The sequence below is a fragment of the Burkholderia sp. AU44665 genome (assembly GCF_030504405.1).
Classification (GTDB): domain Bacteria; phylum Pseudomonadota; class Gammaproteobacteria; order Burkholderiales; family Burkholderiaceae; genus Burkholderia; species Burkholderia semiarida.
Map to the genome: position 1 here is coordinate 56,337 of NZ_JAUJRI010000001.1, position 56,337 is coordinate 112,673.

Consider the following 56,337-nt stretch of genomic DNA (forward strand, 5'->3'; position numbering starts at 1 on the left):
ATGAAGCGGCCGACCGTCCACCAGCGGCCGAGCCAGACCGCGCCGCCGACGGCCGCGAGCACGGCGACCGCGAGCAGGATGCGCCGCCTTCTCCCGCCGTTTCCGTTGCGCGGCGTTGTTCCGTTTTCCTGACGATTTGCTTTCTGTGGCGGGTCTTGTGGCGTCGACATGCTGAGTCCAATTTATTCCAAGTGGAAGAATTATTCCAGTTGATAAAATTGTGTCAAGTAGAATGTCGATCGATCGAATGACGAGGAAGGCATGAACGAAGCGAAGAAGCTGCGCCGCACGTCGGCGGGCGGCTACGCGCGCGGCGACGAAACGCGCCAGCGGATCATCGAGGCGGCGCTCGAACTGTTCGGCGAACGCGGGTTCGCGGGCGCGTCGACGCGCGAGATCGCCGCGAGGGCCGGCGTGAACGCGCCGGCGCTCCAGTACTACTTCGAGAACAAGGAAGGCGTGTACCGCGCGTGCGTCGAGACGATCGCCGAGCACGGCTGGGCGGTGTTCGCGCCGGCGGTCGGCCATGCGCGGGCGATGCTCGACACGGACGCGAGCGTCGACGAGCTGATCGAAGCGTTCGTCGGGCTGCTGCGCGCGCTGTCGGACCGGATGTTCACCGCACCGAAGACGATGAACCAGCGGATGTTCTTCGCGCGCGAGCAGGGCGGCCAGGAGCCGGCGAGCGCGAGCGAAATCCTGATGAAGCGCTTGCGCAAGCCGCTCAACGACGTGAGCGCCGAGCTGATCGGCCGCATCTCCGGCCGGCCTGTCGACGATCCCGTCACGCGATTGCGCGCGCTCAGTCTGTTCGGGCAGATCACGGTGTTTCACATCGCGCAGCGTTCGGCGCTGCAGTTGCTCGAATGGGACGCATTCGAGGGCGAGCGTGCGGCGCTGGTAACCGACACGATTGCCGAGCAGACGCGCGTGCTGCTCGAGCAATGGCATGCGCAGCGCGATGCGGGTGCCGCTGGCCCGGCAACCGCTGCGAAGCGCGGGCAGCGTGCCGCGGCGAAACCACGTGCCGCGAAGCCGGGGGCGGTACCCCCCGCCGCGAAAAGCACGGCGCGCGTGAAGAAGCCTGCCGCGCGTTGAGCGCGGCCGGTCGCCGGCCCCGGGCGAGCGCGATCAGCCCGGCTTGCGCTCTGCTCCGTCGGGCGACGGCGGCCGGGCTGCCGGTTCGGCGGCATTCCGCGTGTCGGGGCGCGCGTCGTTCTCATCGTTGCCGCCAGGCCGCGATCCATCCGCATAGGCTACGACGCTGCGCTGCGGATTGGCGATCCGGATCCCGCGTTCGCGGAACGTTTCCGCGATCCGCCGGTTGAATTCGCGCTGCACGCTCCAGCGCGCCGAGTCCGTGCACTGGATCTGCCCGGCCAGCGCGAGCGCCGCGCCATCGACCTGATCGATACCCCAGTAGCTGAAATCCGACAGGATGCCGTCGTGGTATTTCGGATCGTCGCGCAACGCGGCGCCGATTTCCTTCAGCGTCGCGATCGCGCGGTCGATGTCCTCGCCGTACGCGATGCTGACCTTGACGGCCGCGTTGCCGAGCCCGCGATTCGTGTTGTTGACGGTCGTCACCGAGCTGAACGGGATCGTGTACAGCGACCCGTCGCCGGCGCGCAGCCGCACGGTGCGGATCGACAGGTATTCGACCGTGCCCGATACGCCGGCGAGCGTGACCCAGTCGCCGACCTGCATCGCGTTTTCCATCAGCAGGAAGATCCCGGTGATGAAATCCTGCACGAGCTTCTGCGAGCCGAACCCGAGCGCGACGCCGAAGATGCTGGCGCCGGCCAGCAGCGGGCCGACGTTTACGCCGAGTTCACTGAGGCCCGTCAGCACGACGACGAGCGCGATCATCACGAACAGCAGCGAGCGCAGCATCGGCAGCAGCGTGCGCAGCCGCGCCGCGCGCACCAGGTTGCCTTCGCGCGTCCAGCGTTGCAGGCGGCGCTCGATCGCGATGTTGGCCGCTTCCCACACGACGAGCGCGACGATTGCCGCGATCGCGATCGTCACCAGCGCGGACGCGAGGCGGTGGCCGATCGTGCCCGTCTCGAACGCGCGGAAGATCGGCACGCCCCAGATCTGCAGCAGCAGTACGACGGTCACGATGCCGATCGCGCCCGACACGATCTGGCGCAGCAGCGGGTAGTAGCGGTACGCGTGCAGATGAACGAGCGTGCGGTCGTCCTCGCGGCGCTGGAACAGCCGCGCGAGCGCGCCGAACACGACGATCGACACCATTCGCATCGCGATCATCACGGCGATCGAGCGGCCCCCGAGCGCGATCAGCACGCGGTAGCCGTTGTGGACGTCGAGCGCCCACACGAACCACAGCGCCATCACGATGAAGACCGAGACGGGCGCCCACGCGTCCGCGAGCGCGTTGCCGACGACGGTGAAGGTCGGCCGATCCGCGCCGGCGGCGCGGATGCGTGCCGCCACCGGCCGGCGGCACTGCAGGATCAGTACCGAGATCATCACGTGCCCGACGAGCGCGACGGCCTTCAGCAGCGCGACATGGCCGGCTTCGGTCAGGCCGAAGTTGGCGGCGATCTCGACGGCCGCCGTGCACGCGCCGACCACGATCACGATCCGCGCGATCGAGCGTTGCGCGAAATCGGCCCATGCGTCGCTGATATGCAGCAGCCGCAACTGCCGCGCATCGGGCTGGAAGAACAGTCGGCTGACGATGGTGACGAGCCGGCAGATCACGTAGATGTCGATCAATGCTTCGAGCGCGGATTCGATCGGCGTGTCCGCTTCATCGAGCAACGACATCGTCAGGCTCGTGACGCCGACGAACACGAGCAGCGGCACCGCGCGCAGCGCGAGACTCACGAGCGCGCGCGGCATCCGGTGCAGCAGCGTGGTGTGTCGGCGTGCGTGGCCTCGGCTTTGCGAGGACGGAGGGGCGGTGTCTGCCGTGCCTGCGGTTGCGGTGTCGGGCGCGGTGGACGTATCGGGCGGCGGCGTGTTGCCCTCGTCCGACGCGGCGGAATCGGACGCCGCGCGGCGCGCGGCCAATGCAGCCAGCGCGCGTCGCAGCAGCCGCTTCGCGAGCCATTCGACGAAGAGCGCGGGCACGAGCACCGCGAGGAGGATCACGAGCGTGTGAGTGAGGTCCGCACGCTGGTCGGCGCGCACGAGCCTGTCGTGCCACCAGCTTCCCACCGACCCGATATCGAGCAGCGAGCGCAGCGATTCCTGCAGTGCATTGCCGATCTGGGCGGCCCAGCGCGATCCCTGGCGAACGAGCATCGATGCGAGCCCGTTCGACGTGAGCGCCGCCGGCGCCGCGGCAGCCGATGCGCCGCTGGCAGGCGCGGCGCTTGCCGGCACGGCGGGCGCGCTCAACGCGCCGACGGCCGCGATGGCCCGCAGCGTCGTTTCGACCTGTGCGCGCTCGCGCGGGTTCTCGAGCACATTCAATGCCTGCCGCGCCTGCTGCGGCGTCAGTGCGGGCTCGGCGCCGGAGGCGGCCGACGCGGCGGCGGGAGCGGGCGCGGCCGCGTGGGCGGCCGAGACGACGGCGGCGAGCAGCCAGCCGAGGAGAAGATGTCGCATGGAGTGGAGAGGCAGGTGCGTATCGTCACGCGGCCCGCCGGGCTGAACGATGGACGGAAGTTAACATGATTGCGACCGGGAGCGAATAGTTCCGTCGCCGACTATTCGGATCGGGTATGAACAGGGCTGTGCGGGCGCTGGCGGTGCATGTCCGCAAGTCATGTATCTGATACCTGATGCTGACTGCCGCCGTCCGGCATCGGCGGAAACGTCCCGCTTTCCCGGTCGCAGGGGAGCCGCCTGTAACGCGTGTCTTTCGATGCCGACTCGCGATGCGTTGCCCGGCGAGCGTTCGTGCGGCCGCGACCCACGCTCGCATCGCGTCATCTGAATTTGGATTCCTGATGAATCACGCTTGCTCGTCGTGAAATACCGGCAGGACATGTTCGGCGATTTCTTCGATGACATCGCGCACGGGCCGGTCCGATCCTAGGTTCAGCGTGACATGGTGCGTACCTTCCGCACGCATGTCCCGCAGGATATCGACCAATGCGCGGCGCCCGGTTGCATAACCGAGCGGCAGCGCGGTGGCGGGCGTGTCGGGACGGGCGGCGAGGTCGAGCCGCATCGCGACGCCGAACGCGCGATATGCCGGCGAGGCGAGCCGGTCGACCGCCGCGCGCCACATCGAATAGCGGGCGCGCTGCGTATCCGGATCGCGGTGATACGTCATCCAGCCGATCGAATGCTGTGCGATCCAGTCCACGCTCTGTCCGCCCGAGCCGACCGCAAGCATCGGCACCGCGTCGCCGCCGCGCGGCAGCAGCGTGAATTCGGGCGCATCGGGCGGCGCTTCGTCCGGCCGCACGCGCGACGGCACGCCGAGTGCGGCCGCGACGACGTCCCAGTGCGCGCGATAGCGGTCGCGCCGCGTTTCCGCGTCGACGCCGAACGCCGCATATTCGGGCGGCCGGTCGCCGGAGCCGAGCCCGAGGATGAAGCGGCCGCCCGACAGCGTCGCGACCGACAGCGCGCCTTTGGCGATATGCAGCGGATGACGCAGCGGCAGCACGATCGCGCCGCTGGCGAGCGCGATCCGGCGGGTGCGCGCCGCGAGCGCGCCGAGCAGCACCCACGGGTCGAGGTGGCCGACCGGGTCGGGATAATCCGCGCTGTTCAGCGGCACGTCGCGAATCCACAGCGCGCGAAAGCCGAGCGAATCGGCCCGCGCCGCGAGTTCGAGCTGTTCGTTGAAGTCCGCGACGACGTGGCCGCTGCGCAGGAGCGGAAGCGTGAGGCCGATCGACAGCCGCCCGGCCGAAAACACGGGATGCGCGACGTCGGGGTGGGCGGCAGCGACTGAGGTCATGGCGGTTCCTTGGAGGCGAGGCGGCGGGAACGCGCGGCGTTCCCTATGTAAAGAGACTCTAGCGTGTTTGCGCGATGGACGAGCGGGACGGCCAAGCTCGCGCTATCCGGCCCGCGGGGACGTGCCGCGCGGCGCCAAACGTAGGGCGATCTCAAGGCGATCGTAAGGTGATCGACCGCCCGGCTCGGGGGCCGCACGACGACGCCCGGCGGGCCCGGCGATACGTTTCAGTTTCGAAACGTTCGCGCTTTCTGGCGGGGTGCGATGCTTGTTCGCGGTCTTGCAGGTGCCCGCGAGGCCTTGCGGCATGAAGCATGGTGCGCTCCTTGCATGGTTGTATGTGCCGTGAGCGCGATCGCGGGCGAGGTCGATCCCGGCAATCGCTTCAGTGGGTCGGATGTATCGGAGACGGGGACAAGAGAATGAAAAAAGACCGAAACGCAACGAATCGTGTTGCAAACATGAATCGCCGACCTGCCAGGGTAGTCGCTTCGCCGTTGATGACGGCGACGTGAACGAGCGGCTTTCCGTTCCATCCGGGCAATCGGGTTCGTTCTGAACGACGGCGTGTATGCGTGACGCACGAGGCCGACCAGTGCCGATCGGCCGTCGACGATGAACCGCGAACGCAGGCGGATGGCCGCAGCCTGGATCCCGGAATCGTCATGCCATGGCGCCACGCACGTCGTCGCGCGGCGAATCCATTTGCACGCCGGGCATCGTGTCGGCGTGACGAGCCAGCCGAACAGGATCGAATCGGGAAAGCCGGTGACGCGCCGATGTGCGCGGCAGCGCGGAACACGAAGTCCGGGGAACGTCCGTCGATCGCGGTACGACGGGCGTCGCAACATTGTGCTGTCAGTTGATCCACTACCCCGATGGATCAATTGTTGAAGCGCCCGTCGCCGAGCGGCGATGGGCGTCTTTTTGCGGGTTTTTCGTGCCCCGGCTTACCGCGGCGGCGGCCCACCCGATCGCGCGGCGTTCTGTATCATGTGCTGGCATGCGTGGCCAGCCCGTGCGGGCGTACGGCCTGCCGGCACGACCGATCACGTTGCCAACATGAACGATAAAGCCTTGCCCGATTCCTCCCTCGCCGACGTCGATCCGGCCGCGCTCGATGCGCTGCACACGTTCGTCGAGCGTCATCCGCGCCTGCTCGTGCTGACCGGCGCGGGCATCAGCACCGATTCCGGCATTCCCGGCTACCGCGACCGCAACGGCCAATGGATGCGCTCGCCGCCGATCCAGCTCCAGGAATTCCTCGGCTCCGATGCCGCGCGGCGCCGCTACTGGGCGCGCAGCATGATCGGCTGGCCGGTCGTCGGGCGCGCGCGGCCGAACGGGTCGCATGTCGCGCTGGCGCGGCTCGGCGGCGCGGGCCGGATCGAGCGCCTCGTCACGCAGAACGTCGACGGCCTGCATCAGCGCGCGGGCAGCGACGACGTGATCGAGCTGCACGGCGGCATCAACGGCGTGACCTGCCTCGACTGCGGCGCGCATCACGCACGCGCGACGATCCAGGCCGTGCTCGAAGCCGACAATCCGGATCTGCTAGGCGCGCAGGCCGAGCCGGCCGCGGACGGCGACGCGCATCTCGAATGGGCCGCGCTCGATACGTTCCGCATCCCGGCGTGCCCCGCGTGCGGCGGGCTGCTGAAGCCGGCGGTGGTGTTCTTCGGCGAGAACGTGCCGCGCGAGCGCGTGGCGCTGGCGTCGCAGGCGCTCGATGCGGCCGACGCGCTGCTCGTCGTCGGCTCGTCGCTGATGGTGTATTCCGGCTACCGCTTCTGCGTGTGGGCGCAGGCGCAGCACAAGCCGGTTGCCGCGCTCAATCTCGGCCATACGCGCGCGGACCCGATGCTGACGTTGAAGGTCGAGGCGCACTGCGCCCCCGCGCTCGACGCGCTCGTGGCGCGGCTGGGGCTCGGAAGCAACAGCCACACGACGGAGCATGCATCGTGACGGGCGCCGCTTCCTCGCCCGATCCGTCCGCGCGGCTGTCGGCGCCGGCGGCCGAACGCAATCGCGGGCCGATCCTCGACGTGCTGCGCCGCGTGCTGCCGGCGAGCGGCAGCGTGCTCGAAATCGCGAGCGGCACCGGGCAGCACGTCGTTCACTTCGCGCAGGCGTTGACGGGCCTGCACTGGCAGCCGAGCGATCCCGACGCGCAGGCGCGGCGCTCGATCGCGGCGTGGATCGCGCACACGGGCCTCGCGAACGTCGCCGGCCCGCTGGCGTTCGACGTGCGCGACACGCCGTGGCCGGTCGCGGCGCTCGACGCGATCGTCTGCATCAACATGATCCACATCTCGCCGTGGGCCTGTACGGAAGCGCTGTTCGCGGGCGCGTCGCGCGTGCTGAGGCCGGGCGGCGTGCTGTTCCTGTACGGCCCGTACCGTCGCGAAGGCCGCCATACGGCGCCGTCGAACGCGGCCTTCGACCAGCAGTTGCGCGACCGCGACCCGTCGTGGGGCGTGCGCGATCTCGAGACGGTGGTCGCGCTCGGGCTCGATCGCGGGCTCGACTGCCGCGAGGTCGTCGAGATGCCGGCGAACAACCTGAGCGTCGTGTTCCGGCGCCTGCCGCACGCGGAGCAATGACACGCAAGCGCGCAGCGCCGCCGGGTTTCCTCTATCCTTTCGCCTGTGCGCGCGGCCCGGCTCGGGTCGCGCCCCGTTTTTTCCGGAGAATTGACTAATGGGCAAACAAGCAATCGGTGTGATCGGGCTCGCGGTGATGGGCCGCAATCTCGCACTCAATATCGAGAGCCGCGGTTACGCGGTATCGGTGTACAACCGCAGCCGCGAGAAAACCGACGAACTGATCGCCGAATTCCCCGGCCGCAATCTGGTGCCGACCCATACGCTCGAGGAATTCGTCGCGTCGCTCGAAACGCCGCGCCGGATCCTGATGATGGTGAAGGCCGGGGAAGCGACCGATGCGACGATCGCATCGCTCAAACCGCTGCTCGAGAAGGGCGACGTGCTGATCGACGGCGGCAACACGCACTTCACCGACACGATCCGCCGCAACCAGGAGCTCGCGCAGTCGGGCCTGCATTTCATCGGCACCGGCGTGTCGGGCGGCGAAGAGGGCGCGCTGCGCGGCCCGTCGATCATGCCCGGCGGCCAGCGCGACGCGTACGACCTCGTCGAACCGATCCTCAAGCAGATCGCCGCGAAGGCGCCGTCGGACGGCGAGCCGTGCGTCGCGTACATGGGCCCGGACGGCGCGGGCCACTACGTGAAGATGGTGCACAACGGCATCGAATACGGCGACATGCAGCTGATCGCCGAGAGCTACTCGGTGCTGAAGGACGTCGCGGGCCTGACCAACGACGAACTCGGCGCCGTGTACACCGAATGGAACCAGGGCGAGCTCGACAGCTACCTGATCGAGATCACGTCGAAGATCTTCGGGAAGAAGGACGAAGAGACCGGCAAGCACCTCGTCGACGTGATCCTCGATCGCGCCGCGCAGAAGGGCACCGGCAAGTGGACGAGCCAGAACGCGCTGGATCTCGGCGTGCCGCTGCCGCTCATCACCGAGTCGGTGTTCGCGCGCGTGCTGTCGTCGCTGAAGACCGAGCGCGTCGCGGCCAGCAAGATCCTGTCGGGCCCGGCCGCCGCGCCGTTCGACGGCGATCGTGCCGCGTTCGTCGAAGCGGTGCGCCGCGCACTGTATCTGAGCAAGGTGATCTCGTACGCGCAGGGCTTCGCGCAGTTGCGCACGGCGTCGGAAGAATACGGCTGGAACCTCGACCTCGGGACGATCGCGAAGATCTTCCGCGCGGGCTGCATCATCCGCGCGCGCTTCCTGCAGAAGATCACCGACGCCTATGCGAAGGATCCGGCGCTCGCGAACCTGCTGCTCGATCCGTATTTCAAGGACATCGCCGCGAACTACCAGACGGCGCTGCGCGACGTCGTGGTGGCCGCGGTGAAGGCCGGCGTGCCGGTTCCCGCCTTCGCATCGGCGGTCGCGTATTTCGACAGCTATCGTTCCGAGCGGCTGCCGGCGAACCTCGTGCAGGCGCAGCGCGACTTCTTCGGCGCGCACACGTTCGAGCGCACCGACAAGCCGGGCAGCTTCCACGCGAACTGGTCGTAACCGGCTTGCGGCGGCATTGTTGCGAAAATCTATTCTTTGAATAGGGTTTTTCTATCCCGGATGCTGACATTGTTGGCTCCGGGGAAACAGTGTTTTCGCTCTTTCATGGTTTTCCCTAGGTGCTGTCGGGACTAAACTCTGTTCCATCGCTGCAGACATGGTGTGTGCGGCGGAGCAAAAAAATCCCGGAGGTAATCATGAAATCGCTGATCGCAACGTTCGCTGCTGCTGCTGTCCTCGCCGTTCCCGCCGTCTCGTTCGCCCAACAAAACGCGCCCGTCACCCGTGCCCAGGTGAAGGCCGAGCTGGTCCAGCTGCAACAGGCCGGCTACAAGCTGGGCAGCGACCGGACGAACTACCCGGAAGGCATCCAGGCTGCTGAAGCCCGCGTGAACCCGCAACAGAACGTCGCCGCGGCCGACACGACCGGCTACGGTGCGCAACCGGCCGCAGGCCAGGAATCGGGCGCGCCGGCTCCGGCCAAGACCGGCTGGCAAGTCAAGCGCGTCTCGGACGGCGCACCGGTCTACAAGGGTCGTTAATGGTACGGCCGCGCTGGCGACCGCATCCGACCCTCTGTCGTACAAAAGCCCGTCGTGCCGCTATGCGGTACGGCGGGCTTTTTCATTGGCGGCGCGCGATGCGCGGCCGTTCAGTGCAGCGGGCGCCTGCCGCGCCCGATATCGCGGAACAGCGCTTCGGCCGGTTCCAGTACCTGCAGCCACGTTTCGTCGTAACCGCTCAGCGTATCGAGCGCGTCGCGCAGCCGCTCGATCGCGAGGACCGGCAGCTCGACGCTGTGGCGCGTGGCGCCGGTCAAATGCGTGACGCTCGCCAACTGGACGAGGGCATCGGCCGCTTCGGCGACGTCGGTCGCGAACAAGAGGTGCCGGTTGAGCAATTCGACCAGACCGCTGGAACCGGCGAAATCGTCGGCGTCGAGCTGCACGGAGAGAAACGTCGCGTTGTTCATTGTCATCCTCGTCGTTGTCGTTGGATTCGCGCTGCGCATCACCGAGTATAGGCGGGGATCGAAGCGGACAATATGACGGCGCCGAGACGGCGGGCAAGGGCGGCCGCGCCAGCGGAAAAACCCCAAACCGCCCGCCGGCACGGCCCGCAGGCGACCGGCGCCCCCCGTACGACGCCGTAGGATTGTTTCCGGGTCGGGCAACTGTGGGGGCGTTGACCGCGACAAATGGTATCTTTGCCGATCGGGACGACGCGAAAAAGGGGCCGGTGAGCTCATTCGCGTCGACGTTCCGCTGTGGAAACTGACGGCCGCGCAAGCGGTCGGATACTGATTGATCCGGCCGTTCGGCCGGACATCGTGCGTCGCGCGCCGGAGGGCGGTGGGCGGCGCAACGACGCAAATCCGGGAGGACCCTTGAGAGAAACTATTCCCATCCACGACGCGCTCACGCGCTGGCTGCCGCAGGCGGCGCTCGTTGCCGCGGCCATCGCGCTGACGGGCTGCACGATGACACCGTGGACCGACAACTGGCAGCCCGCCCGCCAGCCGGCGTCCACGTCGGCGGCGACGCCGGGCGTGATCGCCGGCTATTACCGCGTGAACCCGGGCGATACGCTGGCGGGCATCGCGAGCGCCTACGGGCAGCGCGTGCAGGACGTCGCCAGCTGGAACCACATGGCGCCCACCGATGCCGTGTCGCCCGGCCAGGTGCTGCGGGTCGCGCCGCCGCCGGCTGCGACCTCGTACGGGCAGCCGCCCGCGTCGGCCGCCCAGCCGGGCTCGCTCGCATGGCCGGCCACGGGTGTCGTCGCGACGCCGTTCTCGGCCGGCAAGACGCGCGGCGTCGTGATCGCCGCATCCGGGCCTGACCGTTCGGTGCGGGCCGCGGCGAACGGGCGCGTGGTGTACGCCGGCTCCGGCGTCCAGGCGTACGGTCCGCTCGTGATCCTGAAGCACGACAACGGGCTCATCACGGCCTACGGGCACAACGGCAAGCTGCTCGTCAACGAAGGCGACGCGGTGCGCCAGGGTCAGCCGGTCGCCGAAATGGGCACCGACGCGAGCGGTCGTTCGACGTTCGAGTTCGAAGTCCGCCAGAACGGCAAGGTCGTCGATCCGATGAACTTCCTGCCGCGCAACGGCCGCTGATCGCCGGCATCGCCACGTGTGCGCCGGGCGGCGCACACGTTCCCGCTTCTTTCCTCTTTTCCGTCTTCATCCTTCCTTAAGCGTCGCGCTGCCAGACTGTCTCGCATGATTGCCGAGCCAGCAAATGCCCAGCGCGAGCGCCGCCGCGCCGAGCGCGATCATCGAACACTGGATCGCGACCGGCAGGTACCCGTGCGGCCGCGGATCGACGAACGGATACGGATACCAGTTCTCCACCGCGCCGCGCACGAGCGTATAGCCGAGATAGACGACCGGAAAGCCGAGCCACGCGAACGCGCTGCGGCGCGGAATCGGCGAGCGCGGTTCGACATACAACCAGTCGCACAGCACCACGAGCGGCACGATCCGGTGCAGCACCCAGTTGTTGAACGCCGGCGTGACGTGGCGCAGCGCATCGAGCCGCGCGAGCAGCAGCTCGTAGACGATCGCGGTGATCAGCACGTACAGCACCGCCGCGCCGCGCATCGATTCGTAGCGGGCGGAGCCGGGGCGCGCGATGCGCGACAGCCCCGCGGCCAGCATCGCGGCCGCGTAGAGGCTGCTCAGTTGCGTGAAGTAGCTGAGGTAGTTGCCGAGATGAAAATCCGGTAGGCGCCAGTAGTCGGCGACGCTGTGCAGCGTGGTGGACACCGCGAGCAACGCGGCGATCAGCCGGTAGGCCGCAACGAAGAACGCCTTGCTCATGATGCCCGCGCGCCGTCGCACCAAAGCTTCATCGTGCCACAGCCGCCCGGGCGCGCGATGCGGATTTTCCATAGGGCGGCCATTGTGCGGCGCGCGTCGACGATGGATCGGATATTTGACCGCGTCGTGTAAAGCCGGACGCCCGTGCGGCTACAATCGTCACAGCTTTGCCGGGCGCAGGCCGGTGGCCCGCACCTCTCCCCGAATACGACACGAGACGAAGCATGAAAAACATCCTCGCGAAACAGACGCGCTACAGCTCGCCCGCGATCTTCTTCCACTGGGCCGTCTTCCTGCTGGTCGCGCTCGCCTATCTGGCCATCGAGATCCGCGGACCGAAGGGCAGCGACAGCCGCGCGTTCTGGATGAACGTGCATGTGACGGCCGGTACGTGCGTCCTCGTGCTGTCGGTGCTGCGCGTGCTGTGGCGCGTCGTCAGCCGCGTGCCGGAACCGGTTGCGCAGGCGGCGCTGCTGCGCTGGCTGTCGAAGCTCGCGCATTTCGCGCTTTATGCGTTCATCATCGCGCAGCCGCTGCTCGGCATCATGACGATCAACATGGGCGGCAAGCCGGTGTCGCTCGACTGGCTCGGCGTGTCGTTTACGCTGTTCGGCCCCGACAAGGCGCTGCGGTCGACGATCAAGGAAGCGCACGAGCTGATCGGCAACGCGTTCTACTTCGTGATCGGTCTGCATGCGCTGGCCGCGCTCTATCATCACTTCATCCGGCGCGACGACGTGTTGCGGCGCATGGTGCCCTGATCATCCGCCGCCGGCGCGCATCGCATGCGGGGGGCGCATGGTTGTGTTGACAACCATGCGCCCCCGGTTCGTTTACCGTCGTCCGCACTGGTCATCGCGTTGAACATTCTGTAACATCTCGGCTGTTTTTACGTTCCGCTTACGCGTCGCCGTCCATGCTGTACCGACATCGTCACCTGACTGCCTGGCTTGGCCTGCTCGCGATCTGGATCGCGATCGCGGCGCCGCTGGTGTCGCAGTGGCGTATCGCGCAGGTGGCCACGCCCGAGGCAATCGTCTGCAGTACCGAGCATGGTGCGCATCGTTCATCCGATGCGGGCGGCGTGCACGATCATGCGCTGCATCTCGACGCGTGCGGCTACTGCGCTTTCTTCGCGCATAGCCCGGCGATCGGCGCGCCTGCCGCCGCGTCGGTCGAATCCATTCCCGTCGTTTCCGTTGCCGCCGCCGCGTCGCCTGCCGTCGCGGCGCACAGCGACCGCTATCCGCGCGCCTATCCGCGCGCACCGCCCGAGCGCGCCTGACGCGTTTCTTTCCGTTCCTATCACCGCCGATATCCGTGCGGCCCGCCAAGGCCGCGTGGAGGGCGTCACTCGGGCTTTCGATCATGATCCATTCCCAGTTGCGTGCGCCGCGGGCGCCCCGCAATGCCTGTGCGCGGCCTCTGCCGCGCATGCTGAAATTTACCGTTCCCGCGCTGGCCGCCGGCGCGCTCGCCGCGAGCACCGCCGCGGCCGAAACCGTGCCTGCTGCCGGCGCGGCGACGGCCGACGCGGCCGCGCTGTTGCCGCCCGTCGAAGTCGTCGCGTCGCCGCTGTCGACGCCGCTCGTCGTCGTCACGGATCCGAAGGCGCCGCGCCAGCCGCTGCCCGCCAGCGACGGCGCCGATTACCTGAAGACGATCCCCGGCTTCACGTCGATCCGCAGCGGCGGCACGAACGGCGACCCCGTGCTGCGCGGGATGTTCGGGTCGCGGTTGAACATCCTGGCGAACGGGATACCGACGCTCGGCGCGTGCCCGAACCGGATGGATGCGCCGACGTCGTACATCGCACCGGAAAGCTATGACAAGGTCACCGTCGTGAAGGGGCCGCAGACCGTGCTGTACGGTCCGGGCGCGTCGGCCGGCACCGTGCTGTTCGAACGTGTGACACCGCGTTTCGAGCGCCCCGGCATGCGCTTCGACGGCAGCCTCGTCGGCGGGTCGTACGGCCGCAACGACCAGAACCTCGACCTGAGCGCCGGCACGCCGGACGTCTATGGCCGCGTGACCGCGAACCACGCGCATTCGCAGGACTACCAGGACGGCAACGGCAACACCGTGCCGTCGCAGTGGGACAAGTGGAACGCCGATGCGGCGCTCGGCTGGACGCCCGACGACCATACGCGCGTCGAGCTGACCGCCGGCACCGGCGACGGCTATGCGCGCTACGCCGGCCGCGGGATGGACGGTGCGCATTTCCGCCGCGAGACGTTCGGCCTGTCGTTCGACAAGCGGCATCTCGGCGACGTGCTCGACCGGATCGAGGCGCGCGTGTACTACAACGAAGCCGATCACGTGATGGACAACTACACGTTGCGGCAGCCTGACCCGACGAGCAGCATGCCGATGCGGATGGCCGCGGACGTGCGGCGCCGCACGGTCGGCGCGCGCGCGGCCGCGACGTTCCGCTTCGGCGACGACGTCAAGCTCGTCACGGGCGTCGATGCGCAATCGAACCGGCTCGATTCGCGTTCGTCGATGGGGCGGCAGAACTACCGCGACCAGCCGTGGAATGCGCAGGCGACGATGTGGAACGCGGGCGTGTTCGGCGAGGTGACGTGGTATGCGAGCGACGTGTCGCGCGTGATCGGCGGCGCGCGCGCCGACTATGCGAGCGCACGCGACAAGCGCGCGACGACGAGCGGCATGATGAAGAGCAAGCCGAACCCGACTTTCGACGACGACCGGTCGAGGGTGCTGCCGAGCGGCTTCGTGCGCTACGAGCGCGATCTCGCGTCGCTGCCCGTCACGTGGTACGCCGGGATCGGCCATGCGGAGCGTTATCCGGACTACTGGGAACTGTTTTCCGCGACGCGCGGGCCGGCCGGCTCGGTCAACGCATTCTCGGCGGTGCAGCCGGAGAAGACCACGCAGCTCGATATCGGCGCGCAATACAAGAGCGACCGGTTCGATGCATGGGTGTCCGCGTATGCGGGTTACGTACAGGACTTCATCCTGTTCAACTATGCAGCCGGCATGATGGGCGCGACCACGCAGGCCACGAACGTCAATGCGCAGATCATGGGCGGCGAAGCCGGCGTGTCGTGGCGGCCGGTCGCGCCGCTGCGCGTCGAGACGTCGCTCGCGTATGCGTGGGGGCGCAACGTGGCGAGCGGCGATCCGCTGCCGCAGATGCCGCCGCTCGAGGCGCGCATCGGGCTCGAATACACGCGCGGTGCATGGTCGGCGGGCGGCCTGTGGCGCATCGTTGCGCCGCAGCATCGCTATGCGCTGAACGCGGGCAACGTGGTCGGCAAGGACTTCGGCCCGAGCGCAGGATTCGGCGTGCTGTCGCTGCATACGCAGTACAACGTCAGCAAGACCGTGCAGATCTCCGTCGGCGTCGACAATGTGCTGAACAAGGCCTACACCGAGCATTTGAACCTCGCCGGCAACGCGGGCTTCGGCTATCCGGCGAATGCGCCGGTGATGGAGCCGGGGCGTACCGCGTGGGTGCGCGTGAGCGCGAAGCTGTAGCGAGCCACGTGTGTGTGCGTCGCAGCATGCGCGTGCCTGGGCGCCGCACCGCCCGAACGGGCGGCGCGCGTCAACCGATTAGAGAACCGTATCTAGTCGGGGCGCAAACGTTCGCGAGTCGTGCTTCACTCCCGCATTCGACACACGCGGCGCGCGCGATGCGGCGTGCGTGTCGATCCGGTGTCATTCGCACCGGCAGCACAATAACCAGGAGAACATGCATGGCCAAATCGATGCGTTCCAGGGTAATGGCAGGGGCAGTGGCATGCGCGATGAGCGTCGCGCCGTTCGCGGGGACGACCGCATTGACGACGCTCGCGACGACGCATACGGCGATGGCGGCAACCGCGCCCGCCGACGACTATGCGACGACGCGCTATCCGATCATTCTCGTGCACGGTCTGACCGGCACCGACAAGTATGCGGGCGTACTCGACTACTGGTACGGCATCCAGGAAGATCTGCAGCAGCATGGCGCGACCGTCTACGTCGCGAACGTGTCGGGCTTCCAGAGCGACGACGGCCCGAACGGGCGCGGCGAGCAGCTGCTGGCCTACGTGAAGACGGTGCTCGCCGCGACCGGCGCGACCAAGGTCAATCTCGTCGGTCACAGCCAGGGCGGGCTGACGTCGCGCTATGTCGCGGCCGTCGCGCCCGATCTCGTCGCGTCGGTGACGACGATCGGCACGCCGCATCGCGGCTCCGAGTTCGCCGACTTCGTGCAGGGCGTGCTCGCGTACGATCCGACCGGGTTGTCGTCGACGGTGATCGCCGCGTTCGTCAATGTGTTCGGGATCCTGACGAGCAGCAGCCACAACACCAACCAGGACGCCCTCGCCGCACTGAAGACGCTGACGACCGCGCAGGCGGCCACCTACAACCAGAACTATCCGAGCGCGGGCCTCGGCGCGCCCGGCAGTTGCCAGACCGGCGCGCCGACGGAAACCGTCGGCGGCAACACGCATCTGCTGTATTCGTGGGCCGGCACGGCGATCCAGCCGACGCTTTCCGTGCTCGGCGTGACGGGGGCGACGGACACGAGCACCATTCCGGTCGTCGATCCGGCGAACGCGCTCGACGTGTCGACGCCCGCGCTGTACGGCACGGGCACGGTGATGATCAACCGCGGCTCGGGCCCGAACGACGGGCTCGTGTCGAAGTGCAGCGCGCTGTACGGCCAGGTGCTGAGCACGAGCTACAAGTGGAACCATGTCGACGAGATCAACCAGCTGCTCGGCGTGCGCGGCGCGTATGCGGAAGATCCGGTCGCGGTGATCCGCACGCATGCGAACCGATTGAAGCTCGCGGGCGTGTGATCGATGGCGGCACGTGAAGGGCGCGCGCCGCTCGCGCGGCGCGCTGCAATCTATGGTGTCGTGGGGCTGGCGGCGATTGCCGGCGTCGCGATGTGGAGCGGTGCGGGATCGCATCGAGGCACGGGCGCGACGAGTGATGCGCAGGATGCGGCCGCGGTCGGGGGCGTAGCCACCGCCGCACCGCAGGCCGCCGCGCCGGCGAGGGCGGGCCTGCCGCCGTCGCTCGCCGGCTCCAGCGCGCCGCGGTTGCCGCTCGATGCAGGCGGCCATCTCGCGAAATCGCGCGCGGTGCGCGATTTCTTCGACTATTGCCTGACCGCGCAGAGCGACCTGAGCGCGGCCGCGCTCGACGCGTTCGTCGCCCGCGAAATCGCCGCGCAGCTCGACGGCACGGTGGCGCAGGCCGAGGCGCTCGACGTGTGGCACCGGTATCGCGCGTATCTCGACGCGCTCGCCAAATTGCCCGATGCCGGCGCGGTCGACAAGTCCGACCCGGGTGCGTTGCAGCTCGCGCTCGACCAGCGCGCGTCGCTTGTGTACCGCGCGCTCGGCGACTGGAGCCAGCCGTTTTTCGGCGCGGAGCAGTGGCGGCAGCGCTACGACCTCGCACGATTGAAGATCGTTCAGGATCGCTCACTCACGGACGCGCAGAAGGCCGAGCGGCTCGCGGCGCTCGAACAGCAGATGCCGGCCGACGAACGCGCGGCGCGGCAGCGGGTGGAGCGGCAGCGCGCCGCGATCGACCAGATCGCGCAATTGCAGAAGAGCGGCGCGACGCCCGACGCGATGCGCGCGCAACTGACGCAGACCCTCGGCCCCGAGGCGGCCGCACGCGTCGCGCAGATGCAGCAGGACGACGCGTCGTGGCAGAGCCGTTACGCGGACTACGCGGCGCAGCGTGCGCAGATCGAGTCGGCCGGCCTGTCGCCGCAGGATCGCGACGCGCAGATCGCCGCGCTGCGGCAGCGCGTGTTTACGAAGCCCGGCGAAGCCGTGCGCGCGGCATCGCTCGATCGTGGAGCGGGAAGCGCGCATTGATCCGCGCGCCGCCGCGCGCGGCGGGCGTCATGCCGCGCGCGGGATGTTGCGTGGCAGATGTTGCTCGATGGCACGGGCGAGCGTGTCGAACGCGGGCCGGATGCCTTCGTGCGGGACGCATGCATAGCCGAGCAGCAAACCCTGCCGCGCGGTATCGGCATTGCTGTAGTAGCTGGTGAGCGGGCGCACGATCACGCCGGCGTCGAATGCACTCTGCGTGACCGTGCGATCGTCGCACGCATCGGGCAGGCCGAGCACCAGGTGCAGGCCGGCCTCGTCGCCCATCACGGGCAGCGCGTCGCCGAAGCGCGCGCGGATCGCGTCGATCATCAGTTGCCGGCGCTCGCCGTACAGCGTGCGCATGCGTCTGACGTGCGACGTGAGGTGGCCGTCCATGATGAATTCGGCCAGCACGGCCTGCTGCATCAGCTGGCCTTCGCGGTACAACTCCGACAGCCCCGTGCGGAAGGTGTCGACCAGATGCTCGGGCACGACCATGTAGCCCATCCGCAGCCCCGGGAACAGCATCTTGCCGAGACTGCCGACGTAGATCACGCGGCCGCCGTCGTCGAGCCCCTGCAGCGACGCGAGCGGGCGGCTGCCGTAGCGGAATTCGCTGTCGTAGTCGTCCTCGATGATCCAGCAGCGGTGCTGGCGCGCATATTCGAGCAACATGCGGCGCCGCGCGAGGCTCATCACCATCCCGAGCGGGTACTGGTGCGACGGCGTGACGAGCACGAGCCGCGGCGGATGCTGCATGTCGCTCGCGCGCGGGTCGAGCCCTTCCTGGTCGACCGGCACCGGCGCGAGCGTGAGGCCGGCCGCCTGCAGGACGCTGCGCACGCCCCAGTAGCACGGCTCCTCGACCCACGCGCGATCGCCGATGTCGGACAGCAGCCGCACCGCGAGGTCGATCGACTGATGGATGCCGGTCGTGATGATCACCTGGTCCGGCGAGCATTTGACCGAGCGCGCGACGCGCAGGTAATCGGCGAGCGCGCGCCGCAGCGGGCGGTAGCCGCCGCCCGGCGCATAGGTCAGCAGTTCCGGATTGGCCTCCTTCCACAGCCGCGCCTGCAGGCGGCTCCACGTGCGGCTCGGGAATTCCGACACGTCCGGCACGCCCGGCATGAAGGCGCCCCACTGGCGCCGCGAGACGCCCGCATGCTCGACCAGTTGCCGCCCGCGCATCGACAGGCTGCCCTGCGCGTCGGGCGGCGGGAGTTCGCCGGCCGTTGACGGCGGCGCGGCGCCCGGTACGCGGATCGCGGCGGCGTCCGGCCGCGTGTCGGCCACGTAGGTGCCGCTGCCGGTGGTCGTCAGCACGTAGCCTTCGGCGGTCAGCTGGTCGTACACGTGCAGCACGGTATTGCGTGCGATCGACAGGTCGCCCGCGAGCGTGCGCGAACTCGGGAGCTTCGTCCCTGGCCCCAATTCCCCGGTCAGGATGGCCTGCTGCATCAGTTGCAGCAACTGCCGGTACATCGGCTCGGACGAGCTGCGGTCCAGACGGGCGGACAGCCAGTCGGCGAGGATCACGGTATCCAAAGTGGTCCTACTAGGAATATTGAAATGGTTCCCTAGTATAGAACCGTGCGGGCCGTATAGTGGCTCGCATCTCAAAATCAATTGGCGCGGAACCAGGGGACAGCACGATGAAGTCCGATGATGTAATCGTCAGCTTTCGCGGCGTGCGGAAGACCTACGACGGCGAGACGCTGGTCGTCAAATCGCTCGACCTCGACATCCACCGAGGGGAATTCCTGACGCTGCTCGGGCCGTCCGGCTCGGGCAAGACCACCTGCCTGATGATGCTGGCGGGCTTCGAGTTCCCGACGGGCGGCGAGATCCGCCTCGACGGCGAGCTGCTGAACAACGTGCCGCCGCACAAGCGCAACATCGGCATGGTGTTCCAGAACTACGCGCTGTTTCCGCACCTGACGGTCGAGCAGAACGTCGCGTATCCGCTGACGGTGCGCAAGCTGCCGGCCGGCGAGCGCGCGGAGCGCGTCGCGCATGCGCTGAAGATGGTGCAGATGGAGCGCTTCGCGAAACGCTATCCGGCGCAACTGTCGGGCGGCCAGCAGCAGCGCATCGCGCTGGCGCGCGCGCTCGTGTTCGAGCCGAAGCTGGTGCTGATGGACGAGCCGCTCGGCGCGCTCGACAAGCAGTTGCGCGAACACATGCAGTACGAACTGAAGGCACTGCACGAAAAGCTCGGCGTGACCTTCGTGTACGTGACGCACGACCAGGGCGAGGCGCTGACGATGTCCGATCGCGTCGCCGTGTTCGACAAGGGCATCGTGCAGCAGCTCGACACCGTCGACCGCCTGTACGAATCGCCGTGCAACGAATTCGTCGCGAACTTCATCGGCGACAGCAACCGGCTGCGCGGCACCATCGCGCGCGTCGACGGCGAATTCTGCGAGTTCCGGCTCGACGACGGCACGAAGCTCGTCGGCCGCCATATCGGCGAGGCCGCCGAGGGCGCGGCGGCCGTCGCGTGCATCCGCCCCGAACGCATGAGCCTCGCCAACGGCCTCGCGAACGGTCACCAGAACGGCGCCGCCGCCAACCGCGTGACCGGCGAGGCGCGCAGCCTCATCTATTTCGGCGATCACGTGCGCATGCGCTGCGCGCTGCCGGGCCAGGACGAATGCTTCGTGAAGGTGCCGCTCGGCACCGGCGCGCTCGACGCGTTCTCGCCGGGCGCACCCGTCTCGCTTGCGTTCTCGCCCGAACACCTGCGCGTGTTCGCGTGAGCATGGCTCACCCGGTTTCCCGTAGCACGTCGTCAACAACAAAGCCCACTTCCACCACGAGAGGAGAGGAACCATCATGAAACGAGCAAGCTTTACCGCGCGCCGCACGGCGCTCGCGCTGGCGCTGGTCGCGTTCGGCGCATCGGCCGCCGCGGCCGAACTCACGGTCGTCAACTTCGGCGGCGCGAACGGCGACGCGCAGAAGGTCGCGTTCAACCAGCCGTTCGAGAAGGCGACCGGCAACAAGGTCACGGCCGTCGAATACAACGGCGAGCAGGCGAAGGTGAAGGCGATGGTCGAGGCGAAGCACGTCAACTGGGACGTGGTCGAAGTCGAATCGGGCGACCTGAACCGCGGCTGCGACGAAGGGTTGTACGAGAAGCTCGACTGGTCGAAGATCGCGAAGAAATCCGACCTGATTCCGGAAGCGCCGCAGGTGTGCGGCGTCGGCTTCTTCGTGTGGTCGACCGCGCTGTCGTACAACGCGGACAAGCTGAAGACCGCGCCGACCGGCTGGGCCGATTTCTGGAACGTGAAGAAATTCCCCGGCAAGCGCGGGATGCGCAAGGGCGCGCGCTACAACCTCGAATTCGCGCTGATGGCCGACGGCGTCGCGACGAAGGACGTCTACAAGGTGCTCGGCACGAAGGCCGGCCAGGATCGCGCGTTCAAGAAGCTCGACGAGCTGAAGCCGTACATCCAGTGGTGGGAAGCGGGCGCGCAGCCGCCGCAGTTCCTGGTGGCCGGCGACGTCGTGATGTCGACCGCGTACAACGGCCGCATCGACGCCGCGCAGAAGGAAGGCAAGAACCTGAAGGTCGTATGGAACGGCAGCATCTACGACCTCGACTACTGGGCGATTCCGAAGGGTTCGCCGAACAAGGCGCTCGCCGAGCAGTACATCGCGTACACGCTGACGCCGAAGCCGCAGCAGGCGTATGCACAGCATATCGCGTACGGCCCGACGAACGTCGCGGCGATCAAGTCGCTCGACGCGAAGACGCTCGCGAACCTGCCGAACTCGCCGGCCAACGGCAAGAACGCGGTACTGGAGGACATCGGCTTCTGGACCGACCACAGCGACGAGCTCGAACAGCGCTTCGCCGCGTGGGCAACGAAGTAACCGGTCGGGCATCCTGAAGGATGCCGTGATGCAACCGGCCGCGCGACGCGTCGAACCCGTCGCGCGGCCTTCCGCCGGAACGTGCCCGGCCGGAGAGAACCGTTGAATACGATCACGATCGCGCCTTCCTCGCCGTCGACCGCCGCGCTCAAGCGCGAGCTGAAGGCCGCCGAGGCGCGCAAGCGCACGATGGCGCTGCTGCTGGTCGCGCCGCTCGCGATTTTCCTGCTGCTGATCTTCGTCGTGCCGATCGGCACGCTGCTCACGCGCGCGGTGCAGAACCCGGAAATCGCGACCGCGTTGCCGAACACGGTCGCCGCGTTGTCGGGCTGGGACCGCAAGACGCCGCCGGCGGACGCCGCGTATGTCGCGCTCGCGGCCGACATGACGAAGGTGGCCGACAGCGAGGCGATGGGCGCGCTCGCACGGCGCCTGAACACCGAGATTCCCGGCTATCGCTCGCTCGTCGCGAAGACGGCGCGCGCGATGCCGTTCAAGGGCGACGGTAACGCGGGCGACGCGGCGCTGACGCCCGCGCAGGCGCGCGCGAAATTCATCGATCTCGATGCGCGCTGGGGCGAGCCCGCGTACTGGCAGGCGATCGCGAAGAACGGCAGCCAGGTGTCGCCGTTCTATCTGCTCGCCGCGCTCGACCACAAGCAGGACGGCTTCGGCCATATCGTGCAGGCCGATCCCGATCAGTCGATCTACCTCGCGATCTTCGGGCGCACGTTCGTGATCGGCATCGCCGTCACGCTGTTCGCGCTGCTGCTCGGCTATCCGCTCGCGTACTGGATCTCGACGCTGTCGGAACGGCGCGCGAACCTCGTGATGATCCTCGTGCTGATTCCGTTCTGGACGTCCGTGCTGGTGCGCGTCGCCGCATGGATCGTGCTGCTGCAGAGCGAAGGGCTCATCAACACGGCGCTGATCGGCAGCGGGCTGATCTCGCATCCGCTCACGCTGCTGTTCAACCGCGTCGGCGTGTACATCTCGATGACGCACATCCTGCTGCCGTTCATGATCCTGCCGCTTTACAGCGTGATGAAGTCGATTCCGCCGACCTACCAGCGTGCGGCCGTGTCGCTCGGCAGCCATCCGTTCGCCGCGTTCTGGCGCGTGTACGTGCCGCAGACGTATCCGGGCGTCGGCGCGGGCGCGCTGCTCGTGTTCATCCTCGCGATCGGCTACTACATCACGCCCGCGCTGCTCGGCGGGCCGAACGACCAGATGGTCAGCTACTACGTCGCGTACTTCACGAACGTGACGATCAACTGGGGCATGGCGTGTGCGCTCGGCGGGCTGCTGCTCGCGGCGACGCTCGTGCTGTATGCGGTGTACGGGCGCTTCACGCGCTCGAACGTGAGCCTCGGCTGAGCGCCGGGCACAGGAAAACGGGAAGGGGATGCCGACCATGAAACTCGCCAGGCCGCTGTTCGCGCCGCACATGTCGTTCGTCGAGCGCGCGTGGTACGTCGCATTGCGCGTGCTCGTCGTGCTGACGCTGCTGTACCTGATCCTGCCGGTGCTCGCGATCGTGCCGCTGTCGTTCTCGTCGAGCACGTTCCTCGTGTATCCGATTCCAGGCTTTTCCACGCGCTGGTACGAGAACCTGATCGCGTCGGACGAGTGGCGAATGGCCGCGAAGAACAGCTTCATCGTCGCGCCGTCGGCGACCGTCGTCGCGACCGTGCTCGGCACGCTCGCGGCCATCGGCCTGACGAAGGCCGACTTCCGCGGCAAGGCGTTGCTGATGGCCGTGCTGCTGTCGCCGATGATCGTGCCCGTCGTCGTGGTCGGCGTCGGCATGTACCTGTTCTTCGCGCCGCTCGGGCTCGCGAATACCTACACGGGGCTGATCGCCGCGCACGCGGCGCTCGGTGTGCCGTTCGTCGTGACGACGGTGGCCGCGACGCTGCAGGGCTTCAACCAGAATCTCGTGCGCGCGAGCCTGTCGCTCGGCGCGAACCCGGTGTCGACCTTCTTCCGCGTGACGCTGCCGGTGATCGCGCCGGGCGTGATGTCGGGCGCGCTGTTCGCGTTCGCGACGTCGTTCGACGAAGTGGTCGTCACGCTGTTTCTCGCGGGCGCGGACCAGACGACGTTGCCGCGCCAGATGTTCACGGGCATTCGCGAGAACATCAGCCCGACGATCGCCGCGCTCGCGACGATCCTGATCATCTTCTCGACAAGTTTGCTGCTCGCGCTCGAATGGCTGCGCGGCCGCAATGCGCGGCGTGCGGTGTCGTAAATGGCGGCGGCCGGCCGCGTGCCGTCCGGCGGGGCCGCGAGTGCGCGGGTCGTTGCGTCTGCATCGATGCCGCGCGCCCGCCGCGGCGCGCCGAATCTTTCGTTTCGCTGACTGACGAGGCGGCCGCCTGCACGTTCGATGCGGCTCTGCAACAATACGGCTCGGGGTGCCGCGCGTTCCCGTGCTGCTGCACGGAGCGTCCGGCGCCGCGCCGCTCAATCCGCGACGCCGCGCGTCGCTCGTCAGCCGAGCCCATCTTGTCCGAATTCGCTTCCCCCGCCGGCGCGCACGAGCCGGCCGTCAACTGGCGCGCGATGTCCGCCGTGCTGCTGGCCGTCGCGCTCGCAACGCTCGACACCGCGATCGCGAACACCGCGCTGCCCGCGATCGCCGCCGACCTGCACGCGTCGCCGGCCGCGTCCGTGTGGATCATCAACGCGTACCAGCTCGCGATGGTCGCGACGCTGCTGCCGTTCGCATCGCTCGGCGACATCGTCGGCCACAAGCGCGTGTATATCGCCGGGCTGGCGGTGTTCACGCTGGCGTCGCTCGGTTGTTCGCTCGCGGCGACGCTGCCGATGCTGACGGCCGCGCGCATCGTGCAAGGCTTCGGCGCGAGCGCGATCATGAGCGTGAACGTCGCGCTGATCCGCGGCCTGTTCCCCGCGCACCGGCTCGGGCGCGGCGTCGGCTTCAACGCGCTCGTCGTCGGCGTGTCGTTCGCGGTGGGGCCGACGATCGCGTCGCTGATTCTCTCGGTGGCCGCATGGCCGTGGCTGTTCGCGGTGAACGTGCCGCTCGGCGTGTTCGCGCTCGCCGTGGCGATTCCGTCGCTGCCGCGGACGGCGCGCGGCAAGCATGTATTCGATCCGGTCGCCGCGCTGTTCAACGTGATCACGTTCGCATCGCTGATCTTCGCGCTCGGCGAATTCGCGCAGCGCGGGCCGCGCTCCGTCGTGTTCGCGGCGGCCGCGGTGGCATTCGCGTTCGGCTGGCTGCTGATCCGCCGCCAGGCCGGGCACCCGGCGCCGATTCTGCCGATCGACCTGTTTCGCCGGCCCGTGTTCACGCTGTCCGCGCTGACCGCCGTGTGCGCGTTCGCCGCGCAGGGGCTCGCGTTCGTGTCGCTGCCGTTCTATTTCGAAACCGTCCTGCATCGCAGCGCGGTCGAAACGGGCTTCCTGATGACGCCGTGGTCGGCGGTCGTCGCGCTCGCCGCGCCGATCGCGGGGCGGCTGTCGGATCGTTATCCGCCCGGGCTGCTCGGCGCGATCGGCCTCGCGCTGCTGAGTGCGGGGATGGTGTCGCTCGCCGCGCTGCCGGTGTCGCCCGGCGTCGTCGACATCGGCTGGCGGATGATGCTGTGCGGCGCGGGCTTCGGCTTCTTCCAGTCGCCGAACCTGAAGGCGCTGATGTCGAGCGCGCCGCCCGAACGCAGCGGCGGCGCGAGCGGGATCATCGCGACCGCGCGGCTGATCGGGCAGGCGACGGGCGCGGCGCTGGTTGCATTGTCGTTCGGGATCGCGGGCCGCCACGGGCCGACGCTTGCGTTGATGCTCGGTGCGGGGTTCGCGGGCGCGGCGAGCGTCGCGAGCGGGCTGCGGCTGTTCGCGCCGTCGCATCGGGCCGGCGCGCCGGTCGTGTCGGAGCGCGTGAAGGAGCCGGCGGCGGAGTAGCGCGCGGCACGGTCACAGCCGGCGCGCGGCAAGCCATCGCCGCGCGCCGGCTTTCATGCATCGCTCAGAACCCGCCCGACTTGATCAACTGGTTGAGGTTCGCGATGTTCAGGCTGCCGAAGCCGGTCGTCAGATCCCAGCCGGTGCCGGCCTTGTAGCCATACCCCTGATAGCCGTTGTTGCCCGACACGACGTCATAGCGCACGAGCGACGGATGCGACGGAATGTCCGCATAGAAGTTGCCGGCCGGGAAGCCGAGGCCCGTGCCGTTCGCCGCGAGCAGCCGCGCCCAGAAGCCCGTGAAGATCGGTGCGGCGAGACTCGTGCCGCCGATCTGCTGCAACTGGCCGTAGTTGTAGATGTACGCGCCCGTGCTTTGCGCGGCATCGAACGCGACGTCCGGCAACCGGCGATTGCTGCCCGATTGCCACGACGGCGCGGGCAGGATCGAGCTGACGCCGCCGCCCGTTGCCCACAGCTTGCCGTTCGAATCGAGCCCTTCGTTCCACACGGTCTCGTTCGAGAACGCACCGGCCGACGTCGTGTACAGCGTCGTGCCGCCGATCGCGAGCACGTGCGGCGACGAAGCCGGCCACGACACCGTGTAGTTCGAGCCGTCCGGATAGCCGCGGTTGTTGCACTCGTACACGCCTTCGTCGCCCGACGATACCGAGAACGTCTGGCCCTGCGCGGCTGCCGTCGTGAAGATCTGTTCCTCGGCGTCGAGCGTGCCGTCCGCGTCCGCATCGGTTTCGCACCAGCCGAGCGAGACGTTGATCACCTTCGCGGTGTTGTCCGACACCGCGCGGTTGAACGCCTGCGTGAGGCCGGTGTTGCCGGCGGCGTTCAGGTCCGCCATGTAGAACACGAGCTTGCCGACCTGGCCGCCGGCCGAGCCGACGATCGACTGGCTGTCGAGATCCCATTCGCCCTGGCCGTCCTGGTCGTCGGCGTAGCTGCCGCCCGTGCCGTTGGTCTTGATGGTCTGCGTGGAGACCGTGCCGTAGCCGTTGCTCGACGTGAACTGCTTCAGGTCCTGCAGCGTCTGCGACACGCCGCCGATCGTGATGATGCCGACGGTCACGCCGGCGGCGGTCGGCACGCCGGTCGCGTTGTAGAGGCCCGGGAATTCCTTCGGATAGTGGCCCGTCGCCGTGCCGGCGGCGAGTGCCTGCGGCTTCGCCACGTTGCCGATGCGCAGCATCGGCCGCGCCCGCGCGACACTTTGCAGCCCGAGCACCGAGCCGACGACGTCGCCGAGTGCGCGCGGCACCTGCGCGGTCGACGTGTTCGCGAAACCCGAGCGGCCCGCGTACTGGAAGTGCACGAGCGACGTGTTGAACGCGGCCTTCACCGTGCCGGCCGTGCCGCTGGCGGAGACCAGCAGGCGGTTCGGCGCGACCTCGACATTCGTGAAGCCGCTCTTGTGCAGATAGTCGACGACCGACTTCACCTGCGCATCGGTCGGCGCGTAGTCCGCGAGGAACTGCTCGTGCGTCAGGTACTGGCGGTAATGCGCGCTGCCGGGCCGGTTCACGTCGCGCGCCAGCTGCTTGAGCTGCGCGGCGTTGCGCAGCTTCAGGCTGACGACGACGTTGGTCGTCTCGCCGGCCGCGAGTTCGAGCGACGGCGCCGCACTGCGCGCCATCAACTGCGGGCCGGTCAGAAAGGCTTTCGTATGGGTATCGACCCAATCCGTCGCCGCATGCGCCGCAGCGGCGGCGAACACGAGCGGAGCCACGCACGCCAGGCGGCGGGGCGACGGAAGGGGAAGGGCAAACCAGGCGTTCCTTTTCATCGGGAGTCCTTTTTTAGGAGAGGCGACGTTACTGGAACCCCCGGCCCTTGTGGGGCCGCGAGCGGTGACGAGCGTAGGGCGTCGATGCCGTTCGGGTAGCTGCCAGTTTCCATAGCTGTCAGTTCTGACAACCGGACGCATGGCGGGCACGCGCGGCGGCGTACGCGACGGCGATGGTGGGCCCGGTGAGCGAACCGGTTTGCGGTACGACGGCGCGGCAACGCGCGTCGCTCGCACACACGAGCCGTTCGTTGCAGCATCGGAATGTGCGCGGTCCCGGAAGGGCGTGCCGCATGGATGCATGGCGTGTGCGTGTCAATGGCTGCGCGCCGTATCGCACTATGTGGTCATTGGAAGCGACTCGTCAGGAACGGATTCGCGCATGCACAACGACGGGGCCGGTGGAGCCCGGATGTTTCCCGAACTGTGGAACAGCGCGCCGGACAGTCTTGCAGGCGGCTTTCGGATCGCGTGGCGCGACTGCGGATTAGAGGAGAGTCTCGAATTCGACGAAGGCCGCGCGCCGGCGCGACCGAGCGATGCGTGCGCCGAATCGAACGGCGCCGTTCGCGAAATCCCGCCTTGACTCGAGCCGATCAGCGGATATTCTTGAATCCATAACCACAGAGTTATGAATTGTGACCGATATGCAGAATGCACACGACACGCTTTTCCGGACACTCGCCGATCCGACGCGCCGCGCGCTTTTCGAGCGGCTGTGCGCGGAGGGCGAGCTGACGGTTGCCGCGCTCACGGCCGATGCGGGCGTGTCGCAGCCGGCCGTGTCGAAGCACCTTGGCGTACTGAAGCAGGCCGGGCTCGTGAACGACCGTCACGAAGGCCGGCAGACGCACTACAGCGCGCAGCCGCAGGCGCTGGCCCCGTTGATCGACTGGACGAGCCAGATGGCGGGCTTCTGGCGGAGCCGGTTCGATGCCCTTGAAGATCTGCTCAAAAGGATGGATCAGTAATGAACCAAGCCACTACCGAAACACGCTCCGTCGTCGTCGACCGGGAGCTGCCCCATCCGCCGGAGAGGATCTGGCGCGCGCTCACCCAACCGCACCTGATCGAGGCGTGGCTGATGAAGAGCGACTTCGAGCCCGTCGCGGGCCGGGCGTTCAGCTTCCGGGCGGACTGGGGCTCGGTCGACTGCACGGTCCTCACGATCGAGCCGCACCGCGCGCTGTCCTATACGTGGGCGGCCCACGGCCTCGAAAGCGTCGTGACGTGGACACTCACGCCGACGCCGGCCGGCACGCGCCTGCGCATGGAGCAGGTCGGCTTCCGGCCCGATCAGGAGCAGGCGTATCGCGGCGCGCAGTACGGCTGGGTACGATTCCTCGACGCGCTCGAACAGGTGCTGGCGCGCCCCGACGCGCAAACGGAGGCCCGCGCATGAGTACGCGTGCCAACGAGCTGCAACCGTCCGAGCGCATCGACGCGCTGATCGCCGGCATCGCCGACTGGCGCAGCGAGACGCTCGCCGACCTGCGCCAGACGATCCTCGATGCGCAAGCGGGCATCGTCGAGGAATGGAAGTGGATGGGCAGCCCCGTGTGGTCGTGCGACGGGATGATCGCGGTCGCGAACGCGCACAAGGGCAAGGTGAAGCTCACGTTCATGCACGGCGCGCACCTGCCCGATCCCGACGGGCTGTTCAATGCGGGCCTCGAAGGGAACGCGCGTCGCGCGATCGATCTTGTCGAAGGCGACGAGATCGACAAGCGGGCCTTGAAGCACCTCGTGCGTGCGGCAATCGAATACAACCGCATGCATTTGAAGAAGAACGCGCGAGGGGCGGCCGCGAAGGCGCGCGGCGACAAGGCGGCGTAAGGCCGCATCGAGCACCGGCGAAAAAAAGCCCGACACGAGGTCGGGCATCCAAATCGGCCGCAACCGCCCGCGAGGCGGCTGCGGCACCTGCAACAGGCAGCGCTTACGCTGCGAGCAGCGAGCGCAGCACGAACGGCAGGATCCCGCCGTGCTTGTAGTAGTCGACTTCGATCGGCGTATCGATGCGCAGCAGCACCGGCACGCGCTGCGTTTCGCCGTTCTTGCGATGGATCACGAGCGTGACGTCCTGCTGCGGCTTGAAGTCGTCGCCGAGGCCTTCGATGTCGTACGTCTCTTCGCCGGTGATGCCGAGCGACTGGACGCTGTCCGCGCCCTTGAACTGCAGCGGCAGCACGCCCATGCCGACCAGGTTCGAGCGGTGGATGCGCTCGAAGCTGCGTGCGATCACGGCCTTCACGCCGAGCAACTGCGTGCCCTTCGCGGCCCAGTCGCGCGACGAGCCCGTGCCGTACTCCTCGCCCGCGAACACGACGGTCGGCGTGCCGGCGGCGACGTACCGCATCGCCGCGTCGTAGATCGACTGCTGTTCGCCGCTCGGCTGGTGGATCGTCAGGCCGCCTTCGACGCGCGTGCCGTCCGGCTTCGCCGGGATCATCAGGTTCTTGATCCGGACGTTCGCGAACGTGCCGCGCATCATCACGTCGTGGTTGCCGCGGCGCGAGCCGTAGCTGTTGAAGTCGGCCTTCTGCACGCCGTTTTCCTTCAGCCACTTGCCGGCCGGCGAATCTTCCTTGATCGAGCCTGCCGGGCTGATGTGGTCGGTCGTGACCGAATCGCCGAAGATGCCCAGCGCGCGCGCGCCCTTGACGGTCGGGATCGACGCGGCCGGTTCCATCGAGAAGTCGTTGCCGAAGAACGGCGGCTCGGCGATGTACGTCGATTTCGGCCAGTCGTAGACCTCGCCCGTTTCGCCCTCGATCTTGCTCCAGAGGTCGCCCTTCTTGGTCAGCTTCGAGTAGTTGTCCTCGAACTTCTTCGGATCGAGCGCGAACTTGAGCAGCGCGTGGATCTCGTCGCTCGTCGGCCAGATGTCGCCGAGGTAGATGTCGCGGCCGCCCTTGCCCTTGCCGACCGGCTCGGTCATCAGGTCGCGCGTGATGTTGCCGGCGATCGCGTACGCGACGACGAGCGGCGGCGACGCGAGGAAGTTCGCGCGGATGTTCGGGTGGATGCGTGCTTCGAAGTTACGGTTGCCCGACAGCACGGCCGCCGCGACGATGTCGTTCTTCGTGATCGCTTCGTTCAGCTCCGGCGTCAGGTCGCCCGCGTTGCCGATACAGGTCGTGCAGCCGTACGCCGCGACTTCGAAGCCGAGCTTCGACAGGTAGGGCAGCAGGCCCGTCTTCGTCAGGTATTCGGTGACGATGCGCGATCCCGGCGCGAGCGAGGTCTTGATCTTCGGATCGACCGTGAGGCCGGCCTCGACCGCCTTCTTCGCGAGCAGGCCGGCCGCCAGCAGCACGCTCGGGTTCGACGTGTTCGTGCACGACGTGATCGCGGCGATCAGCACGTCGCCGTTCTTCACGTCGACGCCGTTGCTCGTCGTGTACTGCGTGTTCAGGTCTTCCGCCTTCTTCGCGAAGCCGTTTTCCGCGACCGGCTTCGAGAACAGGTCGGTGAACGTCGACTTCACGTGGCCGATCTCGATGCGGTCCTGCGGGCGCTTCGGGCCCGCCAGCGACGGCGCGACCGTCGCGAGGTCGAGCGTCACCGTCTTCGTGTAGTCGATGTCGCCGGCCTTCGGAATGCCGAACAGATTCTGCGCCTTGAAGTAGTTTTCGAACGCGGCGATTTCGGCCTTCGTGCGGCCCGTGCCTTCGAAGTACTCGATCGTCTTTTCGTCGACCGGGAAGAAGCCCATCGTCGCGCCGTATTCCGGCGCCATGTTGCCGATCGTCGCGCGGTCCGGCAGCGACAGCGAGCGCGTGCCTTCGCCGAAGAATTCGACGAACTTGCCGACGACCTTCTCCTTGCGCAGCATTTCCGTGATCGTCAGCACGAGGTCGGTGGCCGTCACGCCTTCGCGCAGCTTGCCCTTCAGCTCGACGCCGACGACGTCCGGCGTCAGGAAGTACACCGGCTGGCCGAGCATGCCGGCTTCCGCCTCGATGCCGCCCACGCCCCAGCCGACCACGCCGATGCCGTTGATCATCGTCGTGTGGCTGTCCGTGCCGACGAGGGTGTCCGGGTAGTACACGGTGTCGGCGCCGTCCGTCTTCTTGTGGACGCCGCGCGCGAGGTATTCGAGGTTCACCTGGTGGACGATGCCCACGCCCGGCGGCACGACCTTGAACGTGTCGAACGCCTGCATGCCCCACTTCATGAACTGGTAGCGCTCGTTGTTGCGCTGGAATTCCAGCTTCATGTTCAGGTCGAGCGCGTCCTTCTGGCGGAAGTAGTCGATCTGGACCGAGTGGTCGACGACGAGATCGACCGGGACCAGCGGCTCGATCTTCTTCGGGTTCTTGCCCGTGCGCTCGGCGACGCCGCGCATGGCCGCGATGTCGGCGAGCAGCGGCACGCCCGTGAAATCCTGCAGCACGACGCGCGACACGACGAACGGAATCTCGTCGACGCGCTTCGCGGTCGGCTTCCAGTTCGCGAGCTGCTCGATGTGCTCTTCGGTGATTTTCTTGCCGTCGTAGTTGCGCAGCACGGACTCGAGCACGATGCGGATCGACACCGGCAGGCGTTCGATCTTCGTCTTCAGTTCCTTGCCGAGCTGCGGCAGCGAGTAGAACTTGCCTTTGCCGGAACCGCTGTCGAATTCCTTGAGGGTCTTGTGGAGATTGTGGGCCATGGTGATTTTCCTGGGTTTGAGGCTAGGAAACAAAGAGTCCTGTATCTGACGGCTAGATCATATACAGATCGACGTACTCATCGACCGGCATCGCTTCGAGCTTTGCCTGGTCCAGCGACACGTCGAGAATCGCTTGTTGCTGCTTGGCCGGAAAGCGGCGGGCGAGGTTGGTCCTGAACTTCTCGACCAGCAGCGGGATGCCGTCCGCACGGCGCCGCCGATGGCCGAGCGGGTACTCGACCGCCACTTCGGCAAGCTTCGATCCGTCCGTGAACTCGATCGTCAGCGCATTCGCGATCGATCGCTTGTCCGGATCGTGATAATCCTTCGTGAATTGCGGATCCTCGACGCACACGGTCTTCGCGCGCAGCGCGTCGATGCGCGGGTCCGCCGCGGCCGAGTCTTCGTAGTCGGCCGCGGTCAGCCGGCCGAACAGCAGCGGCACGGCGACCATGTACTGGATGCAGTGGTCGCGATCGGCCGGATTGGCGAGCGGGCCCTGCTTGTCGATGATGCGGATCGCGGCCGCATGCGTGCGGATCGTGATCCGGCCGATGTCGTCGGTCGTGCGGCCCGCCGCGGCGAGCCGTGCGTGCAGCAGCAGCGCGGCCTCGGCGGCCGTCTGCGCATGGAATTCGGCGGGGAACGCGATCTTGAACAGCACGTTTTCCATCACGTACGTGCCGTACGGGCGCTGGAAGCGGAACGGCTTGCCGTCGAACAGCACGTCGTAGAAGCCCCAGGTCTTCGCGGTGAGCGCCGACGGATAGCCCATTTCACCCGTTTTCGCGATCAGCGCGAGGCGCACCGCGCGGGACGTGGCGTCGCCGGCCGCCCAGGATTTGCGCGAACCGGTGTTCGGCGCATGGCGGTAGGTACGCAGCGCGTGGCCGTCGACGAACGCGTTGGACACCGCGTTGATCAGCTCGTCGCGCGTGAGCCCGAGCAGGCGCCCGACGACGGCCGTCGATGCGACCTTCACGAGCAGCACGTGGTCGAGCCCGACCGCGTTGAACGAATTCTCGAGGGCGAGGCAGCCCTGGATCTCGTGGGCCTGGATCATCGCGACCAGCACGTCGCGCATCGCGAGCGGCTTGCGGCCGGCCGCGCGGGCCGTGCGGGAGAGCCAGTCGGCCGTCGCCAGGATCCCGCCGAGGTTGTCGGACGGATGACCCCATTCGGCGGCGAGCCAGGTGTCGTTGAAGTCCAGCCAGCGGATCATCGCGCCGATGCCGAACGCGGCCTGGACGGGATCGAGCTGGAAGGACGTGCCGGGCACCTTCGCGCCGTTCGGCACGATCGTGCCGGGCACGACGGGGCCGAGCAGCTTGGTGCAGGCAGGGTAGGACAGCGCCTCGAGTCCGCATCCGAGCGTGTCGATCAGGCAATGACGCGCCGTCTCCAGCGCGAGCGCGCTGTCGATGCCGGTGTTCAGCACGTAGTCGACGATGTCGACGAGTACCGTATCCGGAGCAGGGCGGACGTTGGAGACCGGGGCGGACATCGAGGGGCCGAGAGCGGAAAAACGCGCGCTTAGTTCGTTGCCGGCTTCAGTTCGTTCGCCTGCGTCGGCGCTGCGCCGCCTTGCGCCATTTCCGGCGTCACGCACTCGTCCGCGAGGCGCTCGCCGCCGTTCGCGTCGGAGAACAGCATCGCCTTGGTCGGGATCACGACCAGCTTGAAGCCTGCTGCCGGATCGTAGAACGTGTCGGCGCCCGTCGTCGTGGTCTGGCGCGGCAGCTTGTAGTTCTTCTTCGCCCAGTGAACCGTGACGACCTGGTCGCGCTTCATGTCGCCGGCGAGATCGAACGACAGACCTTCCTTGCAGGACCACTTGACCGCGCCTTCCGGCACCGGATCGACCTTGGCGGCCGCGCGCGCCTGCGCCTTCTTGCTGCGCGGGATGATGCGCTTGGCCGGCGCCGGGCGCTTGGCCGCTGCCTTCTTCGCGGTCGTGGTGGCCGTACCCTGGGCAAACGCGCTCGGAGCCGACACCAGCATCGTGGCGGACAAGGCGCCGATGGCGGTAGCGATCAGGAGTTTCTTCATGGAGTCAGAACCTTTCGATAATCAGTTGACAAGGGCCGGCAATCGACACTGCCGGCCGGTTTGAAACTGCACGCGCCCCGAAAGCGCGCAGCGGCCGCTATTTTCACCTATTTGGCCGCGCATATATCAGGTTTTCGGGCTCCGTTACGTTTTTTGTCGTTTCGCAAACGTCTGCCGGCTCGCGTGCCGGCGGATGCATGCAACGCGTGGCTCGGCCGGCGGCGCGCACTCAATGCGCGACGCCCGCGGCGGCCGGGCCGAACAGCGGCGCGGCCTCGGACGGTACGGGCTGGCCGGTGGCCCGCGCACGGCGCAGCACCGACCAGTAATAACGATAACTCGCGCGATCGTGCAGCGTATCGCCGTGGCGCGTCGGGCCCCAGTCGGCGGCCTGCGCGGCCAGCAGGATCTCGGCGGCCAGCGCGACTTCGTCGGTGCGCGGGGCGAACGCGTCGACGATCGGGCGGATCTGCGCGGGGTGAATGCTCCACATCCGCGTGAAGGCGAATTCGTCGCGCGCGCGGCGCGCATCGCCGGCGACCACGCTCATGTCGCGCACCTCGGTCGTCACATTGTGTGACGATGTTTTGCCGTGTGCGTGACAGGCCGCGGCGATTTCCAGCTTCGCGCGGCGCACGAGCGGGTGATCGAACTGGCCGGGCGAGCGCATCGCGGAGTCGGGGATCGCGCCGTGGTGCGCGGAGACGAAATCCATCAGCCCGAAGCTCAGCGTGCCGACCGTCGGCAGCGCGGCGAGGGCGGCCGCCTGCGCGAGCGCGCCGTGCGTTTCGACCAGCACGTCGACAGGGATCGGTTGCGCGATGCCGAGCTCGCGGCGCGTGCCTTCGATGAACGCGGTCATTTCGGCCGCGTCGGCGGCGTTCGCGATCTTCGGCAGCGTGATGTAGGCCGGTACGCGCGCCGCGCGCAGCACGATGCGCACGTCGTCGCGCCAGTGCGGGTGGGAAAAGTCGTGGATGCGCACGCCGACGCGGCCGAAGCGGTTCTCGGCGCTGCCGAGCAGGTCGGCCACGAGCGCCGCGTGCGCGGCTTCCTGGCCGACGGCCGCGCCGTCCTCGCAGTCGAGCGTGAGGTCGAACACGGGACCCAGCTCGGCCTGCAGTGCGAGCGACTTGCGCATCAGCTTCTCGCTGCCCGCGTAGTGATCGCAGCAGGGCAGGATCGCGGGCGGGGACGCCCCGTCGTAGAGCACTTGTGCAGGAGTGAGCGCGGCCATCTCTTCTACGTCAGGGAAGCGGGTCAACGTGGAGAAAATCGGATTCGGGCAGGTTCTGGGCCGGCGAGAGGTGGCGCGAGGCGGCAAAACGTGCGCGAATCGGATCGCTCGGCGCGGGGCGGCGGCATGCCGGCCCGCCCCGAAGCCGGGCGCCCGAAGGCCGCCCGGCCCGATGCGTGATGCTTAGTTCTTCAGCAGGTGGGCGACGCCGTCGCGCTCTTCGAGCAGCTCGGCCAGCGTGCCGTCCATCTTCTCGCGCGAGAACGCGTCGATTTCCAGGCCCTCGACGCGCTTGTATTCGCCGTTTTCGCAGGTGACCGGCACGCCGTAGATGATGTCTTCGGGGATGCCGTACGAGCCGTCCGACGGGATGCCCATCGTGACCCACTTGCCGTTCGTGCCGAGCACCCAGTCACGCACGTGGTCGATCGCCGCGTTCGCCGCCGACGCTGCCGACGACAGGCCGCGCGCTTCGATGATCGCCGCGCCGCGCTTGCCGACGGTCGGGATGAACGTGTCGCGGTTCCACACGTCGTCGTTGATCAGCTTCAGCAGCGATTCGCCTTCGGCGGTCGCGAAGCGGAAGTCCGGGTACATCGTAGGCGAGTGGTTGCCCCACACGGCGAGCTTCTCGATCGACGCGACCGGCTTGCCCGACTTGGCGGCGAGCTGCGACAGCGCGCGGTTGTGGTCGAGGCGCAGCATGGCCGTGAAGTTCTTCTTCGGCAGATCCGGCGCCGACTTCATCGCGATGTACGCGTTCGTGTTCGCCGGGTTGCCGACGACCAGCACCTTCACGTCGCGGCTCGCGACTTCGTTCAGCGCGGCGCCCTGGACCGTGAAGATTTCGGCGTTCGCCGACAGCAGGTCCTTGCGCTCCATGCCCTTCGAGCGCGGACGTGCGCCGACCAGCAGCGCGACGTCGGCATCCTTGAACGCGACCTTCGGATCGTCGGTGATCACGACGCCCGCGAGCAGCGGGAACGCGCAATCGTCGAGTTCCATCACGACGCCTTTGATGGCGGCTTGGGCTTGCGGGAGGTCGAGCAGTTGCAGGATGACCGGCTGATCCTTGCCGAGCAGGTCGCCGTTCGCGATGCGGAACAGCAGGGAGTAAGCGATTTGACCTGCGGCGCCGGTGACGGCAACGCGCTTTGCGGGCTTAGCCATTGAAAATCTCCAGGACGGGTGAAGCGTTGGACGCGAGCGAAAACGCCATTCTATGCGCGTTGTGCGTAGCGTTGCATTGAAGCAGGGCGGAGGACTCGCGATGGCGGACGCGGTGAACCTGGAGACGGCCGTGGCACGTAGCCGGGGACGCGCTGTTGCACCCGCGAACCCTTGCTCGACCGGGAGTGTAGGAGCCGTCACGCGCAAAGTCAAACGGTATCATATGTCTTATATAAGACAGATGTTTTGCGGAAATTGAGTGGACGAAAAAGTGCGGTTTGTGATGAAATGCGCGCCATGACATCGAACCAGGCGAACACCGCGAATCAGACCGGCGCAGGCGGCCCAGGGCAGCCGGGCGCGGGCGATCCCGCGGCTTCGCCCGCGGCGGCCGCGTCGCCGACGTTCAGCCCGTTATACCAGCAGATCAAGTCGTTGATCACACAAAGTCTCGAATCCGGCGAATGGAAGCCGGGCGAGATCATCCCCAGCGAAGTGGAGCTCGCGGCCCGTTACAAGGTCAGCCAGGGCACCGTTCGCAAGGCGATCGACGAGCTGGCCGCCGAAAACCTGGTGGTCAGGCGGCAGGGCAAGGGTACTTTTGTTGCAACGCACAACGAGGATCGCGCGCAATTCCGCTTTCTGCGTCTGCTGGCCGACGACGGCGCCGAGCACCCGCACGTGAGCCGTCTGCTCGAATGCCGGCGCCTGCGCGCGCCGGCCGAGATCGCACGGCAGCTCGACCTGAAGCCCGCCGACCCCGTCGTGCAGGTGCGCCGCCTGCTGGAGTTCGACGGCGAAGTGACGGTGCTCGACGAGATCTGGCTGCCGGGCGCGATGTTCCGCGGGCTGACGTTCGAGCGGTTGAGCGAATACAAGGGGCCGCTCTACGCGATGTTCGAGACGGAGTTCGGTACGCGGATGATCCGCGCGACGGAGAAGATCCGCGCGGTCGCGGCGGATCCGGCGGTGGCCGACCTGCTGCACGTGCCGGCCGGTTTCCCGCTGCTGTCGGTCGAGCGCGTGTCCTATACGTACGGGGACCGGCCGGTGGAAGTGCGCCGCGGCTGGTATGTCACAACCGGGTACTACTATCAGAATGACTTGAGCTGACGACGTTCGGTTCAGCCGCGTGCATTCGCGTTTCCCACGCTCGCGAAGCACGTTTCGGGCCGCCTTTGTTCGTGTTCGCGCAATTATCCAGAGCAGACTTTCGCTGCAGCGCGATATGAAAAGGCGCTAAAATCGCGGATTAGTGTGACAACATAGTAGGGGTCTAGCATGACTGACGCAGTAAGAAAGCCGAGGCCGGAATACCGGAACATCGGAATCGGCGACATCACGTTGAAGTATCGCATGCCGCTGGCGGCGATACTGTCGATTCTCCACCGAGTCAGCGGCGCGCTGCTGTTCCTGTTCCTGCCGTTCTTGCTGTTCCTCTTCGACCAGAGCCTCACCTCCGAGCTCAGCTTCGAGGTCTTCAAGCAGTTCCTCTCCAACATCGTCGTCAAGCTGATCGTCCTCGCGTTGTCGTGGGCCTTCTTCCACCATTTCTGCGCCGGCATTCGCCACCTGCTGATGGACGTCAACCACGACGCCGTCTCGAAGGAAGGCGGCAAGCGGACGGCCGTCGTCGTCTTTGTCGTCTCGATTGCGCTGACGATCGCCATGGCACTCAAACTGTTCGGAGCATTCTAAGAAAATGGCAGCCAACAACCGAATCGGCTCGAAGCGCCTCGTCGTCGGCGCACACTACGGCCTGCGCGACTGGCTCGCGCAGCGCGTCACCGCCACGATCATGGCGGTCTACACGGTCATTCTGCTCGTCCTGTTCTTCGGCGCGCACGATTTTTCGTACGAAGGCTGGGCATCGATCTTCGCCGCGCAATGGATGAAGCTCGCGACCTTCGTGATGCTGCTTTCCCTCTTCTACCACGCATGGGTCGGCGTGCGCGACATCTGGATGGACTACGTGAAGCCCGTCGGTGTGCGCCTGCTGCTGCAATCGCTGACCATCGTCTGGCTGCTCGCATGTGCGGGCTACGCCGCGCAGATTCTCTGGAGAGTGTAAAGAATGGCTGCAATCAAAACTTCCCTCCCGCGCCGCAAGTTTGACGTCGTGATCGTCGGCGCGGGCGGCTCCGGCTTGCGCGCGGCGCTGCAACTGTCGCGCGCGGGCCTGTCGGTCGGCGTGCTGTCGAAGGTGTTCCCGACCCGTTCGCACACGGTGGCCGCGCAAGGCGGGATCGGCGCGTCGCTCGGCAACATGAGCGAAGACAACTGGCACTACCACTTCTACGACACGATCAAGGGTTCCGACTGGCTCGGCGACCAGGACGCGATCGAGTTCATGTGCCGCGAAGCGCCGAACGTCGTGTACGAACTCGAGCACTTCGGCATGCCGTTCGACCGTAACGCGGACGGCACGATCTACCAGCGTCCGTTCGGCGGCCATACCGCGAACTACGGCGAGAAGCCGGTCCAGCGCGCTTGCGCGGCCGCCGACCGTACCGGTCACGCGCTGCTGCACACGCTGTACCAGCAGAACGTCGAGGCGAAGACGCAGTTCTTCGTCGAATGGATGGCGCTCGACCTGATCCGCGACGCGGACGGCGACGTACTCGGCGTGACGGCCCTCGAGATGGAGACGGGCGACGTCTACATCATGGAAGGCAAGACGACGCTGTTCGCGACGGGCGGCGCAGGCCGGATCTTCGCGGCATCGACGAACGCGTTCATCAACACCGGCGACGGCCTCGGCATGGCGGCCCGCTCGGGCATCGCGCTGCAGGACATGGAGTTCTGGCAGTTCCACCCGACCGGCGTGGCCGGCGCGGGCGTGCTGATCACCGAAGGCGTGCGCGGCGAAGGCGGCATCCTGCGCAACGCGAACGGCGAGCGCTTCATGGAACGCTACGCACCGACGCTGAAGGATCTGGCGCCGCGTGACTTCGTGTCGCGTTCGATGGACCAGGAAATCAAGGAAGGCCGCGGCGTCGGTCCGAACAAGGATCACGTGCTGCTCGACCTGTCGCACATCGGCGCCGAGACGATCATGAAGCGTCTGCCGTCGATCCGCGAAATCGCGCTGAAGTTCGCGAACGTCGACGCGATCAAGGAGCCGATCCCGGTCGTCCCGACGATCCACTACCAGATGGGCGGCATCCCGACCAACATCCACGGTCAGGTCGTCGGCACGTCGCGCGATCACAAGGAACCGGTCAACGGCTTCTACGCAGTGGGCGAATGCTCGTGCGTGTCGGTGCACGGCGCGAACCGTCTCGGCACGAACTCGCTGCTGGACCTCGTGGTGTTCGGCCGCGCGGCCGGCAACCACATCGTCCAGCACGTGAAGAATCAGAAGGAACACAAGCCGCTGCCGGCGGATGCGGGCGAGTTCTCGCTCGCGCGCCTGAACAAGCTCGACAAGTCGAGCTCGGGCGAGTACACGCAGGACGTCGCGAACGACATCCGCGCAACGATGCAGAAGCACGCAGGCGTGTTCCGCACGTCGGCGCTGCTGAAGGAAGGCGTCGACCAGATGGCCGGCCTGAAGGCGCGCGTGGAAAACATCCACCTGAAGGACAAGTCGAAGGTGTTCAACACCGCGCGCGTCGAAGCGCTCGAGCTGGAGAACCTGATCGAAGTGGCCCGCGCAACGATGGTGTCGGCGGAAGCGCGCAAGGAAAGCCGCGGCGCGCACGCGCACAGCGACTACGAACACCGCGACGACGAGAACTGGCTGCGCCACACGCTGTGGTACAGCGAAGGCGATCGCCTCGACTACAAGCCGGTTCAAATGAAGCCGCTGACGGTCGATTCCGTGCCGCCGAAGCCGCGCACGTTCTAAGCCGAGTCAAAGGAATCCGAAATGGCAAAACGCATTTTTGAAGTCTACCGCTACGATCCGGACAAGGACGCAGCGCCGCGCATGCAGACGTACGAGCTCGAGATCCAGCATGAGCGCATGCTGCTCGACGCACTGGTCAAGCTGAAGGCACTGGACGAGACGCTGTCGTTCCGCCGTTCGTGCCGCGAAGGCGTGTGCGGTTCGGACGCGATGAACATCAACGGCAAGAACGGCCTCGCGTGCCTGACGAACCTGAACGACCTGCCGCAGAAGATCGTGCTGCGCCCGCTGCCGGGCCTGCCCGTCGTGCGCGACCTGATCGTCGACATGACGCACTTCTTCAACCAGTACCACTCGATCAAGCCGTACCTGATCAACGACGCGCCGCCGCCTGAGAAGGAACGCCTCCAGTCGCCGGAAGAGCGCGACGAGCTCGACGGCGTGTACGAGTGCATTCTGTGCGCGAGCTGCTCGACGTCGTGCCCGAGCTTCTGGTGGAACCCGGACAAGTTCGTCGGCCCGGCCGGCCTGCTGCAGGCTTACCGCTTCATCGCGGACAGCCGCGACACCGCCACCGGCGAGCGTCTCGACAACCTGGAAGACCCGTACCGTCTGTTCCGTTGCCATACGATCATGAACTGCGTCGACGTTTGCCCGAAGGGCTTGAACCCGACGAAGGCGATCGGCAAGATCAAGGAACTGATGGTTCGGCGCGCGGTATAAAGTTTGATGAGCGACGAATCGCATCAATCCGACCCGCACCGCCGCGCGCGCCTGCGCTGGCGCGCGCGGCGGGGTCTGCTGGAAAACGACATCGTATTCGAGCGTTTCTTCAGCCGATACGAGCATGACCTCACCGATGCAGACGTAGGCGCGTTGTCGCGCCTGCTCGATCTGAGCGACAACGACCTGATGGACTTGCTCCTCGCGCGCAAGGAACCAGAAGGCGACCTAGACAGCCCGGACATTCACCGGCTGTTGGAGATGCTGCGCAACGTGTGACGCCAAGGTGTAACGCGCTGCGCCCGTTATCGAATCCCGTTTCTTTATTTCGATTGAGGATGTGCCATGACTCCGTCTGATGTTAAAGCCACGCTATCGTTCAGCGACAACTCGCCGAGCGTCGAAATGCCGATCTACAAGGGCACGATGGGCCCGGACGTGATCGACATCCGCAAGCTGTACGGCCAGACCGGCAAGTTCACTTACGACCCGGGCTTCATGTCGACGGCTTCGTGTAATTCGGCGATCACGTACATCGACGGCGACAAGGGCGAGCTGCTGTACCGCGGCTACCCGATCGACAACCTCGCACAAAACGCGGACTTCCTCGAAAGCTGCTACCTGCTGCTGAAGGGCGAACTGCCGAACGCCGCGCAGAAGAAGGAATTCGTCGACACCGTCACGAAGCACACGATGGTGCACGAGCAGATGCACTTCTTCTTCCGTGGCTTCCGTCGCGACGCGCACCCGATGGCGATCCTGGTCGCCGCGGTCGGCGCGCTGTCGGCGTTCTACCACGACTCGCTCGACATCAACGACCCGCGTCACCGCGAAGTGTCGGCGATCCGCATGATCGCGAAGCTGCCGACGCTCGTCGCGATGGCGTACAAGTACAGCATCGGCCAGCCGTTCGTGTATCCGAAGAACTCGCTGTCGTACAGCGCGAACTTCATGCACATGATGTTCTCGAACCCGTGCGAAGAGTACAAGGTCAACGACGTGCTCGTCCGCGCGCTCGACCGCATCCTGATCCTGCACGCCGATCACGAGCAGAACGCATCGACGTCGACGGTCCGTCTGGCCGGCTCGTCGGGCGCGAACCCGTTCGCGTGTATCGCGGCCGGTATCGCGTGTCTGTGGGGCCCGGCGCACGGCGGTGCGAACGAAGCCGCGCTGAACATGCTCGAGCAGATCGGTTCGCCGGACAACATCCCCGAATTCATCAAGCAGGTGAAGGACAAGAACTCGGGCGTGAAGCTGATGGGCTTCGGCCACCGCGTGTACAAGAACTACGACCCGCGTGCGAAGCTGATGCGCGAGACGTGCTACGAAGTGCTGAACGAACTGGGCCTGCACGACGACCCGCTGTTCAAGCTCGCGATGCAGCTCGAGAAGATCGCGCTGGAAGACGAATACTTCGTGTCGCGCAAGCTGTACCCGAACGTCGACTTCTACTCGGGTATCGTCCAGCGCGCGCTGGGCATCCCGACGTCGATGTTCACGTGTATCTTCGCGATGGCACGTACGGTCGGCTGGATCGCACAGTGGAACGAAATGATCGCCGATCCGGAACAGAAGATCGGCCGTCCGCGCCAGCTGTTCATCGGCGATACGCCGCGCGAAGCGAAGCCGCTCAACGCACGTTAAACCGCGTGCGGCGCGAGCGGCCGGCAGGTCGCTCGCGTCGGGCAACCGCAACGCCACGACACCCCGACGGGTCAGCCCGTCGGGGTGTTTTCATTTGCGCGGCCGGCGTTGGCCCGAGCCGGCGCGGCGCTCCAGCGACGGCGGCCGCGTGTCGAGCGCGGGCGCGTCGTCGTCCGGTGCATGGCCGTGCTGCTTGAAGAACTGCCGGTACGCGCCGGGCGTCGTGCCGCGCGCGGCGAGGAACTGGCGATTGAAGTTCGCGGCATTCGGAATGCCGCAGCGCGCGGCGACCGTCGCGATCGGCCAGTCGGTGCCGACGAGATGGCGGCATGCATGCGCGAGGCGCAGCCGCTGCACGTAGCGGCCGACGCTTTCGCCGAGATGCCGGACGAACAACCGTTGCAGCGTGCGTTCGGACAGGTGCGCGGCAGCGGCGAGTGCGTCGATGCGCAGCGGTTCGTGGAAATGCCGGTCGATCGCGTCGAGCACGCGGTCGAGGCGTTCGGCTTCGGGCGCGCCCGGCCCGCCGGGCGACGGCGCGCCGTCGGGCCGGTCGTACGCATGCGCGGTGGCGAGCGGTTCGCCGCCGGCTTCCGCGAGATCGGCAAGCGTGTCGAGCGTGGCTGCAAGCCGTACGCGCGGCGACGGATCGAGCAACCGCTGCAGCCGCGCGCGCATCGCGCGGGCCGTCTCCACGTCGAAGCGCAGGCCCGGCGCCGCGCGCCGCAGCAGCGAGCGCAGCGGCGCGTATTCGGGGCAGCAGTCGGCCAGCCGCCGCGCCCAGTCTCCGTCGAACCAGACGACGAGCGCGACTTCGGGCGCGTCGCGATCGATGCGCGCGTTCGACGACCACGTATGCGGCAGGTTCGGCGGCACGAGCACGAGATCGTCGTCCGCGTAGCGCGCGACGTGATCGCCGATGAAGCGCTGGCCGCAGCTGTTGAGCGTCAGCGTCAGTTCGTACTCGGGATGGCGATGCCATTCGAACGGAATGCGCGCGAGCTGGCGGTGATAGACGCGGATCGAACAGCCGGACGCGAACGTCACGTGCTCGTATTGCGGTTTCATCGCGGCCTCCGGTAGGGGCGGGCAGTGCGCCGTGGCATGATCGTGAGCGATTCTCACCAAGGAGCGATGCCATGTTTTCACATGTGTGCGTGGGCGTCGGCGATACGGCGCGCGCCTACGATTTCTATGCGCCGCTGTTCGCGGCACTCGGGCTGCGCCTGAAATTCCGCGAGCCGGACGGCTGGTCGGGCTGGATGCCGGCCAACGCCGAGCGGCCGCTGTTCTTCTTCGGCAAGCCGCTCGACGGCCGCCCACCGGAGCCGGGCAACGGCCACACGATCGCGTTCGATGCGCCGACCCGCGCGCACGTCGATCGCTGCCACGCACTCGCGCTGCGGCATGGCGGCACCTGCGAAGGGCCGCCGGGCCTGCGGCCGCACTATCACCGCGACTATTACGGTGCGTATTTCCGCGACCCGGACGGCAACAAGCTCTGCGTGGTCTGCCATCGTCCCGAATGACGCACGATTGTCAGGATTGTATCGATCATTGGCCGGATAGTGGTAATGGCGGCCGTGTGCCGGCCGTACGCTGACAGCACATCACGACACGCTTTCAGCGAGGAGACGACGATGCAACTGACGATTGACGACCTGCCTGCCGCGATCCGCGCGGCGAAACGGGCGCTGCGCGCCGATTTGCCCGGTTATGCGGCCACGTTCCGCGAAGTGGAGGGCGACATCGCCCGGCAGGTCGATGCGATCCGCCGCGCGCACGCGCACGGCCACGACGTGATTCCGGTCGTGCCGTTCGCGGATATCGCGGGCGGCCGGGTCGATCCGCATGCGGTTGCGGCGATCCGCATGCATGGCGCGGTCGTGATCCGCGGCGTGTTCGATGCGAGGCAGGCACGCGACTGGAACGACGAGATCGGCGCGTATCTGGATGCGAACCGTTTCGCCGACCGGCTGCACGCGCGCGCGGAGGACCGCTATTTCGGCAATCTCGCGTCGGGCAAGCCGCAGATCTACGGCGTCTACTGGTCGAAGCCGCAGGTGGCCGCGCGCCAGTCGCCGGCGCTCACGCAGGCGCGGGTGTTCCTGAACCGCCTGTGGCGGCATGCGGACGGCGCACGTGCGCATTTCGATCCCGACCGGGTGCCCGCGTATGCGGACCGGATCCGCCGCCGGCCGCCCGGTTCGACGTCGCTCGGGCTGTCGCCGCATGTCGACGGCGGCTCGGTCGAGCGCTGGCTCGGCGCGAATTTTCGGCAGGTCTATCGCCATGTGCTGGCCGGCCGCTGGCGCGAGTACGATCCGTTCGATGCGGCGTTCCGGCCCGACGTCGAAGAGATTCCGTCACCGGCCGTGTGTTCGATGTTCCGCACGTTCCAGGGCTGGACCGCGCTGACACCGCAGGGGCCCGGCGACGGCACGCTGCAGCTGATCCCGGTTGCGAACGCGATGGCCTATGTCGTGCTGCGCGCGCTGCAGGACGACGTCGCCGACGACGACCTGTGCGGCGCGCGTCCCGGCCGCGCGCTGTCGATTCGCCCGGAATGGCACACGCTGCTGCTCGATGCGCTGGTGCCGATCCCGCATATGGAACCGGGCGACGCGGTGTTCTGGCACGGCGACGTCGTGCATGCGGTCGAGGATGCGCATCGCGGCGGCGGCGACAGCAACGTGATGTACATCGCGGCCGCGCCCGGCTGCGCGAAGAACGACGCGTACCTGCAACGCCAGCGTTGCGCGTTCCTGCGCGGCGACAGCCCGCCGGATTTCCCGGCCGACCATTTCGAAGTCGATTTCGACGGGCGCGCGGGGGAGGCCGAACTCACGGCGCTCGGCCGCGCGCAGATGGGATTCGAGCCCGGCGCATGACGCGGGGGCGGCCCGTTCGCCGAATCGGCTGCGTGGTGCGCGCAATTCGACGCAATCGGCTGTCGGCGCCGCCGAAATCGACGCGAATGGCGCAATTTGGCTTCCGATAATGGTCCGGTCACGACGCCGCCGGCCCGTGCACGGCACGGGTGCGGCGCAGATCATGGAGGAGTCGATGCAATTCACGCAAGCGATCGTTCGCCGTCCCGCGCCGTCCTGCGGCGCGGGCCTGACCACCGCCGAACTCGGCGCACCCGACTACGACAAGACGCTCGCGCAGTTCCACGCTTACTGCGACGCGCTGCGCATGCTCGCGGTCGAGCTGACCGAACTGCCGCCGCTCGATGCGTTTCCCGATTCGCACTTCGTCGAGGACGTTGCCGTCGTCACGCCGGAATTCGCGGTGATCACGCGCCCCGGCGCGCCCGCCCGGCGCGGCGAGACCGCGCACATCGAAGCGGCGCTGCGCGTGCATCGCGAGCTGCTGCCGATGCAACAGGGCCGCCTCGACGGCGGCGACGTGATGCTGGTCGGCAAGCGCTTCTTCATCGGGCTGACGAGCCGCACCGACGCGCAAGGCATCGCCGCGTTCGAGTCGCTGGTGTCGCGCCATGGATATTCGGTCGTCGCGGTGCCGGTTGGCGCCGGCCTGCACCTGAAATCGGTCGTCAATGCGCTTGGCGACGACACGCTGCTCGTGACCGACGCACTGGCCGCGCATCCGGCGTTCGCCGACTATCGAAGGATCGCGATTTCCGCCGCCGACGAATATGCGGCCAACACGCTGCGCGTGAACGGCACGCTGATCACGCCGGCCGGCTATCCGCGCGTGCATGACGCGATCGCGTCGCTCGGCATGCCGCTGCACGTGATCGACACGAGCGAGTTCCGCAAGATGGACGGCGGCCTGACGTGCCTGTCGCTGCGGTTCTAGTCGATTGGCGCGCGGCGGCGGCGGCCGGATAATATGGCCCGCGTGTGGAACGGCAGACGTTCCTCCCATGAGCCACGACCCGACCGGAGCGAACGCGGATGACCGACAAGAAGATGCAGTTGGACAAGATCGATCTCCGGATTCTCGACATCCTGCGCACCGAAGGACGGATTTCCTACCGGAAGCTGTCGGAACGCGTGAATCTCACGCCGCGGCCGTGCCAGGCGCGCGTGGAGCGGCTCGAGGCGCTCGGCGTGATCGAAGGGTACCGCGCGGTGATCAACGCGCCGCGCGCGACCAAGCCGATCGTCGTGATCGCGCAGATCGTGCTGGCCGACCACGGGCGTTCGCAGGCGCCGTTCGAGGACGAAATGCGCGGGAATCCGGCCGTGCTCGATTGCTGGCTGGTGAGCGGCACGTTCGATTTTCTCGTGCGGCTCGCGTGCGAGGATCTCGACGAGTACCGGCGGATCGCGAACGTGTGGCTGGAAAGCCCGCGATTCCGGATCGAGAAGATCGTGACGACGGCCGAACTGCAGACGATCAAGCGCAGCGTCGTGTGAGGCGAGCGGCCAGCCAGGGCCGGTTTCGATGCGAATGACCGGCGCGATCGATTCGCATTCCAAATTGAATCGGCTGGCCCGGATCACGATCGGGGTGAACATTACGGATGCCGCGCAAGCGGCAGCGCAGACGGCCGCGCCGTCCGGAGCGACGCTGAAACGCCGTCTGCAGGGCCGTCGCATCGCGATGATCGCGATCCAGCTCGCCGCCGGCGCGATGAATCCGTTGATCCTGACGGCCGTGCTGTCGGCCGGCAATTCGGGTGCCTACGCGGCGACACGGATGCTGTACAACCTCGCATCGGAAGGGCGCGCGCCGATGTTCGCGACGCTGTCGCCGCGCGCGCAAGAGCCGGCTCGTGCGCTACGAGGAAATGGACGTCGGGCCGTGGCTCACGCGCTCGGTCGCGGCCGTCGACGCGGCCGCCGCGCGGCACGGGCCACCGCGCCGGTCGGTCGCTGCGGCGATGGGGTAACGGCAGCCGACCGTTACTTGTCCAGCTCCGGATAGTGCCGGAAGATCCCCATGTCGTTGAACGGGATGCGGCGTTCCGACTCGAGGTAGTGCGCGACGGGCGGATGCCGTGCGACGCGATCGTGCAGCGCGACGAGCCCGGCGATCTTGCGTTCCGCGCGCTTCATCGCTTTCGGAAACGCATAGCGCAGGCCCTCGATCAACTGGAACATCGACAGGTCCGCGTAGGTGAGCGTGTTGCCCGCGATATAACCGCTCTTGTGCGGATTCTGTTCGAGCACGCGATCGAAGTAGCCGAGGAATTTCGGCAGCCGGTTCTCGAGGAAATCGGCCGCGCGCTCGGCCGCTTCCGCCTTCTGGTCCTCGTAGTACAGGCCGCTGCCGATCGGATGGTGCGTGTCGTGGATCTCGGTGATGAAATCGGCGGCGGTCAGCTGGAGCTGGTGCACCCACAGCCGGCCGGCTTCGTCGTCGGGCGCGAGTCCGAGCCGCGCGCCGAGAAACAGCAGGATGTTCGCGGTCTGTCCGACGACCACGTCGCCCGCCTTCAGGAACGGCGGTGCGAACGGCACGCATTCCGCTTTCGTGTCGTCCATCATGCGCATCATCGCCGCCACGCCCATCCCGCGTCCCGATTCGCGCGCGACGTCGACGTAGTCGGCCTCGGCTGCTTCCAGCGCGAGGCGCACGTACTCGCCGCGGCCCTGGATTTCAGGCCAGTAATAGAGTTCATATCGCATGCAGTGCTCCTGTCCGGTCGATGCGCCTGGATGCACGCACCGCGATGGCGGGGAGGGCGGCCGTGCGCCGCCCGTTGCGAATAGACAGTCTACGAGATCGAGTGCGAAATGCCAGCGGCGCCGCGTGTCATGCGCGGCGTTCGTCGCGCCCACACGCCTTCGTGGCTGCGTTCGACCAGTTCACCGCCGATCATGCCAGGGTGCGTGTCGCCGCTGGCGAAGCGGGTCAGCGCCAGCGCAAGCCCGTCACCTATGGGCGCGAACAGGCCCTGACCTTCCCCGTCGGTCGGAAGCTGCCCCGATGCGGAACCCGCGAGGACGAACCCTGCAAGAAACGGAAGGAAAGGCGCGTTTTCGGCCGGTCGTTTAATCGTATGCCTCGTTGCGCGGTTCCGGATCGCTTGATTTGGAAATGATCATTTCCTATAATGCCGCATGGCGACGAAAATTGCACCGAACGTTGGCAGGCCGCGAGAATTCGACATGGAGCAAGCGCTGGACGGCTTCATCCGCGTCTTTCGCGAGCGTGGCTATCATGCGACTTCCATCGGCGATCTGTCCCGGGAGACAGGGCTCACCACCGGCAGTCTTTACAAGGCTTTTGCGGACAAGAACGCCATATTCGTTGCCGCGTTGAACCGGTACGTCGATCGGCGCGCGAGCGAACTCAACACGATCCTTGCCGATGAAAGGAACGGACGGGACAAGGTGCGCGCGCTGCTGCGCTTTTATGCGGACGTCTCGCATGGAGACGAGGGCCGAAAGGGCTGTCTGGTCGTGGGCGGCGCTATTGTTCTCGGTACGTTGGATAGCGAGATCGCCGACATCGTTCACAAATCGATGCAGCGGGTCGAGCGTCTCCTTCGCGATTTGATCAGGCAGGGGCAGGCCGATGGGTCCGTCGATGCCGCGCTGAACGCACAAGCCACGTCGAGCTGTCTGTTCGCCATGGTGCAGGGGCTTCGAGTGGTGGGTAAGCTCGGCCAACGCCGCAGCGATATGTCGATGCTGGTCGACGAGGCCATGCGGCTGCTCAACTAGGGTAGAGCGTCATCCCTTGGGTAACTCGATGTGAAGTAACACGCGAAACCACGCGTGCGCGCGATCTGGTTCTGTCGAATTAGGAAACGATTATTTCCCAATGCCATTGCTCGCGCTGCGCGTGGTGAACCATCATCCAGGAAAGTCGATTCCATAGAGAGGACGAACTTATGCACCAGCATCAATCGACCGCGGATTCTTTGCCGCTTGCGACCACACCCTATTTTCGCGAAGACCCGCGGCTCAGCGGCTTTCGTCATCGGTTCGATACGGTGGACGGGGTGCGCCTTCATTATGTCGAAGGCGGCCGCACCGACGGCGAGACCATTGTGTTGCTCGCGGGGTTTCCGGAAAGCTGGTACGCGTGGCGCAGAATCATGTCCCTGCTCGCGGACGAATTCAGGATCGTGGCGCCGGATCTTCCCGGGCAAGGCGACTCGGACCGGCCGCTCACCGGGTATGACACGCAGACCGTCGCGACAACGCTTGCGCGCCTGCTGGAGCGGCAAAATATCTCGCGCTTTTACCTGGCCGCTCACGACGTCGGCGCATGGGTCGCCTATCCGTTTGCGGCGATGTATCCCGATTCAGTGAAGCGCGTGGCGTTGCTCGACGCCGGGATACCCGGCATCACGCTGCCCGACGCACTGCCGATCGAGCCTCGCAGCGCATGGCGCACGTGGCACTTTGCATTCCATGCGGTAGCCGACCTGCCGGAGACGTTGATCGCCGGCAGGGAGCGCGCGTATCTCGATTGGTTCTTGCGTCGCAAGGCGGCAAATCCCGAATCGTTCTCCGACGCGGATATCGACGAGTACGTCCGGGTGTTCACCAGGGACGGCGGGTTGCGAGCGGGCCTGGCATTTTATCGGGCCGTGTCGGAATCGTCGGCCCAGAACCGCAAGCTGCAGGCGCGAGGAAAGCTGACGATGCCCGTGCTCGCTGTCAGTGCCGACCAGGGATCCATACCCGACATGGCAGGGCCGCTCGAACATGTCGCGGAAGACGTGACGGCTGCGACGATCGCATATAGCGGGCATTTCATCCCTGAGGAACAACCGCAGGCGCTGGCGCGCGCGTTGCGCAATTTCTTCCGGTAGCACGTCGCCGCGAGTCGATTGCAAGGGCTGGAGCGGCCCACGACGGCCGACATGGTGCGCGGAGCAAGCCCCGTCGTGCGGCACGCGCCTGTGCCGCACGCGCTGCCGCGCTTGCCGGGTAATACTTATCCGGGTATCGCGTGTACCACCCAACTCACTGTTTTTATTCACTTTTTTCGTTATCGTGGTACTCCATGGGCCGATTTTGCGTGGCATAATCGATCGCATCCGCAAGGCTTGTAGTCACAACGACCCCGCATACCCATGGCACAGACTCTCTACGACAAACTGTGGAACACCCACGTGGTCCACACCGAGGAAGACGGCACGACCCTGCTCTACATCGACCGTCAGCTGCTGCATGAAGTCACGAGCCCGCAGGCGTTCGAAGGGCTGAAGATCGCGCAGCGCCCGGTGTGGCGCATCAGCGCGAACCTGGCCGTGTCGGACCACAACGTGCCGACGACGGACCGCAGCCACGGCATCGCCGATCCCGTCTCGAAGCTGCAGGTCGACACGCTCGACGCGAACTGCGATGCATTCGGCATCACGCAGTTCAAGATGAACGACGTGCGCCAGGGCATCGTCCACATCATCGGGCCGGAACAGGGCGCGACGCTGCCGGGCATGACGATCGTGTGCGGCGATTCGCATACGTCCACGCACGGCGCGTTCGGCGCGCTCGCCCACGGCATCGGCACGTCGGAAGTCGAGCACGTGCTCGCGACGCAGACCCTGCTGCAGAAGAAGAGCAAGAACATGCTCGTGAAGGTCGAGGGCGCGCTGCCGCGCGGCTGTACCGCGAAGGACATCGTGCTCGCGATCATCGGCAAGATCGGCACGGCAGGCGGCACGGGCTACGCGATCGAATTCGGCGGCTCGACCATTCGCGCGCTGACGATGGAAGGCCGCATGACCGTCTGCAACATGGCGATCGAGGCCGGCGCGCGCGCGGGCATGGTCGCGGTGGACGACACGACGATCGACTACCTGAAGGGCCGTCCGTTCGTGCCGACCGGCGCGGAATGGGATCAGGCCGTCGAGTACTGGCGCCAGTTCAAGTCGGACGACGGCGCGCAGTTCGACCGCGTGGTCGAGCTGAACGCGGCCGAGATCGTCCCGCAGGTCACGTGGGGCACGTCGCCGGAAATGGTCACGTCGATCGACGGTCGCGTGCCCGATCCCGAGCGCGAGAAGGATCCGGTCAAGCGCGACGCGATGGAGCGCGCGCTGGCCTACATGGCACTCGAGCCGAACACGCCGATCGAATCGATCAAGGTCGACAAGATATTCATCGGCTCGTGCACGAACGCCCGGATCGAGGACATCCGCGCGGCCGCGTACGTCGTGAAGAAGCTGAACCGCCGCATCGCGTCGAACGTGCGGCTCGCGATGGTCGTGCCGGGCTCGGGCCTCGTGAAGGCGCAGGCCGAGCGCGAAGGGCTCGACAAGGTGTTCACCGATGCGGGCTTCGAATGGCGCGAGCCGGGCTGCTCGATGTGCCTCGCGATGAACGCCGACCGGCTCGAGCCGGGCGAGCGCTGCGCGTCGACGTCGAACCGCAACTTCGAAGGCCGGCAGGGCGCGGGCGGTCGCACGCACCTCGTGAGCCCCGCGATGGCGGCGGCCGCGGCGATCGAAGGCCACTTCGTCGACATTCGCCAGCTGGGGTGACGCGTGACGGCATCGAAAGTCATCGCGCGGCTGGTTGCCGCGCTGGCGCTGGCGGGGCTGGGTTTCGGCCTGGCCGGCTGCAATACCGTCCGCGGCTTCGGTGAAGACGTCAACGCCGCCGGCAGCGCGCTGAAGCGCGCCGCGGAGTGACGGTTCCCGCCGAGAATTTGTCGATGTGCGCCGGCTGACTGCCGGCCCTTCAACCGGATAGACGGATCATGGAAAAATTCACTGTACATACCGGCGTCGTGGCGCCGCTCGATCGCGAGAACGTCGACACCGACGCGATCATCCCGAAGCAGTTCCTGAAGTCGATCAAGCGCACGGGCTTCGGTCCGAACGCGTTCGACGAATGGCGTTACCTCGATCACGGCGAGCCGGGCCAGGACAACTCGAAGCGTCCGCTGAACCCGGACTTCGTGCTGAACCAGCCGCGCTACCAGGGGGCATCGGTGCTGCTCGCCCGCAAGAACTTCGGTTGCGGGAGCTCGCGCGAGCACGCGCCGTGGGCGCTGCAGCAGTACGGCTTCCGCGCGATCATCGCGCCGAGCTTCGCGGACATCTTCTTCAACAACTGCTACAAGAACGGCCTGCTGCCGATCGTGCTGACCGAGCAGCAGGTCGATCACCTGTTCAGCGACACGTACGCGTTCAACGGCTACCAACTGACGATCGACCTCGACGCGCAGGTCGTGCGCGCGGGCGACGGCCGCGAGTATCCGTTCGAGATCGCCGCGTTCCGCAAGTACTGCCTGCTGAACGGCTTCGACGACATCGGCCTCACGCTGCGCCACGCGGACAAGATCCGCCAGTTCGAAGCGGAGCGGCTCGTGAAGCAGCCGTGGCTCAGCACCAAGCTGGTCGGCTGAGCGCGCGTTGCAGGCGGGCGCGCCGCGCGTGCGCTCGCCGGCCTGCCTCCATAACACCCTACCCAGTCAGGAATTTCGCATGAAGATTGCAGTGCTGCCCGGCGACGGCATCGGTCCGGAAATCGTCAATGAAGCGGTGAAGGTGCTGAACGCACTCGACGAGAAGTTCGAACTCGAACAGGCGCCGGTCGGCGGCGCGGGCTACGAGGCGAGCGGCCATCCGCTGCCCGACGCGACGCTGGCGCTCGCGAAGCAGGCCGACGCGATCCTGTTCGGCGCGGTCGGCGACTGGAAGTACGACTCGCTCGAGCGCGCGCTGCGCCCCGAGCAGGCGATCCTCGGGCTGCGCAAGCACCTCGAGCTGTTCGCGAATTTCCGCCCGGCGATCTGCTATCCGCAGCTCGTCGATGCGTCGCCGCTGAAGCCGGAGCTCGTCGCGGGCCTCGACATCCTGATCGTGCGCGAACTGAACGGCGACATCTACTTCGGCCAGCCGCGCGGCGTGCGCTCGGCGCCGGACGGCCCGTTCGCCGGCGAGCGCGAAGGCTTCGACACGATGCGCTATTCGGAGCCGGAGGTGCGCCGCATCGCGCACGTCGCGTTCCAGGCCGCGCAAAAGCGCGCGAAGAAGCTGCTGTCGGTCGACAAGTCGAACGTGCTGGAGACGTCGCAGTTCTGGCGCGACATCATGATCGACGTGTCGAAGGAGTACGCGGACGTCGAGCTGTCGCACATGTACGTCGACAACGCGGCGATGCAGCTCGCGAAGGCGCCGAAGCAGTTCGACGTGATCGTCACCGGCAACATGTTCGGCGACATCCTGTCGGATGAGGCGTCGATGCTGACGGGCTCGATCGGCATGCTGCCGTCCGCGTCGCTCGACAAGCACAACAAGGGGCTGTACGAGCCGTCGCACGGTTCGGCGCCGGACATCGCGGGCAAGGGCATCGCGAACCCGCTCGCGACGATCCTGTCGGCCGCGATGCTGCTGCGCTATTCGCTGAATCGCGCGGAGCAGGCCGATCGTATCGAGCGCGCTGTGAAAACGGTGCTCGAACAAGGCTACCGCACGGGCGACATCGCGACGCCGGGCTGCAAGCAGGTCGGCACGGCGGCGATGGGCGATGCGGTGGTCGCCGCGCTGTAAGCGTGGAAAATGAAGTGCGGTAACTAATGTGGAAAAGGGCGCGAACGGGCCGTAAAAATCGGCCGGTTCGCGCGCGGTTGGCCGTTGTGCGGGCCACCGGCTTTGTGTAGACTCGAACGATGGCGCTGATTTCCCTGATCTCCCCGGTCCTGAAACTCCACGGCAACACTGCCCGTGCGGGTGCGCGCGCCATCGTCATCACGAAAACCATTACCACGAAAACGATCATTAAACGCTGATCGCCGTCGTGCCCGCCTGTTTCCCCGCGCGGTCACGCGGGGACGGAAATGGCGGGGAAGCTCCATTCAAAGCAAAGGGTTAGTCATGAACGTAGGTCTCGTAGGTTGGCGCGGCATGGTCGGCAGCGTCCTGATGCAGCGCATGCAGGAAGAGGGCGATTTCGACCTGATCGAACCGGTGTTTTTCAGCACCAGCAACACGGGCGGCAAGGCGCCGTCGTTCGCGAAAAACGAGACCACGCTCAAGGACGCGACCAGCGTCGACGAGCTGAAGAAGTGCGACGTGATCATCACGTGCCAGGGCGGCGACTACACGAACGACGTGTTCCCGAAGCTGCGCGCGGCCGGCTGGAACGGCTACTGGATCGATGCGGCATCGTCGCTGCGGATGCAGGACGACGCGGTCATCATCCTCGATCCGGTCAACCTCGACGTGATCAAGGACGCGCTCGTCAAGGGCACGAAGAACTTCGTCGGCGGCAACTGCACGGTCAGCCTGATGCTGATGGCGCTCGGCGGCCTGTTCCGCGAGAATCTCGTCGACTGGATGACGGCGATGACCTACCAGGCCGCATCGGGCGCGGGCGCGCAGAACATGCGTGAGCTGCTGTCGCAGATGGGCACGCTGAACGGCGCGGTACAGGAACAGCTCGCCGATCCGGCCTCCGCGATCCTCGACATCGACCGCCGCGTGCTGGCCGCGATGAACAGCGACGCGATGCCGACGAGCCAGTTCGGCGTGCCGCTCGCCGGTTCGCTGATCCCGTGGATCGACAAGGATCTCGGCAACGGGATGTCGAAGGAAGAGTGGAAGGGCGGCGCGGAAACCAACAAGATCCTCGGCAAGCCGGCGATGGGCGAACCGGGTTCGATCCCGGTCGACGGGCTGTGCGTGCGGATCGGTGCGATGCGCTGCCACTCGCAGGCGCTGACGATCAAGCTGAAGAAGGACGTGCCGCTCGACGAGATCAACGGCATCCTCGCATCGGCGAACGACTGGGTGAAGGTCGTGCCGAACGAGCGTGAAGCGTCGATGCGCGACCTGTCGCCGGCGAAGATCACCGGCACGCTGTCGGTGCCGGTCGGCCGCCTGCGCAAGCTCGCGATGGGCGGCGAATACCTGTCGGCGTTCACGGTCGGCGATCAGTTGCTGTGGGGCGCGGCCGAGCCGCTGCGCCGCATGCTGCGCATCCTGCTCGACAAGTAAGCACGCTGGCTGCCCGTCTCGCGGGCCGGGCTGCACGATACGACGCGCCGCGTCGGCCTCGAGATTCGGGGCCGGCGCGGCGCGTTTTTCATGGGCGGTTCAACGCAGGTTCAGCAACGTCTGGTCGACGGCCTGCTGGGTCTTGATCGTCTGCGCATTCGCCTGGTAATTGCGTTGCGCGGTGATCAGGTTCACGAGCTCGGTGGTCAGGTTGACGTTCGCGTTTTCGAGCGCGCTGCCCTGCAGCGTGCCGTGGTTCGTGCTGCCCGGCGCGGAGATCTGCGGCACGCCCGACGCAGCCGTTTCCGCATACTGGTTGCCGCCGATGTTCACGAGTCCGTTCGGGTTGTTGAAGTTCGCAAGCGCGATCAGGCCGAGCACCGTGCTCTGTCCGTTCGAATAGTTGCCGGTCAGCTTGCCGTCGCTGCCGATCGAGAACGTCATCAGCGTGCCGCTCGCGAAGCCGTCCTGCGCGAGATTGTTCACGCCGTCCTTGCCGCCGTATTGCGTCGTGCCGCCCAGGTCGAGCGTCAGGTTCTGCGGATTGGCGCCGCCCGTCGTGTTCGGGATCGAGAACGCGAACTGGCCGAGGCTCGGCGTCGGCTGCCCGGTCGCGGCCGACGTCGTCGAGCTGATCCGGCCCGATGCGTCGAACGTGACGGTGCCGAGATGCGTCGGCGTCTGGCCCTGCACGCCCGCGTAGGCCTGCCACGTGCCGGCCGCGCTCTTTGCGAAGTACATCGTGACCTGCTGCGAGCCGCCGAGCGTGTCGTAGACCTGGATCGACGAGTTGTAGTTGAACGTCGTGTTGTCGGTCGCGTTGAACGGCGT

53 protein-coding genes and 1 pseudogene (2 of these 54 running past the window's edge) are annotated in these 56,337 nt (G+C 67.0%); 39 read left to right on the plus strand and 15 right to left on the minus strand.

Features of this window, described 5'->3' with window-relative positions; genetic code table 11:
- On the minus strand, positions 1-170 hold the 5' end (the start) of the coding sequence (locus QZM15_RS00250; protein WP_302105547.1) for an HlyD family secretion protein. 955 nt of this gene lie to the left of the window's left edge; the window shows 170 of its 1,125 coding nt (coding positions 1-170); it begins with the start codon at positions 168-170; its stop codon lies beyond the left edge, outside the window.
- 91 nt (positions 171-261) lie between these two features.
- On the opposite strand from QZM15_RS00250, the gene QZM15_RS00255 reads away from it, so the two are divergent.
- Positions 262-1,098 (plus strand): CerR family C-terminal domain-containing protein, encoded by an 837-nt coding sequence (locus QZM15_RS00255; protein ID WP_302105548.1) that lies wholly within the window; start codon positions 262-264, stop codon positions 1,096-1,098.
- Positions 1,099-1,131: 33 nt separating this feature from the next.
- Here the strand turns inward: QZM15_RS00255 and QZM15_RS00260 are convergent, their stop codons facing one another.
- Both QZM15_RS00260 and QZM15_RS00265 read right to left on the minus strand, forming a co-directional pair.
- Complete coding sequence (locus QZM15_RS00260) at positions 1,132-3,579, minus strand: mechanosensitive ion channel family protein (RefSeq protein ID WP_302105549.1); 2,448 nt, start codon at positions 3,577-3,579, stop codon at positions 1,132-1,134.
- 349 nt (positions 3,580-3,928) lie between these two features.
- Positions 3,929-4,888 (minus strand): LLM class oxidoreductase, encoded by a 960-nt coding sequence (locus QZM15_RS00265; protein ID WP_302105550.1) that lies wholly within the window; start codon positions 4,886-4,888, stop codon positions 3,929-3,931.
- A 1,062-nt stretch (positions 4,889-5,950) separates the two neighbouring features.
- On the opposite strand from QZM15_RS00265, the gene QZM15_RS00270 reads away from it, so the two are divergent.
- The 4 genes from QZM15_RS00270 to QZM15_RS00285 all read left to right on the plus strand — a co-directional run bounded on the left by QZM15_RS00270 (position 5,951) and on the right by QZM15_RS00285 (position 9,543).
- Positions 5,951-6,853 carry an NAD-dependent protein deacetylase gene (locus tag QZM15_RS00270; RefSeq protein WP_059639149.1) on the plus strand — a complete coding sequence of 301 codons (903 nt, stop codon included), beginning with the start codon at positions 5,951-5,953 and terminating at the stop codon, positions 6,851-6,853.
- Positions 6,850-7,491, plus strand: a complete 642-nt coding sequence (locus QZM15_RS00275) for a DUF938 domain-containing protein (RefSeq protein ID WP_302105551.1) — start codon at positions 6,850-6,852, stop codon at positions 7,489-7,491. The genes QZM15_RS00270 and QZM15_RS00275 overlap by 4 nt, the downstream gene beginning before the upstream one ends.
- A gap of 97 nt (positions 7,492-7,588) precedes the next feature.
- Positions 7,589-9,001: an NADP-dependent phosphogluconate dehydrogenase gene (gene gndA, locus QZM15_RS00280; protein ID WP_059582863.1), complete on the plus strand. Its 1,413-nt coding sequence runs from the start codon at positions 7,589-7,591 to the stop codon at positions 8,999-9,001.
- Positions 9,002-9,198: 197 nt separating this feature from the next.
- On the plus strand, positions 9,199-9,543 hold the full coding sequence (locus tag QZM15_RS00285; RefSeq protein WP_059582861.1) for a DUF4148 domain-containing protein: 345 nt from the start codon (positions 9,199-9,201) through the stop codon (positions 9,541-9,543).
- Positions 9,544-9,653: 110 nt separating this feature from the next.
- Here the strand turns inward: QZM15_RS00285 and QZM15_RS00290 are convergent, their stop codons facing one another.
- Positions 9,654-9,974, minus strand: coding sequence for a hypothetical protein (locus QZM15_RS00290; protein ID WP_011694691.1), 321 nt, complete (start codon positions 9,972-9,974; stop codon positions 9,654-9,656).
- 414 nt (positions 9,975-10,388) lie between these two features.
- Between QZM15_RS00290 and QZM15_RS00295 the strand changes: the two genes are divergently transcribed.
- On the plus strand, positions 10,389-11,123 hold the full coding sequence (locus tag QZM15_RS00295; protein ID WP_226223748.1) for a peptidoglycan DD-metalloendopeptidase family protein: 735 nt from the start codon (positions 10,389-10,391) through the stop codon (positions 11,121-11,123).
- A 66-nt stretch (positions 11,124-11,189) separates the two neighbouring features.
- On the opposite strand, the gene QZM15_RS00300 is transcribed toward QZM15_RS00295, so the two are convergent.
- Positions 11,190-11,828 (minus strand): Pr6Pr family membrane protein, encoded by a 639-nt coding sequence (locus QZM15_RS00300; protein WP_124657198.1) that lies wholly within the window; start codon positions 11,826-11,828, stop codon positions 11,190-11,192.
- 224 nt (positions 11,829-12,052) lie between these two features.
- Between QZM15_RS00300 and QZM15_RS00305 the strand changes: the two genes are divergently transcribed.
- The 5 genes from QZM15_RS00305 (at position 12,053) to QZM15_RS00325 (ending at position 17,683) form a co-directional block, all read left to right on the plus strand.
- Positions 12,053-12,589 carry a cytochrome b gene (locus QZM15_RS00305; RefSeq protein ID WP_302105552.1) on the plus strand — a complete coding sequence of 179 codons (537 nt, stop codon included), beginning with the start codon at positions 12,053-12,055 and terminating at the stop codon, positions 12,587-12,589.
- Positions 12,590-12,744: 155 nt separating this feature from the next.
- Positions 12,745-13,113, plus strand: a complete 369-nt coding sequence (locus tag QZM15_RS00310; RefSeq protein ID WP_302105553.1) for a DUF2946 domain-containing protein — start codon at positions 12,745-12,747, stop codon at positions 13,111-13,113.
- 83 nt (positions 13,114-13,196) lie between these two features.
- The gene (locus QZM15_RS00315) at positions 13,197-15,329 is read left to right on the plus strand and encodes a TonB-dependent copper receptor (protein WP_302105554.1); all 2,133 of its coding nucleotides are present in this window, start codon (positions 13,197-13,199) and stop codon (positions 15,327-15,329) included.
- A 221-nt stretch (positions 15,330-15,550) separates the two neighbouring features.
- Positions 15,551-16,645, plus strand: a complete 1,095-nt coding sequence (locus tag QZM15_RS00320; protein ID WP_060311245.1) for a triacylglycerol lipase — start codon at positions 15,551-15,553, stop codon at positions 16,643-16,645.
- Between the two features lie 3 nt (positions 16,646-16,648).
- Positions 16,649-17,683 (plus strand): lipase secretion chaperone, encoded by a 1,035-nt coding sequence (locus tag QZM15_RS00325; protein ID WP_302105555.1) that lies wholly within the window; start codon positions 16,649-16,651, stop codon positions 17,681-17,683.
- A 27-nt stretch (positions 17,684-17,710) separates the two neighbouring features.
- On the opposite strand, the gene QZM15_RS00330 is transcribed toward QZM15_RS00325, so the two are convergent.
- Positions 17,711-19,231 (minus strand): PLP-dependent aminotransferase family protein, encoded by a 1,521-nt coding sequence (locus QZM15_RS00330; RefSeq protein WP_060967746.1) that lies wholly within the window; start codon positions 19,229-19,231, stop codon positions 17,711-17,713.
- 107 nt (positions 19,232-19,338) lie between these two features.
- Between QZM15_RS00330 and QZM15_RS00335 the strand changes: the two genes are divergently transcribed.
- The 5 genes from QZM15_RS00335 to QZM15_RS00355 all read left to right on the plus strand — a co-directional run bounded on the left by QZM15_RS00335 (position 19,339) and on the right by QZM15_RS00355 (position 25,495).
- Entirely contained in the window at positions 19,339-20,445 is a 1,107-nt protein-coding gene (locus QZM15_RS00335) for an ABC transporter ATP-binding protein (RefSeq protein ID WP_059582835.1), read from the plus strand.
- 76 nt (positions 20,446-20,521) lie between these two features.
- A complete protein-coding gene (locus tag QZM15_RS00340) occupies positions 20,522-21,568 on the plus strand; it encodes an ABC transporter substrate-binding protein (protein WP_060967745.1) in 1,047 nt (348 codons plus the stop codon).
- 102 nt (positions 21,569-21,670) lie between these two features.
- Positions 21,671-22,945 (plus strand): ABC transporter permease, encoded by a 1,275-nt coding sequence (locus tag QZM15_RS00345; RefSeq protein WP_099317242.1) that lies wholly within the window; start codon positions 21,671-21,673, stop codon positions 22,943-22,945.
- 37 nt (positions 22,946-22,982) lie between these two features.
- Positions 22,983-23,819, plus strand: a complete 837-nt coding sequence (locus QZM15_RS00350) for an ABC transporter permease (RefSeq protein ID WP_059583143.1) — start codon at positions 22,983-22,985, stop codon at positions 23,817-23,819.
- Positions 23,820-24,076: 257 nt separating this feature from the next.
- On the plus strand, positions 24,077-25,495 hold the full coding sequence (locus QZM15_RS00355; protein WP_124860656.1) for an MFS transporter: 1,419 nt from the start codon (positions 24,077-24,079) through the stop codon (positions 25,493-25,495).
- A gap of 64 nt (positions 25,496-25,559) precedes the next feature.
- Here the strand turns inward: QZM15_RS00355 and QZM15_RS00360 are convergent, their stop codons facing one another.
- Complete coding sequence (locus QZM15_RS00360; protein WP_124860654.1) at positions 25,560-27,293, minus strand: protease pro-enzyme activation domain-containing protein; 1,734 nt, start codon at positions 27,291-27,293, stop codon at positions 25,560-25,562.
- Positions 27,294-27,940: 647 nt separating this feature from the next.
- Between QZM15_RS00360 and QZM15_RS00365 the strand changes: the two genes are divergently transcribed.
- The 3 genes from QZM15_RS00365 to QZM15_RS00375 are packed head-to-tail and all read left to right on the plus strand — an operon-like array spanning position 27,941 to position 29,129.
- Positions 27,941-28,264 carry a helix-turn-helix transcriptional regulator gene (locus tag QZM15_RS00365; RefSeq protein WP_059582824.1) on the plus strand — a complete coding sequence of 108 codons (324 nt, stop codon included), beginning with the start codon at positions 27,941-27,943 and terminating at the stop codon, positions 28,262-28,264.
- Positions 28,264-28,695, plus strand: a complete 432-nt coding sequence (locus QZM15_RS00370; protein WP_124860652.1) for an SRPBCC domain-containing protein — start codon at positions 28,264-28,266, stop codon at positions 28,693-28,695. The genes QZM15_RS00365 and QZM15_RS00370 overlap by 1 nt, the downstream gene beginning before the upstream one ends.
- Complete coding sequence (locus QZM15_RS00375; protein ID WP_124657191.1) at positions 28,692-29,129, plus strand: DUF1801 domain-containing protein; 438 nt, start codon at positions 28,692-28,694, stop codon at positions 29,127-29,129. The genes QZM15_RS00370 and QZM15_RS00375 overlap by 4 nt, the downstream gene beginning before the upstream one ends.
- A 103-nt stretch (positions 29,130-29,232) precedes the next feature.
- On the opposite strand, the gene acnA is transcribed toward QZM15_RS00375, so the two are convergent.
- The 5 genes from acnA to QZM15_RS00400 all read right to left on the minus strand — a co-directional run bounded on the left by acnA (position 29,233) and on the right by QZM15_RS00400 (position 36,406).
- Entirely contained in the window at positions 29,233-31,950 is a 2,718-nt protein-coding gene (gene acnA / locus QZM15_RS00380; RefSeq protein ID WP_059582818.1) for an aconitate hydratase AcnA, read from the minus strand.
- 52 nt (positions 31,951-32,002) lie between these two features.
- Positions 32,003-33,454: a bifunctional 2-methylcitrate dehydratase/aconitate hydratase gene (locus tag QZM15_RS00385; RefSeq protein ID WP_059582817.1), complete on the minus strand. Its 1,452-nt coding sequence runs from the start codon at positions 33,452-33,454 to the stop codon at positions 32,003-32,005.
- A gap of 29 nt (positions 33,455-33,483) precedes the next feature.
- Entirely contained in the window at positions 33,484-33,999 is a 516-nt protein-coding gene (locus QZM15_RS00390; protein ID WP_059582813.1) for a hypothetical protein, read from the minus strand.
- 229 nt (positions 34,000-34,228) lie between these two features.
- Entirely contained in the window at positions 34,229-35,236 is a 1,008-nt protein-coding gene (locus tag QZM15_RS00395; protein WP_059582810.1) for a CoA ester lyase, read from the minus strand.
- Between the two features lie 183 nt (positions 35,237-35,419).
- Positions 35,420-36,406 carry a malate dehydrogenase gene (locus QZM15_RS00400; RefSeq protein ID WP_302105556.1) on the minus strand — a complete coding sequence of 329 codons (987 nt, stop codon included), beginning with the start codon at positions 36,404-36,406 and terminating at the stop codon, positions 35,420-35,422.
- Between the two features lie 297 nt (positions 36,407-36,703).
- Here QZM15_RS00400 and QZM15_RS00405 point away from each other — a divergent pair, with 297 nt between their 5' ends.
- From QZM15_RS00405 to gltA, 7 genes are all read left to right on the plus strand, one after another.
- Complete coding sequence (locus QZM15_RS00405; protein ID WP_059583137.1) at positions 36,704-37,519, plus strand: GntR family transcriptional regulator; 816 nt, start codon at positions 36,704-36,706, stop codon at positions 37,517-37,519.
- A 168-nt stretch (positions 37,520-37,687) separates the two neighbouring features.
- A complete protein-coding gene (gene sdhC / locus QZM15_RS00410) occupies positions 37,688-38,104 on the plus strand; it encodes a succinate dehydrogenase, cytochrome b556 subunit (protein ID WP_040139410.1) in 417 nt (138 codons plus the stop codon).
- Positions 38,105-38,108: 4 nt separating this feature from the next.
- The gene (sdhD, locus tag QZM15_RS00415; RefSeq protein ID WP_006487767.1) at positions 38,109-38,477 is read left to right on the plus strand and encodes a succinate dehydrogenase, hydrophobic membrane anchor protein; all 369 of its coding nucleotides are present in this window, start codon (positions 38,109-38,111) and stop codon (positions 38,475-38,477) included.
- A 3-nt stretch (positions 38,478-38,480) separates the two neighbouring features.
- Complete coding sequence (gene sdhA, locus QZM15_RS00420) at positions 38,481-40,256, plus strand: succinate dehydrogenase flavoprotein subunit (protein WP_059582803.1); 1,776 nt, start codon at positions 38,481-38,483, stop codon at positions 40,254-40,256.
- Positions 40,257-40,277: 21 nt separating this feature from the next.
- Entirely contained in the window at positions 40,278-40,979 is a 702-nt protein-coding gene (locus tag QZM15_RS00425; RefSeq protein ID WP_006479352.1) for a succinate dehydrogenase iron-sulfur subunit, read from the plus strand.
- A gap of 6 nt (positions 40,980-40,985) precedes the next feature.
- Complete coding sequence (locus QZM15_RS00430) at positions 40,986-41,258, plus strand: succinate dehydrogenase assembly factor 2 (protein WP_059582797.1); 273 nt, start codon at positions 40,986-40,988, stop codon at positions 41,256-41,258.
- Between the two features lie 66 nt (positions 41,259-41,324).
- Complete coding sequence (gltA, locus tag QZM15_RS00435) at positions 41,325-42,626, plus strand: citrate synthase (protein WP_011881720.1); 1,302 nt, start codon at positions 41,325-41,327, stop codon at positions 42,624-42,626.
- 90 nt (positions 42,627-42,716) lie between these two features.
- Here the strand turns inward: gltA and QZM15_RS00440 are convergent, their stop codons facing one another.
- A complete protein-coding gene (locus QZM15_RS00440) occupies positions 42,717-43,694 on the minus strand; it encodes an AraC family transcriptional regulator (protein WP_302105557.1) in 978 nt (325 codons plus the stop codon).
- 71 nt (positions 43,695-43,765) lie between these two features.
- Here QZM15_RS00440 and QZM15_RS00445 point away from each other — a divergent pair, with 71 nt between their 5' ends.
- The 5 genes and pseudogenes from QZM15_RS00445 to QZM15_RS00465 all read left to right on the plus strand — a co-directional run.
- A complete protein-coding gene (locus tag QZM15_RS00445) occupies positions 43,766-44,155 on the plus strand; it encodes a VOC family protein (RefSeq protein WP_302105558.1) in 390 nt (129 codons plus the stop codon).
- Between the two features lie 111 nt (positions 44,156-44,266).
- The gene (locus tag QZM15_RS00450; protein ID WP_302105559.1) at positions 44,267-45,517 is read left to right on the plus strand and encodes a DUF1479 domain-containing protein; all 1,251 of its coding nucleotides are present in this window, start codon (positions 44,267-44,269) and stop codon (positions 45,515-45,517) included.
- 175 nt (positions 45,518-45,692) lie between these two features.
- A complete protein-coding gene (locus QZM15_RS00455) occupies positions 45,693-46,451 on the plus strand; it encodes a dimethylarginine dimethylaminohydrolase family protein (RefSeq protein WP_059639859.1) in 759 nt (252 codons plus the stop codon).
- 98 nt (positions 46,452-46,549) lie between these two features.
- The gene (locus QZM15_RS00460) at positions 46,550-47,014 is read left to right on the plus strand and encodes an Lrp/AsnC family transcriptional regulator (RefSeq protein WP_302105560.1); all 465 of its coding nucleotides are present in this window, start codon (positions 46,550-46,552) and stop codon (positions 47,012-47,014) included.
- Between the two features lie 202 nt (positions 47,015-47,216).
- A pseudogene (locus tag QZM15_RS00465) lies at positions 47,217-47,490 on the plus strand (hypothetical protein); the annotation flags it as partial.
- Between the two features lie 13 nt (positions 47,491-47,503).
- On the opposite strand, the gene QZM15_RS00470 reads toward QZM15_RS00465, so the two are convergent.
- Entirely contained in the window at positions 47,504-48,229 is a 726-nt protein-coding gene (locus QZM15_RS00470; RefSeq protein WP_059582781.1) for a glutathione S-transferase, read from the minus strand.
- A gap of 435 nt (positions 48,230-48,664) precedes the next feature.
- Here QZM15_RS00470 and QZM15_RS00475 point away from each other — a divergent pair, with 435 nt between their 5' ends.
- The 8 genes from QZM15_RS00475 (at position 48,665) to asd (ending at position 55,506) form a co-directional block, all read left to right on the plus strand.
- Positions 48,665-49,270, plus strand: coding sequence for a TetR/AcrR family transcriptional regulator (locus QZM15_RS00475; protein ID WP_302105561.1), 606 nt, complete (start codon positions 48,665-48,667; stop codon positions 49,268-49,270).
- A gap of 170 nt (positions 49,271-49,440) precedes the next feature.
- Complete coding sequence (locus QZM15_RS00480) at positions 49,441-50,370, plus strand: alpha/beta fold hydrolase (protein WP_059639170.1); 930 nt, start codon at positions 49,441-49,443, stop codon at positions 50,368-50,370.
- Positions 50,371-50,634: 264 nt separating this feature from the next.
- The gene (gene leuC / locus QZM15_RS00485) at positions 50,635-52,044 is read left to right on the plus strand and encodes a 3-isopropylmalate dehydratase large subunit (protein ID WP_059582772.1); all 1,410 of its coding nucleotides are present in this window, start codon (positions 50,635-50,637) and stop codon (positions 52,042-52,044) included.
- A gap of 3 nt (positions 52,045-52,047) precedes the next feature.
- Complete coding sequence (locus tag QZM15_RS00490; protein WP_011548098.1) at positions 52,048-52,194, plus strand: entericidin A/B family lipoprotein; 147 nt, start codon at positions 52,048-52,050, stop codon at positions 52,192-52,194.
- A 68-nt stretch (positions 52,195-52,262) separates the two neighbouring features.
- Positions 52,263-52,913 (plus strand): 3-isopropylmalate dehydratase small subunit, encoded by a 651-nt coding sequence (gene leuD / locus QZM15_RS00495; protein WP_059582769.1) that lies wholly within the window; start codon positions 52,263-52,265, stop codon positions 52,911-52,913.
- Between the two features lie 79 nt (positions 52,914-52,992).
- On the plus strand, positions 52,993-54,060 hold the full coding sequence (leuB, locus tag QZM15_RS00500) for a 3-isopropylmalate dehydrogenase (RefSeq protein ID WP_059582767.1): 1,068 nt from the start codon (positions 52,993-52,995) through the stop codon (positions 54,058-54,060).
- A gap of 119 nt (positions 54,061-54,179) precedes the next feature.
- On the plus strand, positions 54,180-54,299 hold the full coding sequence (locus QZM15_RS00505) for a hypothetical protein (RefSeq protein ID WP_006756675.1): 120 nt from the start codon (positions 54,180-54,182) through the stop codon (positions 54,297-54,299).
- Between the two features lie 85 nt (positions 54,300-54,384).
- Complete coding sequence (gene asd / locus QZM15_RS00510; protein WP_124859405.1) at positions 54,385-55,506, plus strand: aspartate-semialdehyde dehydrogenase; 1,122 nt, start codon at positions 54,385-54,387, stop codon at positions 55,504-55,506.
- 99 nt (positions 55,507-55,605) lie between these two features.
- Here the strand turns inward: asd and flgE are convergent, their stop codons facing one another.
- Positions 55,606-56,337: the 3' portion of a flagellar hook protein FlgE gene (flgE, locus tag QZM15_RS00515; protein ID WP_302105972.1), read on the minus strand. 513 nt of this gene lie beyond the right edge of the window; 732 of the gene's 1,245 nt are visible here — the last part of the coding sequence; its start codon lies beyond the right edge, outside the window — the gene reads right to left on this strand; it ends in the stop codon at positions 55,606-55,608.

Excerpts from the sequence above, each read along its gene's own strand:
- QZM15_RS00255 (WP_302105548.1), top strand. The coding sequence starts at position 262 with ATGAACGAAGCGAAGAAGCTGCGCCGCACGTCGGCGGGCGGCTACGCG.
- QZM15_RS00260 (WP_302105549.1), bottom strand. The coding sequence starts at position 3,579 with ATGCGACATCTTCTCCTCGGCTGGCTGCTCGCCGCCGTCGTCTCGGCC.
- QZM15_RS00265 (WP_302105550.1), bottom strand. The coding sequence starts at position 4,888 with ATGACCTCAGTCGCTGCCGCCCACCCCGACGTCGCGCATCCCGTGTTT.
- QZM15_RS00270 (WP_059639149.1), top strand. The coding sequence starts at position 5,951 with ATGAACGATAAAGCCTTGCCCGATTCCTCCCTCGCCGACGTCGATCCG.
- gndA (WP_059582863.1), top strand. The coding sequence starts at position 7,589 with ATGGGCAAACAAGCAATCGGTGTGATCGGGCTCGCGGTGATGGGCCGC.
- QZM15_RS00285 (WP_059582861.1), top strand. The coding sequence starts at position 9,199 with ATGAAATCGCTGATCGCAACGTTCGCTGCTGCTGCTGTCCTCGCCGTT.
- QZM15_RS00290 (WP_011694691.1), bottom strand. The coding sequence starts at position 9,974 with ATGAACAACGCGACGTTTCTCTCCGTGCAGCTCGACGCCGACGATTTC.
- QZM15_RS00300 (WP_124657198.1), bottom strand. The coding sequence starts at position 11,828 with ATGAGCAAGGCGTTCTTCGTTGCGGCCTACCGGCTGATCGCCGCGTTG.
- QZM15_RS00305 (WP_302105552.1), top strand. The coding sequence starts at position 12,053 with ATGAAAAACATCCTCGCGAAACAGACGCGCTACAGCTCGCCCGCGATC.
- QZM15_RS00310 (WP_302105553.1), top strand. The coding sequence starts at position 12,745 with ATGCTGTACCGACATCGTCACCTGACTGCCTGGCTTGGCCTGCTCGCG.
- QZM15_RS00315 (WP_302105554.1), top strand. The coding sequence starts at position 13,197 with ATGATCCATTCCCAGTTGCGTGCGCCGCGGGCGCCCCGCAATGCCTGT.
- QZM15_RS00320 (WP_060311245.1), top strand. The coding sequence starts at position 15,551 with ATGGCCAAATCGATGCGTTCCAGGGTAATGGCAGGGGCAGTGGCATGC.
- QZM15_RS00325 (WP_302105555.1), top strand. The coding sequence starts at position 16,649 with ATGGCGGCACGTGAAGGGCGCGCGCCGCTCGCGCGGCGCGCTGCAATC.
- QZM15_RS00335 (WP_059582835.1), top strand. The coding sequence starts at position 19,339 with ATGAAGTCCGATGATGTAATCGTCAGCTTTCGCGGCGTGCGGAAGACC.
- QZM15_RS00340 (WP_060967745.1), top strand. The coding sequence starts at position 20,522 with ATGAAACGAGCAAGCTTTACCGCGCGCCGCACGGCGCTCGCGCTGGCG.
- QZM15_RS00350 (WP_059583143.1), top strand. The coding sequence starts at position 22,983 with ATGAAACTCGCCAGGCCGCTGTTCGCGCCGCACATGTCGTTCGTCGAG.
- QZM15_RS00360 (WP_124860654.1), bottom strand. The coding sequence starts at position 27,293 with ATGAAAAGGAACGCCTGGTTTGCCCTTCCCCTTCCGTCGCCCCGCCGC.
- QZM15_RS00365 (WP_059582824.1), top strand. The coding sequence starts at position 27,941 with ATGCAGAATGCACACGACACGCTTTTCCGGACACTCGCCGATCCGACG.
- QZM15_RS00370 (WP_124860652.1), top strand. The coding sequence starts at position 28,264 with ATGAACCAAGCCACTACCGAAACACGCTCCGTCGTCGTCGACCGGGAG.
- QZM15_RS00375 (WP_124657191.1), top strand. The coding sequence starts at position 28,692 with ATGAGTACGCGTGCCAACGAGCTGCAACCGTCCGAGCGCATCGACGCG.
- acnA (WP_059582818.1), bottom strand. The coding sequence starts at position 31,950 with ATGGCCCACAATCTCCACAAGACCCTCAAGGAATTCGACAGCGGTTCC.
- QZM15_RS00385 (WP_059582817.1), bottom strand. The coding sequence starts at position 33,454 with ATGTCCGCCCCGGTCTCCAACGTCCGCCCTGCTCCGGATACGGTACTC.
- QZM15_RS00390 (WP_059582813.1), bottom strand. The coding sequence starts at position 33,999 with ATGAAGAAACTCCTGATCGCTACCGCCATCGGCGCCTTGTCCGCCACG.
- QZM15_RS00395 (WP_059582810.1), bottom strand. The coding sequence starts at position 35,236 with ATGGCCGCGCTCACTCCTGCACAAGTGCTCTACGACGGGGCGTCCCCG.
- QZM15_RS00400 (WP_302105556.1), bottom strand. The coding sequence starts at position 36,406 with ATGGCTAAGCCCGCAAAGCGCGTTGCCGTCACCGGCGCCGCAGGTCAA.
- QZM15_RS00405 (WP_059583137.1), top strand. The coding sequence starts at position 36,704 with ATGACATCGAACCAGGCGAACACCGCGAATCAGACCGGCGCAGGCGGC.
- sdhC (WP_040139410.1), top strand. The coding sequence starts at position 37,688 with ATGACTGACGCAGTAAGAAAGCCGAGGCCGGAATACCGGAACATCGGA.
- sdhD (WP_006487767.1), top strand. The coding sequence starts at position 38,109 with ATGGCAGCCAACAACCGAATCGGCTCGAAGCGCCTCGTCGTCGGCGCA.
- sdhA (WP_059582803.1), top strand. The coding sequence starts at position 38,481 with ATGGCTGCAATCAAAACTTCCCTCCCGCGCCGCAAGTTTGACGTCGTG.
- QZM15_RS00425 (WP_006479352.1), top strand. The coding sequence starts at position 40,278 with ATGGCAAAACGCATTTTTGAAGTCTACCGCTACGATCCGGACAAGGAC.
- QZM15_RS00430 (WP_059582797.1), top strand. The coding sequence starts at position 40,986 with ATGAGCGACGAATCGCATCAATCCGACCCGCACCGCCGCGCGCGCCTG.
- gltA (WP_011881720.1), top strand. The coding sequence starts at position 41,325 with ATGACTCCGTCTGATGTTAAAGCCACGCTATCGTTCAGCGACAACTCG.
- QZM15_RS00440 (WP_302105557.1), bottom strand. The coding sequence starts at position 43,694 with ATGAAACCGCAATACGAGCACGTGACGTTCGCGTCCGGCTGTTCGATC.
- QZM15_RS00445 (WP_302105558.1), top strand. The coding sequence starts at position 43,766 with ATGTTTTCACATGTGTGCGTGGGCGTCGGCGATACGGCGCGCGCCTAC.
- QZM15_RS00450 (WP_302105559.1), top strand. The coding sequence starts at position 44,267 with ATGCAACTGACGATTGACGACCTGCCTGCCGCGATCCGCGCGGCGAAA.
- QZM15_RS00455 (WP_059639859.1), top strand. The coding sequence starts at position 45,693 with ATGCAATTCACGCAAGCGATCGTTCGCCGTCCCGCGCCGTCCTGCGGC.
- QZM15_RS00460 (WP_302105560.1), top strand. The coding sequence starts at position 46,550 with ATGACCGACAAGAAGATGCAGTTGGACAAGATCGATCTCCGGATTCTC.
- QZM15_RS00470 (WP_059582781.1), bottom strand. The coding sequence starts at position 48,229 with ATGCGATATGAACTCTATTACTGGCCTGAAATCCAGGGCCGCGGCGAG.
- QZM15_RS00475 (WP_302105561.1), top strand. The coding sequence starts at position 48,665 with ATGGCGACGAAAATTGCACCGAACGTTGGCAGGCCGCGAGAATTCGAC.
- QZM15_RS00480 (WP_059639170.1), top strand. The coding sequence starts at position 49,441 with ATGCACCAGCATCAATCGACCGCGGATTCTTTGCCGCTTGCGACCACA.
- leuC (WP_059582772.1), top strand. The coding sequence starts at position 50,635 with ATGGCACAGACTCTCTACGACAAACTGTGGAACACCCACGTGGTCCAC.
- leuD (WP_059582769.1), top strand. The coding sequence starts at position 52,263 with ATGGAAAAATTCACTGTACATACCGGCGTCGTGGCGCCGCTCGATCGC.
- leuB (WP_059582767.1), top strand. The coding sequence starts at position 52,993 with ATGAAGATTGCAGTGCTGCCCGGCGACGGCATCGGTCCGGAAATCGTC.
- QZM15_RS00505 (WP_006756675.1), top strand. The coding sequence starts at position 54,180 with ATGGCGCTGATTTCCCTGATCTCCCCGGTCCTGAAACTCCACGGCAAC.
- asd (WP_124859405.1), top strand. The coding sequence starts at position 54,385 with ATGAACGTAGGTCTCGTAGGTTGGCGCGGCATGGTCGGCAGCGTCCTG.